Origin of the sequence: Paracoccus sp. (in: a-proteobacteria) (assembly GCF_032007265.1) — a bacterium.
Taxonomy (GTDB): domain Bacteria; phylum Pseudomonadota; class Alphaproteobacteria; order Rhodobacterales; family Rhodobacteraceae; genus Paracoccus.
In genome coordinates this window covers 1-49,842 of the sequence record NZ_DALZMB010000016.1, presented here as the reverse complement: position 1 = coordinate 49,842, position 49,842 = coordinate 1, and the positions used below count along the sequence as shown (strand labels likewise).

Below are 49,842 nucleotides of genomic sequence, written 5' to 3'. Positions count from 1 at the left end.
GTTCGACCAGATCGTCATGCAGCTTGCGGTAGCCATAGACCTTGCCGCTCTCGGCCCAAGCCTTCTGCAGCAGTTCGGTCTGGCGCCTGTCTTCCTGCGCTCGCTGGCTCAGCGGTGTCTTCAGCCACGCGTAGAACCCGCTCGGCTGGATACGCAGGCTCCGGCACATCGCCCGCACCGAAAACTGACCCCGATGCTCGGCTACGAACGCGTATCTCACTTTGCATCCCTGGCGAAATACGCGGTGGCTTTTTTTAGGATGTCACGCTCCTCGCAAACCCGTGCCAGCTCCCGCTTCAACGTGCGGATCTCGGCATCCTTCGCGGTCTCGACTGATGCCGTCTTCGCAAACTTGCGCTTCCAGGCATAGAGCGAGTGCTTGCTTACCCCGAGCCGTTCCGAAACCTCGCTGACGGGGTAACCCCGCTCGGTGATCTGCGCGACCGCGTCGCGCTTGAAGTCGTCGCTGAAAGTGCCTGTGCCCATCATGGCCTCCTTGCCTCAAAATTAGCAAAGAAGGCGTCCACGAAACATGGGGCTATTCAGAGGTTGCTCATCGACCAGGTCTCCTTACGCAGCATGAATCACCCCAAACGCCTGAAATCAATGGGTCTGGAGCGAGGAGAAAAGATGATGAGGGAGGGAGATTTCAGGTTGGAAACGAGCGTTTCCCAAGCGCCTATAAAAACATTATCCATATATTACAATGTCTAACCGGACTTTATTTGGGTGGATGATATTATCCACTATCAATATTGGGCGACATGGTTATGCTGGCGCAGCATCTTATGTTTCTCGACCTGTTCCTTTTGGCTCAACTTTCGATCGTCAGCTCTGCCAAGCAGCCGCATTTCGCGGGCTGCACCCACAAAAGGAATATCACGATGGCCAACGGCACCGTGAAATGGTTTAACCCAACTAAAGGTTTTGGCTTTATTGCTCCCCAGAACGGACAACGAGATGTTTTTGTCCATGTCTCTGCTTTGGAGCGCGCTAACCTCCGCGGTCTTGATGACGGTCAAGCTGTGTCATTTGATCTTGAGACCGACCGCAATGGCCGCGAATCTGCCACAAACCTCGCGCTCACTTAAACGTCAGCCTGCAGATACAGAAAGTGGGATCGGCCGAGCGCCGGACCCGCTTTCCCTCGGAAAGGTAGAGATGCACTTCGCATTTCCCTTCCGTTCTTTAAGAAAGAGATTGTGTTGATCGAAATCAACTGGGGGCAACCCCATTATTTAGTTACGTCGCCTGAAGGGGATGTGCTAAAGCTAAGTACTATTGAACAAGTAAAATACTGCTTGCAGAAGAGATGGCCGATTGCAGACGAAGCGCGATCCAGAGCCTTGCAGCACGTAGAAGCAGCGATGGAATGCGTTGTCCCGGTTGGTGTAGCTCGAAAAGCCTTTGACTATGCGGCTAGATCAGCAGGCTTCATATCAGCGAACCTTGAGGGCAACCAGGATCGCAGGATGGCCTGAATCTCGGCTAGAGAGGGCAAGTCTTGGCTCGTTCCTGACTTAATGCATATCCCCAGCTCACAAACAGCCACGGTAGAGTAAGAAACTCTGACTATTCGACAGACGCTTTTATAGCGCTGTAACAGCTACCTATTCGTGCTTCTCCGCGATCGCGGACATTCTTTCAAGAACGAGTTGCAAATTTTTCTGGAAAAGGAAGATCATCGTGATTGGTACTAATAAAAGCGCATGGAATGCAGCGGAAATTGCTTTCAACAAGACGCAATCTCAATTTTTAGACCGCACACGCGCAATGCAGGATTGGGATAATGAGGCCATCGAACGCACGGAAAAAACCCGGCGCTTGAGAACAGCGCGACTCGAAAGAGAGGCAGCAGGAAAGCTCTTTAGCACTCTGCCCAAAAAACCGTATTAATCCGGCCTATCATCATCCCGGAGGAACGACATGATAATGACCAAAAATAACAATTACTCGGACCGTCTGAATAGTGCGATCAATGCTAAAGCTGACTTACTCCAGAGATTCCGGAAGGCAACTGCTGCGCCTGATCTTGCAGCAAAGCTGGCTGTACGTGAGGATGTAGCGCGGGCCAGAGACGCACGTCGCACAGCTCGCGTTACAGAGAAGCAGGCAGAGCAGCAGCGCGCTATGGCTGAGGCCGCTTCCGCAATCCAAGAAGAGACACGCCGTCAGGCCGCCGAACACGCTGCGAGCGAAGAAAGGCAATTAGCCCAGGATAAGCGCCTTGCGGATGTTCTATCTGATGAGGCGGCACGCAAGAATGCCCGCGATCTTCGCTATGCAAAGCGCAAGGCGGCGCAAATCGCCGCCTAAGTTCCGCTATCGTGGATGAACCAGGGCAATGTGAGAAATTAGAAACGGCATCCCCGAGTGGTTGAGCGGCGCTTCCTAAAGCACCAGCCACGACACCTCGCTCAAAGATCTGTAATGGCAGAAAAGCTGTCATAGTAGACGGTGCGCAGCGGCCCATAAATCACATACCCGAGCAGATACGGGCTGAACCGTACCGGGTTTGCCGGAGGCTCCAACCTCTGAGTAGGATGGAGCATCATCAGCAAGACAACGAAGAAGTTTTCCCCTCAGGTTCGCGCGCGAGCGGTTCGGATGGTTCTCGACAACGAGGGCCAGCATAGCTCGTGCTGGCACTCAGCGATGTCGATCGCGGCGAAGATTGGCTGTGCACCCCAGACCTTGAACGACTGGGTCAAGAAGACTGAGGTAGGCTGCGGCAAGCGCCGGGTGTTTCCAGTGAGATCTCGGTTCGCCTGCCTGCACCGAATATGTTGTGGGGTCCTTCATTGTGGCGCCATTGGTCCGAGCCCAATGGACAACGACTTCACTTATGCCGCGACCTGGAGGGCTTCGCTTACGTTGCTTTCGTCATTGATGCCTATGCCCGCAAAATCGTCAGCTGGCGGGTCAGCACCACGGCCCATGCCGCGTTCGTTCTCGATGCCTTGGAGCAGGCGGTCCATGTCCGGCGGCCGACCAAAGGGACGGGGATTGTTCATCATAGCGACAGAGGACCCCAATATCTGTCCATTCGCTACAGTGAACGGCTGGCAGAAGCAGGCATCGAGACATCGCTCGTCAGTGTCGGTGACAGCTACGACAACGCCATCGCCGAGATGATCAACGGTCTATTCAACGCGGAAGTCATCCATAGGCGCGGGCCGTGGACTTTACTCTTACCCATCATTCTCGCAGCAAACGTCATCTTTTGGCTGTGAAACTCAATGAGTGTAAAGCCTAATAAGCATTATGGCCGCTATCGTAAATAAAAATGCAGGGATGAAAGCGGCCATAAAAATCCATGCTTATTTAGGCATGATCACTGCGTCGATGACGTGGATCACGCCATTAGTCGCTTCAATATCGGCAGCGCTTATGGTTGCGCCGTCGACTTTAGCGCCGCCGTCAAGGGTTACGGTTACTTCCGACCCCTCCACGGTCTTAGCCTTCAAGCCTTCGCTCAGATCAGTCGACATCACCTTGGCGGGTAGCACGTGATATGTCAGGATTCCTACCAGCTTGTCTTTGTTTTCTGGCTTTAACAGCTCGTCGACGGTTCCTGCAGGCAGAGCTGCAAAAGCGGCATCGGTGGGCGCAAAGACGGTGAAGGGCCCATCGCCCTTTAGGGTCTCGGTCAGGCCAGCTGCATCTACGGCGGCAAGCAGGGTGTCGAAGCCACCCGCCGAGCGGGCGGTATCGATGATATTGGTCTTATGAGCAGCAAAGGCTGGCACAGCCAGAGCGAGGCTGATGGCAGCAGCGGAGAAAGCTTTTGCGAACAGAGAAATGGCTCCTCTTCCATTTGATTGTCCAAAACGGCTCATCGCCTTGGTGCTGTGGTTACGTTCTCTTGAAACGAATGGATCACACCAAGACATTCACAGCTCCGTGAGAGAAAAGAGTGATCCAATCCCGTATGATCCGCGTAAGCCTGATGAAACCGAAAGGAAGAATTCATGCAGGTCATCTGGCTTTATCTGATTACGGCTCTCGTCTTCTTCGGCCTGGATATGATCGGTATCCGCTTCATCATCCGCCCTGTGTTCGAACGCCATATCGGCGATCTCTTTGCCAGCCCGCTGCGACTGGCACCTGCGGCAGTGTTCTATCTGTTCTATGTCGCAGGCTTGTTGTGGTTCGTGTCGCTGCCTGCGGTGCGGGCGGGCGCGCCTTTACAGGCGTTGATAGGGGGTATGGTGTTGGGGGCGTTGTGCTATGGCACCTATGAATTCACCAACTATGCGACTTTGGCGCGCTGGTCATTGTCACAGGTGGTAACTGATCTGATCTGGGGCATTTGCCTGACGGGCATCGCATCTTGGGCGGGAGTGGCGATTATGACGACAAAGCTGGAATAATCAGCCCAGCCTGCGAGTCAGGGCCAAGGATAGCCGATAGGGCAGGACACGCAGAAGTTTTAGCCAAAAAGTGAAGCGTCGCGGAAAATGGATTTCGAAGCCGCCCCCGCGCAAGCCCTTGATTATCTTTGCGGCAGCCTCATCGGCCGAGATGATCGCAGGCATCGTGAACTCGTTCTTAGCGGTCAGTCTAGTTTCCACGAAGCCCGGACACACCAGCCTGACATCTACCTGTGGCGCAAGTTCTATACGTAGGCTTTCCGCCAGATTGATGATGGCGGCTTTGGTCGCAGAATAAGGTTGCCCCTTTGGCAGGCCCAGATAACCGGCCACCGATCCGAAGAATACCAGCTGCCCGCCTTGGCGCAACAAGGGCGGCGCGCATTGGGCCAGTTCAAACTGGCTGAACAGATTCACCCGCAACAATTGATCCAGCGCGGCCATCTCGATCTCTGCTACCTTGCCTGGATCATAAAGCGCTGCCGTACAAAAGATCGCGTCGAAGCTCGCGCCGGGAAGTTCTGCTGCTGCAGCACGCAAAGCGCCCTCTTGCGCCAGATCCAGCGGAAGAATGCGGATATTCGGCGAACCTGCGGAGACGTCATTCAAACCGGGCGCACTGCGAGCAGAAATCAGGACATTCGCCCCTTGTGCCGCATAAGCCCGCGCCAAAGCCGCCCCGATCCCGCTAGAGGCCCCGATGATCCATATGTTCGCCTCAGTCGACATTGCGCCTAGATCCTGAAGATCGGCTGCAACATGCGCGGGATCATTGCATGGAAACGCAGCGGTGCATCGGTCGCAGCCAGACAGATACAGGCATCGCCCGGACCGGCAATGGGTTGGTGATCCACCGTTCCGTCGGCGTCTTCAACGTCACCCAGGCCAAAGATGCCTTCGCTATCGGAAAAACTGCCCTGCAGAACCAGGGTCAGCTCCAAACCGCGATGGCCATGTTCGGGCACTTTGCGCCCCGGCGGGATATACAAAAGCCGCAACGACCCTTCACGGTTCGCCATCAGTATCTGCTGGCGAATGCCGCCACCCAGTATCCGCCATTTCGGCGGCTGCCCCCCAAGGGCCTGCATGAGGGGCGCGGGGAAAATACCAGCGGCGCGGATATCAGGTAAGGGCGGTGCAGGCTGTTCCAAGGCTGCCAGTGCGCGGGTTAAAGCATCCTCTGACAGGTCCACGGGAGCTATGCGTTCCAGCAACGCTCCGCCGATAGCTTGAGCGGCTTCAGTCGCGGCTTGGCATTCCTCGCAGAGCGAAACATGGCTTGCCACCACCACGGCAAAGACTTCAGGAAGGTTGCCCGAAACCCAAGCGGCCAGTAACTCACTGCGGATATGATGTTTTATGGCAGTCATTAGGCTCTCAGATCTGATAAATCGCGGCGGATGCGGGCAAGACCAAGACGGATACGGGATTTGATTGTTCCCAGTGGCAAGCCGGTCAGGCTGCTGATTTCGCTATGGGGCATTTCTTCGAAAAAAGCCTTTTGCAACAACCGGCTTTGCTCGGGGGACAAGTTGTCGACGGCGGCGCGCAAGGCGCGATGTTCTTGACTCAAGGCGAGGATCTGGAAACTGTCGGGGTCTTGGCTGGTATGGTCTTCGCTGAGTTCCGCTTCAAAGACTTTTCCGCGACGGTGCAAATCGATGTGGCGGTTGCGGGCGATGCGGTAGATCCAGCCCGAGGCATCAGACCGATGCGGATCGAACTGCGCGGCCTTGTGCCAGACCGCTAACATTACATCCTGAACCACATCTTCGGCGCTTCCATCGCGCAAACCGCCACGGATCAGCATCGCTTTTAGCCGCGGTGCGAAATAGGAAAACAGCTTGGCATAGGCAGCCCTGTCCCGTTGATCTCGCACTTTTAGCAGCCAAACTGTCTGTTCTGACAACTCGGGCGGATTGGATGACGCGGGCGCTTGGTCTGACGACGTCAATAGAGTGTGTTCCTGATCAACCGCCGCACCGACCATCACCTTAACGGCAGCATCGATCTTAGCAGCTTCCAAAAGAAGGGGCGATTGTTCAGTCATATCACATCATACGGGTGCCAGAAGGGATTGGATCACTCAGCTGCGCACTATTTTTCCGTTCAGTGATCCAGTTGATCGCAAGTCGCGTATTCTTAAGCGAAACTGCTCGATGGAGTCCGCTCGTGCCATATGATCTTTGCCCAGACGCCCCGCAACGCATTGCCGTTATTGGCGGCGGCATCTCTGGGCTTGCGGCGGCTTGGGTGCTGTCTTCGTATCACCAAGTGACGCTCTACGAGGCCGATCCCCGATTCGGCGGCCATGCCCGCACGCTAATGGCGGGTAAAAACGGCGATCGGCCGGTGGACACCGGCTTCATCGTCTTCAACTATGTCAATTACCCCCATCTGACGGCGCTCTTTCGTGATTTGGACGTGCCGGTCAAGCGCAGCGATATGAGTTTCGGCGTATCCTTGGGCGATGGCGCTTTGGAATATGCGCTGCGATCGGGCAATGCGATGTTCGGCCAAAGACGCAATATCGGTAATCCGGCCTTCTGGGGCATGATCCGCGACATCCTTCGCTTTAATTCCAAAGCCTTTGCAGCCGTGGCTGGGCAGCCCGATATTAGCATAAAAGCCTTGCTGGACCACCTTGGCATAGGCCTTAGCTTCCGCGAGCATTACCTGTACCCAATCTGCAGCGCGATCTGGTCCACACCGCGCACAGGCATCGGTGATTTTCCTGCCGAGGCACTGATCCGCTTCATGCGCAACCATGGGCTAATGCAAGCGCGCGGTCGTCATGGCTGGTGGACGGTCGACGGGGGTAGCATGGAATATGTTCGCCGCCTGACCACCGCCTTGCGCCAACGCGGTGTGACCTTGCACGCGGGCGCGCCGGTGGCCGCCGTCACTCGCGGACCGATTGGGGTAAGCTTGCGCGCGCAACGCGGGGTCGAGGCGATCTATGATCAGATCATCTTTGCCTGCCATCCCGACCAAGCCTTGAGGGTCCTGACCGATCCGCGCCCCGACGAAAGCGTGGCCTTGAGATCCGTCCGCTTCCAAGATAACCGCGCGGTTCTACATGCCGATCCGGCGGTGATGCCCAAACGCCGGCGCTGCTGGAGCTCATGGGTCTATCGCGAAGGGCCAAGCCCCGTTGCGGCGGATAGGGCCGGCGTGGGCGTGACCTATTGGATGAACCGCCTGCAATCCATCGATGAAAGCGATCCTTTGTTCGTCAGCCTAAATCCGGCCGAAAATGTCGATCCAAGGCTTGTGTACGACGAACACGTTTTCCGCCACCCTGTCTTCGATCTGGCAGCCCTGCGAGCCCAACGAGAGATCTCCCAGATGCAGGGTCGAGACGGCACATGGTTCGCCGGAGCGTGGTTGCGCCATGGTTTCCATGAAGACGGCTTTGCCAGTTCCATGCGCATTAGCCGCGTTTTGGCGCCGAAACGCATGTTGGTGGACAGGGCCGCGTGATGAGCACCCGACTTGCCCGTCGTTTGGCTGCGGGTGAAGTTTTTCACATGCCCGCTTCCATTCGGCATACAAGGCTTGGCGCATTACGACACGCCTTCGACTATAGCGCGGATTATCTGTTGTTTTCTCCAGAACAGATGCGCCAATCCAAAGGCCTGCTTGCGCGAAACTGCTTTGGCCTCTTTTCGGTCAATGACCGCGACTATGGCGGCATGCGGGGCAGAGGTAACGGGGCTGCATGGGTCTGGGCACAGCTGGGGGTCGCAGGAATTACACGGTCCCGCACCATGACCTTGGGCCTGCTGACCCAGCCGCGCATGCTGGGACTGGGCTTTAACCCGGTCAGTTTTTGGCTGCTTTGGCAAGACGATGCGCTGATCGCCATGCTTGCGGAGGTCAATAATACCTATGGCCAACGCCATGGCTATCTGTGCCGCAACCCCGATCTCTCACCGATTACCTCTGCTAGCCTTTTGCGCGCGAATAAGGTTTTTCACGTCTCACCTTTCCAGGATGTGGCGGGCGCGTATCAGTTCCGCTTGGGGTTAAGCGAGGATCGCATAGATATCCTGATCCGCCATCAAGGCCCGAACAGCGGTCTAGTTGCACGTATGCAGGGCAGCCTTTCCCCCCTGCGCCAAAGCTCGCTGTTGGTCTCGGCGTTCAGTCGACCGGGCGGCGGCTTGCGCATCATCGGTCTTATCCTGTTCGAAGCCCTTCGCTTGAAATTACGTGGCGCGCGCTTTCGCCCCTTGCCTCCCGCGCCTAATGAGGACGTCAGCCTATGACTTTTGCTTTTTCTACCAGTGCACAATCGCGTTTCATGCGGGATCTTGAGAGGATCAAGGGCGGCAGGCTGACCCTACGCACCCCGGAAGGCCGAACGCACCATTTCGGTAACGAGGGCCCAGAGGTTGAGATGCATCTGCGCGATTGGCGATTGTTGCCCGCCCTTGCGGCTCGAGGCGATATCGCTCTGGGGGAGGGTTATGTCGCAGGCCTGTGGGATAGCGAGACGCTTGAGCCGCTATTGCAGCTTTTGATCCGCAACATCGATGCGCTGGAAGCCTATGGCAGCCAATCGCGTCTTGCGCGGCTGAAGCTGCGGCTGATTGACCGTGTATTGCGCAATAACTCGTTGAAAGGCGCAAGCCGCAATATCCGGGCCCATTACGATGTGGGGAATGAATTCTACCAGCTATGGCTGGATCAGGGCATGACCTATTCATCGGGTCTGTTCCACGCGGGCGATGATTTGGAAACCGCACAAGCGCGCAAGAATGCCCGTATTCTGTCAAAGCTGTCGGGCGACGAGCGCGTGTTGGAAATCGGATGCGGCTGGGGCGGATTTGCTGAAGCGGCATCCGAGGCGGGACATCATGTCACGGGGGTGACGCTGTCGCCCTCGCAAGCGGGTTACGCCGATGCGCGATTGGATGGACGCGCGGATATCCGCCTGCAAGATTATCGTCTGACCCGAGGCAAATTCGACAATATCGTTTCGGTCGAAATGATCGAAGCCGTCGGCGAGGCTAATTGGCAGGTCTATTTCAACGCGATCTCTGCACGGCTGAAGCAAGGCGGGCGGGTAGTCATCCAAGCAATCACTGTGCCAGACCAGCAGTTTTCGGTCTATCGTCAGCGGTCTGATTACATTCGTCAGCATATTTTCCCGGGCGGCATGCTGCCCTGCCACAGCGCGATGACCTATGCCGCGGGCAAAGCTGGTTTGGTTCTAAAGGATAATTTCTCTTTCGGTGCGGATTACGCCCGCACCTGCCAGATCTGGGCGGAACGGATGCAGGCAGAGCTGCCGCGCATCAAAAGGATAGGTTACGGAGACGACTTCCTGCGCGGTTGGAGCTTTTATCTGTTGGGCTGTGCAGCGGCATTCGCCACCAAGCGGACGGACGTTGTGCAGATGGAATTCACCCACAGGGCCTAAAGCATCGTTGATTGTTTAACCGCCACACCAGAAAGAGCGAGCTGTCCAGAAAGTAACGCTGGCCACCTCAATTCTAAGCCACAATTCCGTTAAACAAATGCGATTAGCGATTAGCGTTTTAGCATAATTTGACGCAATGGGTTGTAAACGAGGATAGACAGGAACTGTTATCAGGGGCCGTCATCGTTTGAGCTTTGAGCTCGTCTTTTCTTAACTTCCTAGCTTTGGCCCTGGCGCTTGCTGAAGATTTGTCCTGCAATGAGCAAAGTAGCGATACCCACCGAGCTTAGACCTGCGATGATGTAGTCCTGAGCTTGGATATTTGCGGCGATCACCCCGATCAGGGCCCAAATCACTCCGGCGCGATAGCTGATGATATAGGGTCTGTGCTGTGTGATTACAAAGGCAACAATCAGCACCACAAGGATTAGCAGGATTGCCGCCGCGCGCGGGGACATAACGCCATAACCACTGACTATGATGGAAATCGCAACCCCGGTGGCTGCAGTTAACCAGCCTGCGTAAAGTCCAACCGCCAGCCAATCTTGCCAAATGTTCCGCAGCCTCAGCATTGCGAGAACCGCGGTTGCTGCCATGGGAAGAATCATCGCGGTTGCCAGCAAGGGGGATCGCATTGCAGCTTCCACCCAGAAAACGCCCAGAGCAAGGCTTAGCCCCAAAGGCCAGAACAGCCCATTCCACCGATCGGATCCTTGAGCGAACAGGACTGACCCCGCGCTCGTCGCGATCAATAGCAGATAGATCAAACCCCAGATAGAAAACGCCCATCCTGCGGGTTGCGCTGGCCAGCGCTCTAGCTGGACCGGAAAGCTTTCGGCGGAAAAGCCGCCGAATCCGTTCGAGAAAATTGGTCCGAGTGCAAAGGCGATTGTAAGGCCCAGCAGAATGATCTTACGGATACTAAAGGTCATCTCTGCTTTCCTCCAATAGTGTGCGGAATTGCGACAGGGCCTGCAATGCGGCCTCGCGTCCGGTGCTAAGGTCTTTACTAGAGCCCGCACGCCACTTTTCGGCTGTTCCCCAGCTAAAGGGGATGCTTTGCGCCCAGAATCCGGCCTCTGGTGTCGCGGAGCCTTCGAACCCCGTCAGCCAGCGTTTGCAATAGATTGAGTGCGGATCGAATTGTTCTTGTTGGCGCATGGGATTGAATATGCGGAAATAGGGCGATGCATCGGGGCCGCAGCCCGCAACCCATTGCCAGTTCATTGCATTGGCCGCTGGATCCCAATCGGTCAGGCAATCCTCGAAATGTGCAAGACCTGCACGCCAATCGGTTAGCAGATGCTTGGTCAGCCAGCTTGCCACCACCATACGCACTCGGTTGTGCATACGCCCGGTCAGCCACATCTCCCGCAGACCCGCGTCGACCAAGGCAACGCCGGTCTGTGCCTTTTGCCAGCGCTGCAACGCGGCCCCATTTTTGCGCCAAGGAAACGCTTCCCATTCACGCCGCCAGCATAATTGCGGCAGATCAGGAGCCTCGATCAGAAGATGCCAGGCGAATTCGCGCCAGGCCACTTCAGACAGGAAATGAGTGATTCCAGCGGCCGATGCAGGATCCAACTCGACCTTCAGCGAGGCAATGGCCCAAAGGCTGCGAGGGCTGATTTCACCCAAAGCCAGATGTTCCGACAGATTGGAGGTCGCCTCCAGGTCCGGGCGATCACGACCTGCACTATAGGACCGCGCACGCTCAAAGAATGCGTCTAGCCTGTGATGGGCGGCGCTTTCGCCTGCGGGCAAGGCAAAATGTTCCAGTGCCGGCCGACCCCTCTGCAGATCGGGGGCAAGATCGAGGGTTGGAAGGTCTACGGGCTCCAACCCGATCTCGGGAAAAGCCGCGCTAAAGGCGGTTATATGCGCGGGAGCGTCGCCCACAGGGCGGTCGGGACCTTCGCGCCGCAAAGCCCGTGCGAAGGGCGAATAGACCTTATAGGTGGTGCCAGTATTTGTTCGGATGCGGCTTGGATGGATCAGAAGATGGCCCATGTGGCGTGAAAGCCGTGCGCCTATAGGATCAAGCGCTGCCTCAACCCTGTGCTGTAGCTGCCTCATGCCGGGGGTAGGCCAATCGGATTGATGCAGATTGTGGAGCCCAAGGCTCGACATGATGCGCGGCAAAATCACATCCGGCTCGCCGCGCAGCACAACAAGACCTTGCCCGCCAGTACGTTTGCGCAAAGCTGCGTCCAAGGCGCGCATTCCCCGTTCCAACCGCCATCGACTTGCGGCCCCTTGGGCGAGCGTCAATTGATCAATGAAAAAGATCGGCAGGAGCGGCCCGTCTGAAAGCGCAGCAAGCAGGGCCGAATTATCCTGCATCCGGAAGTCACGGCTCAACCACCACAACCCTGCGCGCGCCATTAAAGGGCCTTACCTGAATGGGGCAATTGGATATGCACCCCATCAGAGCGCCCGGTTGCAAAGAATGCTGCGCTGCCTTCGAGGTGAGACAGGCAGCAGTGTAATAATGCTTTGATGTAGCCCGGTCCTGCGACACGCGTGCGTTGGGCCAATATCCTTTCGTTCCACATCCGCAAGGTGCGCGCATGATACTTACCGAAAGCACGTACAGACCTCGAAAGCTTGGCCCTAAGATGCCATCTGAGCGCCATTATCGAAATGAGCCAGAAACTTCCGCAGCACATGAAAAATCGTTGCTGCGCATCGTGTGGAATGTCTGTCTGCATATTATTCCCAATGTCTTGCAAGAAATCATACGGCTGGAGAATGGCAGTGGATCAACGTTGCGAAGGAATTTTTGCGCTATTGTGATCTGGCCGCCGCCTTTTCCTACCAGCACTCATGTCCACTTTCGCCGTACAGGCTCAGCCAGTACCCTCTGTATCCCGCCGGCCTGCCTTGATCGGCATAGCCTTCAGGGCGCCTTTTACATGTCTGGTTTCCATCAGAACGAGTGGTAGTCCCGCATCTGACAATCCGCGATGCAGCCACTGCGACAAGGGGGCCAGCTTCAAGCGCGACGGCAGACACCTGCCTGCTTCGAAGGGTATTATGTCTTACAAATCCGCCTCTCATTACGGTCCGGGGTGGGTTGCACGAGGTGCAATAGGTTCGCAGGTGTCTCGGGATCACAGATGTCGTGCTGCACACGCTACCAATGATAACACGGGCATTGGCGGCAAGATCCATGGCGCCCCCTAATCCATGACGGCGCAGGACAAACCTTGACCGTCCGAAGTGCCCCATTAGGAACAATTCAGACAGAATCGGGTTGTCACATAGCAATTTCATGACGGGAGGAACTGATGAGCGACGATCATCGCGAAGAGTTTTGGGATAGGCTGGAGGACGTTCGTGCAGGTATGCTCGAGGTGGGCGGGGCCTTTCTACCAATGTCGCACAGCGTCGAACCGGAGGATGGCAATTTGTGGTTTATAACCGCAAAAGGGACACAGATGGCCGAGGCCGGCGCCAAGAATAGCGACGCGCGCTATATTGTAAGTGATAGTGCTCATGGCCTTCACGCCGAGGTGAAAGGGCGTCTCGAAATATCGAACGACCGCGCGAAGTTGGACCAAGTATGGTCTGCAATTGCTGCCTCCTGGTTTGAGGAGGGGAAGGACGATCCCGATTTGGTGCTTTTGCGATTTAAACCCTCCTTGGCAGAGGTTTGGCTTGGTCCCGAAAGCGGTCTGCATTTTCTGTATGAGCTGCTGAAGTCGAAAATGAGTAAATCAAAGCCTGATTATGGCGAAAAATTCTCGCTCCGCTTCGGTTAGTTGAAACACTGCGCGAAAAATGTGTTGGTGCGGGTTTCGTTCGAGACATGCCATTGCCTTGTCTAGGGAGTTTAGCGGCGGCCCCCGCCGCGTTTTCCGGTGCCAAGGAAGCTCAAACGATCGCGCGGCCGCAGAAATCTTCCCTTCAGGACGTTCTTTGTGGGATAACCTAACTCTCGGATCGTGGCGCGCAGCCGTTTGCCCAGCTTGATATAGAGGGCAATTGTCCCCATCCGGTCTTCGTAAGTATACACGAACCGTCTCCAAGATAGTCCAAGTTTTCGTCCGCACCCCCACCCAGACTGTTTTGGGGGAAGGGCCGGTCGACGCCTCGCTGTGATGATCCTTGGCGAGGCGCCGGGTGATCAAGAGCGTTTTGCGGGCCGCCCATTTGTCGGTCCCGCCGGGCGCTTGTTGCGCACCAGCCTCGAGAAGGTAGGGCTTGCGGCGGAAGAGATCTGGCTGAGCAATGTCGTAAAGTACTTCAAATTCGCTTCTCGAGGTAAGCGACGCCTGCACAAAAGCCCGAATGAAGGTGAGATCAAACCTTGCCGCTGGTGGCTCGACCTCGAGCGTCGCCTTCTATCGCCTCGCTTGAATGTCTCGCTTGGCACAAGTGCCGCGTCCTCCCTAACCGGCAACCGCGCCCCGCTTTCCCCTCGTCGCGGCAATGTGGAAACCGCGCTTGATTGTGGCCCGGTGCTGATAACGGGGCATCCGAGCATTATTCTGCGGCTAAGCTGGCCTGCCAAGCTAGAGGCTTTGGCGCAGTTCAAAGGTGACCTCAAACTGCAGCAGGCCTACTGCGCTCTCAAAATTTGCGTCTGCATGAGAGGCCCTAACCCGGGTTTCAGGTGGTTACGCGTTGCCGGTAAACGAAGCCTAATGTCGGAGTTGCTCGTTTACCTAGCCTGGCTGGGTCAAGCACCGTCTATTTGAGGGACCGGAACGCCCAAGGCAGTTGCAAGTTCGATTGCGTGATCCTGTTCCTGTACCAAAATTTCTCGAAGTGTTTCCGCCATTGCAAATTCGCCCAAAGCTTCGCATTGACGAACGCGCTGACGGTAATTTCGTATGGTTTCGACTTCGTTGTCGAGGTCGAATTTAAGAAGATCCTTTGTCTTCTCGGACATTTTCACAGGCTTGGGAACGACTGTGGGCACACCCCCGAGATAATCGATCTGCTTGGAAATGCTCAGCGCATGTTGGAGCTCTTCCTTGGCGTGTTTTTCAAGCTCTCGAGCAATCGTCATATATTCGGCACCCGTGATGACTTGCGAGTAAACCACGTAAGCAATGATTGCTTGATACTCTCGCGCAAGGTCCTCGTTCAGGAGGTCGATCAGTTGCTTGCGATCAATTTGATGGTCGTTCTGTATCGAGGGCGATTTTTCCATCTTAGAAACCTTTTATATCTCGGCTCGATAGCAAGCCGATCAACTCAGACTTGGACCTAACAGTCGTCCTTGGAAGTTGGTTCCGTGGCGATCCGAAAGGGAGCAGGCGCGCGCTCCTAATGGCAACCTGCGCAGGATAATTCCGAATGGTTAGGGCCGAAAGTATCGCTACCCTGCCGCAGCTTTATGTTCAGGATATCTGAGCACGTGGCTCGAAATTTTCTGCCTTCCCCTGAAGTGGTAAGATTAAGATACGCAAGACATCACCGCGCTCATAGCTAGACTGACAGTGCCTCTGTGATGGTGGATAACCGCTGTCTCAAAGGAAAAGTAGAGGCGCCACCGAACGAGGCTGCGACCCGAGCACATTGATCACCCAAAGCGAGAGTTGCTTGATGCGGGAGCCGGCCACGGGTTGAAAGACTACCCATAATCTCATGTTATCTCATGGCCGAGACCTTGGAACCACGGTCCTTTGATCACGTTGCCCCAATGGAAGCTTTCTGAGACGCACCTATCCCATTCTTCCCGGACGCGCCGCTTCCATTGTCTTCGGGATGCAGTGAAGGAGTCATTATGAACAGCATCATTTATCTCGTCGGCCTTGTCGTTATCATCCTATTCATCCTTGGCATGGTGGGGTTGCGCTAATGTCGGACACCATTCCCGGAGGAAAACCTCCCGTCAGCGATCGGGGTTATGTTGATCTTGGCGCTGTCATCGCAGGTACCGTGGTCGCCGTTGGCGCGTCGATTGTATTCAGCGCATTCGGTGCGGCTATCGGGCTCGGCTCGGTTTCGTTTGACGAGAATGGCGGGATCAGCATATTCGGGCTCATCCTGACGGCGCTGTTTGCGGTCATCTCGATGGTCCTTGTCTACATGCTTGGCGGCTATATCGCCGGTCGGCTTCGCAGGCGTGTCGATGGCGCGACCCCCGACGAGATCAAGGTCCGCGACGGGCTGCATGGTCTCGTCGTCTGGGGCCTCGGCACGATCTTGAGCGCGCTGGTTTTGACCAGTGCCGTCACCGGCACGGTGAAAACCGTCGGCAGCGTTGCGGGCACCACGCTGGAGGCGGCGGGCTCTGCGGTGGGCGGAGTGGCGCAGGGCGCGGGGCAATTGGCCGGTGGCGTTGTCTCGGGGGCGGGACAGTTGGTTGGCGGGGTCGCGCAAGGTGCGGGCCAAGCCGTGGCACCCTCGATCGAGCAGTCGATGCCCAAAGGCCTCAGCGCCAATCCAATGGATTACATCTCGGACAGCCTGCTGCGTCCGGCTGAAAACGTGCCCGGCCCGATGACCGGCCAGCCCGGCAATGCCAAAGAGGAAGTCGGCCAGATCCTCATGAACCTGATCCGCACCGGCGAGATCAGCGATGAAGACAAAGCCTATCTTCGCCAAGTAGTTGCGGCCCAAACCGGCCTGAGCTCGTCGGAGGTTGATGCCCGCGTCGATCAGGCCCAACAGCGCGCACAAGCGATCCGTGATGCGGCCCAGGAAAAGGTCGATGAAGCAAAGGCCCAGATCGAACAGATGAAAGCCGATGCACAAAAAGCTGCAGAGCAGGCCAGAGCGAAAGCCGAGAAAGCCGCCGAAGAGGCGCGTGTCGCCGGCATTCTGACCGCCTTCCTGTTTGCCGCTGCCGCTTTGGTCGCTGCCGCTGCGTCCTATATTGGTGCCATGCGGGGCGGCGAGCATCGTGATGATGGTCGCGTTTGGGGCGGCTTGACGCACCGTCGCCGCTGAAACCGACCTTTCGTTGACAAAATGCATAAGCCCGGGCGTTTGACGCTCGGGCTTCTTCATTCAGGGCAGCGGCACTTCGAAAACGGTTTTCCCGCACAAAAGCGCGCGCCCCTTCCTCGTCCAGCCCCGAAAGGAGGGATCATTGAGCGAGAGTCCGCCGGCACTCGTGCTGTGTTGCTCAATCCCCGAACTTGCGCCCCGACTCATGTCGCGCCCAAAGCTCATTTAGCGCATACTCGATCAAGCCCGAGTTGGTCATATCTAGACGCGCCCGCAGGATCGCCACGCGCTCAACACCGCCTTTCTGCATTGCAATTGCGATCACCTGCATTATTGCCTCCGTACTATTGTGCGCACTTGCACATTGGTTTTTTTGCCGGTGTGCGCCCAGTCCCTTATGGGCGCCCTCGCTTTTCGTACCATTTACGGCAAAATCCAAGGAAGGCCATCTCGGGATTTCGTGGCGCTTCGGTTGCCCAGACGCGCCATTCGCTTTCGATATAGCGCACGTCCCAGCCGGGAGCAGCTTCGCGTGCCATGTCGTACACGTCGCTGTCGAGCTGCGGAATACTCACTGTGTCGGTAACGGCATCAGGGCAAATTGTTCCGCGGCTGCGCACCGTAAGGATATCAGTTTCGTTGTCGAACCGGATCTCATAGTCCGGCATATGGCCGTGTTTCTGATCCTCGTTCGTGATCGCTGTCACTAGCCGTCGAAACTCCCTTAGTGAAGATCCAGAACCGCATTTCTTCTGTAGCGTTTCCAACCCAATGCGCCATTCTCTTTGGCGCCCGCAGTGTTTGCGCGCCAGCTCATATATGCGGCGCTCCAACGGCTTGCGCAGGCGAAAGTAATCTCGACTGAGGGTTAAAACCTCTTGCGCCCTGATCGCGTTAAAAACCCAGTCCGAAAGCTTGATCTCAACTTCCTGCATGCGCCCTTCGCGCGTCTCCCGCACAATCCGCGCCCGCTCAATCAGGCCGAAGGTTTCAAATACCTCTTCACCGCCGGTTGTGATGTTCGTGGAGATCCTCGTTCCCGCCAACCGCTCCATTGCTGCCTTAAGCAGATCATAGCCACGACCTGTCAGCATGCGATTGGTGGCTTTAAGCAGATCAGACGCTTGAAAACGAACCACTTGTTGCGGTGCTTTTCCGTCATTCATACCTCTGATGATCTGGCTGATGCAGAAGATCAGTATATCCCGGTCGTGAACGGTCGCGAGCCCGTCGGATGACGGTTTAACCTCGACCGAAACCCCATTGTGCTCATAGAGGCGAGCACGAGTGTCCGGCTTCGTCGAAAGCGAGAAAATCGGATGCTCCATCGAACCGATATCACCCTTTGGGGCTGCGTCGAAGATATCGCACACAAAGAAATCCCCTTGAGGGTGGCGATCTGGCAAAAGGGGATAATCGTTCATCTGCACAGCTTTCGACACTTCACACACGGGCAGCTTACACGACATTTCACACACGGGAACCCTCGAATCGACACTTCACACACGGGCAGCGAGAAACGACACTTTACACACGCCGAATCACCACTTTACACACGCTAAAACGACACTTCACACACGGGTCACCAAAGCAAGTCGTTGTACTAAATGAGAAATACAGTCATTTCGGAACCCGTAACACTATATTTAACACCTATTTAACACTCTGATCCTGTGGATAAGTCTGTTTCGAGGCACAAATGGTCCAGGACAGAGCCTCAGAACATCAGTCCGATGGCGATGCCAAGGAGCAGGCCGAGCACTCCGACTCCTGCTGCGAAACCGCAATGCCTGACCTTCGCCCATTCGGCACTCTCGGCGTCCTTGCGCAGACGGTTCAGCGCGGCTTCTTCCTGAGACAACAGCCGCTGCATCTTTCCGTCGATCTCCTTGGGATGGGCCCGCAAGTTCTCCTCGAGCTCCTCCAGCTTCGCGACGATCGGGCTGAGAGTATAAACGATGGTCTTTTCGATCAGGCCTTCGCCCGGATTTTCAAAGGATGCGGGTTGCAAGTATGAAGCCGAAGCATTCCGCCCGGATCTATCCAGCTGCAGCAGCTCGTCGATCTGGTGGCCTTAGCTGTCGATCCTGTCCGATAAACGGCCCCATATTCTATGTGCAACAGCAGTTCAAAGGGCCTGAGACGCAAACGATCAGGACGAAAGTCCGATTGATGCTATTTTGTCTGGCACTAGAATCGTTTGGTTATCTGTATTCCTGTGGCACTTCACTCGAACGGCGTATGCAAACGTTTACCGTAGTCTTAGGTCCTCTTGAGCTGGAGGGAGTTGGGTGACCGACCTTCTTATCCCTGCCGATGAACTGCCGGTTTGGGTGCGGGGAGAAACGCTTGTGGAAAGTAAGGGACTTAGTTGGGCGGGCGTTTCGCAGCGCAGGTTTCTCTATAAAGGTCAGGACGTGCTGATCCCGCCGATGGATGATTTCATGATCGTTCAATATCGGCAGGAACTTACGCCGATGGACCGCGAGTTTGACGGGCACTGGACGCGAACCCAATGCGGTCCCGGCGATTTCTCGCTTCTGTCACGCGCCATGTCATCGGCACTACCAAACTCGCATTCGGGGAGTGGCCGACCGTCTTCGGGGATGCGAAGATGACTACCGCATTGCTCGACCGTCTCATTCCCACTGCGACATCGTTGAGATCGGCAACGACAGCTGGCACATTAAAACCCGAGCCTGAACGCCCTCGAAACGCAGGCCCGCGTCGGCTGCGCCAACTGGAAAGCTACGCCGCCACGGGCCTGCTCACACGTTCTCCAGAGGGGTCGCTTTTGGGCGCCGAGCGGGGGGCACCATTCAACGCCGATTGACAGGCAGCGAGCTGCGAAAGACCATCGGGACCTCCGACGTTGGAATATTTCCGGGAACATTCCGCTGATGCGCAGGTTGCTCCCAGCCTGAAGCTGGCCGACCCGCCGGCTGTTGTCATAAGGAGAGACACTATGGCTGAGAAGCTTCTCGACAACCTGTTCCACGATACGCTGAAGGACATCTATTATGCCGAGCGCCAGATCCTGAAAGCTCTGCCTAAGATGGCACGCGGCGCGCAGTCGGAGCGGTTACGCTCCGCCTTTGAGGATCACCGCGAGCAGACCGAAACCCATGTCGAACGGCTTCAGAAAGTGTTCGAGATCATCGGCAAACCAGCGCGCGGCAAGACCTGCCCGGCCATCGACGGCATCATCGAGGAGGGCGAGGAGGTTATGGCGGCCTTCAAAGGCGCACCAGCATTGGATGCTGGGCTGATTGCCGCTGCGCAAGCCGTCGAACATTATGAAATGGCCCGTTACGGCACTCTGCGGCAATGGGCAAAGCAGCTTGGGCTGAAGGACGCGGCGGCGCTTTTGGAACAGACGCTTAAGGAGGAATCCTCAACCGATGAACTGCTGACCGATCTTGCCGAGAGCGAGGCGAACATTGAGGCAGCAGGCTGACAAGGCCAAGTGCCCTGCCCAAAGAGGGCAGGGCACTTGGCCTTGGTGTCATCATGCTCGTCGCGAGTCAGAAGGCTGGCTCCAACGCCTGGCGTAACAACGCGCGGGCGCGATTCACCCGGCTCTTGACGGTGCCGATATCGCAGCCGAGGATCCGCGCAGTATCGAGATAGCTTTCGCCCAAAGCACCCACCAAGATAATCGCCTCGCGGTAATGAACGGGCATCTCGCGCAACGCAGTTGCCATCTCCCGGGCCTGCATATGCCACTCCTGGCCCGGTTTGACCTGCGGCAGCAATGACGCGCAATCGGCGGCTCCGGTGCGCTCTCGCGCAGCCTTGTGGCAATTCGTAAAGAAACGGTTGCGCATGATGGTCAGGAGCCAGGCCCGCATATTCGTTCCTGGCTGATAGCGATGAGCGTTTTCAATGGCGCGTAATAAGGTTTCTTGGACCAGATCATCCGCATCTGTAACAGACCTACATAGCGCACGCGCATAAGCTCGAAGTGCTGGAATGTACCCGAGTATGTCGTCCGACATTACCGTCCTACTCCCCCATGTACCGATGAGGATCCAATGTGGAGCCGGGAGGGATGGTTCCCTGTGAAATTGCGTGTCGGCGGAAAACTGCACGGCTGTCGGCTGTCAGTGCTTAAGGAGCAGGGCGATTTCGACGCTGTCGTGCGTCCTCGAGCGCTGTTTCCAAACGCTTCGCGAGCTCGCGCAGACGTGGCGATATAGGCTCTTGTTCCGTCTGCGCCAGCAGTTCGGCCAAGACCTTGTCGATTTCAGGATCGACGATGGGGCCGCGTTCACTGTTGGCCATCGGTAACTCCTTTCACTGAGCACGACATATTTTAACTCTCGCAGCCAAGTTGGCGAGCCCTGCCGACATGAATATTTGTTCAGTGTTGCATGTCTTACGCTCACATTTAGACGATATCCTTATTTCACAACGCTTTACTTCAATCTGCCAAGCTAAACACGGCGTCACGGCAGAGCATCAGAAGAAGATTACCTCCTATCTACAACCTTTCTGGGAACAATCCATGCCGTCACTGGTTCATCGGCCCCACAGCATGGAGGCGAACTCATGGCGAGGAACACCGAAGCATCGGGAGACAAGACCAAAGCGCAGGATCCGCCGAACGACCCTCTGCAGCAGGAGTCTGGAACGGCCACGACCGGAGAGGATGAAGCAAAGCCGCAAGGCGACGGGTTTGCGGATTTGCGCGAACAGAACAAGGCTCTGAGAGCCCTTCTCGGGGAATGCGCAAAGGTCAGTGATGCCGAGGCGGCCGAAAGCCTACATTCACGGTTGGCGGAGGCTTGGGCCCAGCATGTCGATGGACATCGACTGCTTTACGACGCGGCCGTGGAGTCGGGGTTGCAGGAATTCCCGCTGCTGACAGAAACCGCCATTGACACCGATCTCGTGTCCTTCCTGCTCGGGCGGGACGATCTTGATTTGGACGGAGCGCTTGATCTGGCGGTGCTTCGGGTGGCGGCCCGACTGATCGAAGAAATAATCGAACGCGAAGAGAAGCCGCGAAGCGGCCTTTTCGCCAAGGCCACGGCGGCCGGGGTTGATCCCGCCGCTTTGGGCAGGCGCATTCGTGCCTGCATGACAGCGCTGCCCGGACGGGGCGGCGATAGAAGGCCGCAATTGCGGTACCTCATGGCAAATCAGGAGGAAATCATGCCGAGGAACTCGAACATGCCTGAACGTGACGAGCGCGGACGCTTTATGAGCGATGACGACGACAGGAGTCGGAGCGGTCGCGGATCGGGTCGATATGACGACGACCGTGAGCGGGACAGCCGGGGTCGATATACCAGTAGCCGTGACGATGATCGGGGGGGACGTTCGCGTTATGACGATGACCGCGACCGTGACAGCCGTGGTCGGTTCACCAGCGATGACGATCGCTCTTCGTCCCGAGGCCGCTCCTCGCGCCGGGATGACGATGAAGATCGGCGTTATTCCGCGTCGCGGAGGGACGACGATGATCGCCGCAGCTATTCATCGCGCGACCGGGATGACAACTATTCGCGCGACCGCGGTCAGAGCGGGTGGTTCGGAGACTCACGGGGTCATGCTGAAGCGGCGCGCATGGGGTGGGAGCATCGTCGCGACGATGATGACGATGACCGGTATTCCTCGCGCGGACGTTCTTCACGTCGAGATGATGACGATGATCGTCGTTATTCTTCGTCACGCCGCTATGACGATGATCGCCGTAGCTCTTCGTCGCGCAGCCGTGACGATGACTATTCGCGCGACCGCGGGCAAGGCGGATGGTTTGGTGACTCCGAAGGCCATGCCGAAGCTGCTCGCCGCGGCTGGGACAACCGCCGCGATGAGGATGATGATGACCGCCGCTATTCTTCGCGGGGGCGTCGCTAACTTGCACAAGGGGGCCATGACTGGCCCCCTTTCGCATAACTTAGTATGAAGAGATCATAAGCGCCGCCCAAGGCAAACCGCCTGCCGCCAAAGGCGTCATTGCTGAGGTCGGCTGAGCCGTAACCAGAGTTAAACACCATGTGAATCTGACGCTGTCTTATTGAGACGGCGTTTCCGTAGGAGTTAGCGCGGGCGGTGGCAGGTCCTCGACAGGCCCAGTCACCTCACCCGGCATGATCGGATCGTTGGTCTCATTGCTAAGCCACCAGACGAACCCCAAGCCCACTAAGATCAGGATCACAATGATCGTGACAATCGGAACCAGATGGTGACGCTTTTGCTTTTCAATATTCGTTCTCGGAGCGGACATGGTTATGACTTCTTCTGCTCTGGCAAATTTTCGTGCGGCGTGGAGGCTAGGTCCTCCAGCTCTTTCTCGGTCATCGAGTCGTACATCTGCCGCGATGGGCCACGCAGCTCGCCTTTTGGCGTCTCGCCACGCTTGGCGGCCAGAGCAGCACCTGCGGCTTCCTGCTGGGCTTTCGACTTGGCGGGCATGTTCTTCTCCTTACGTTCGGACCGTCGCGATTTCATCGCGCGCCGCGGTAACAGGGAGGATCTTTAACCGCGAACTGCGCTGAATGTTCCAGCCGCGACGCCCCTATCGGTCGCAAGGCCTTACTCAATGACCGCGCAGGCCAAGCGGTCGCCGGCGGCTCCCGACGGCTGGCTGGAATAGTCATCGGCTTTGGCGTGGACCATCAAGGCGCGGGATTTGATCCCGTTCCCTCCCTGGGACAGGGTCACCGAAGGGCTGACAACCTCGAACCGCGCAAAGCCGGTGGCATCGACGCGCTGATTGGGCATGTCACCCTCATGGGGGCCGGTTTCGGAAAGATAGCCATGCTCGACCCCGGAGGGATTGAAATGCCCGCCCGCCGAGTCATGTTTGGCCGCGGGATCGCATGTGCCGGTTTCGTGGATATGGAACGCGACCCAGCTTTCGGGCGGAAGCTCTCCGATCTCGGCTTTGATCAGCACACCCGCTGCGGTGTGCGACAGGCTCGCGCTGCCGATCTCGGCGCCGTCGGTGTTCACGAATTTGGCCGTGACGTCCTGAGCCAAGACTGCGACTGGGAAAAGCGTGATGGCGAAAATCATTGAAAACTGCTTCATTTTAACCTCTTTGATACGTGGGGCATAAGTCCGGGACCCAACCGCGATGGGCGCGGTTTGTTCCTGAACGCGGGGATCTGCTGCCTGCAATCGCCGGTGGCGGCCGCTCAGGAACCTTTGGCGCTGTTCCCGGTTAGACTGCCATGGCACCCCGATATTACTGGAAAGGCTATCTGAAACTATCGCTCGTCACCTGTCCGGTGGCGCTTATCCCCGCCACGACCGAAGCCGAAAAGTTACGTCTCCATACGCTGAACGCCCGGACCGGAAACCGCGTGCAAAGCCGCTATGTCGACAGTGTCACCGGCAAGACAGTGCGCGAAAAGGACGAGGCGCGGGGCTATCCCCGCGGTGAGGATGATCATGTGCTGATCGAGGATGACGAGATTGATGCGCTGGCGCTTGAAAGCACACGGACCATTGATATCGAGCTTTTCGTGCCCGCCGACAGCATCGGCTGGATCTGGTATGACAAACCCCATTACCTGACCCCCACCGACAAGGTGGGCAAAGAGGCATTTTCGGTGATTCGCGAGGCGATGGCGACCTCGGGCACGGTCGGCATCTCGCGGCTGGTGATGTATCGGCGCGAATATGCGGTGATGCTGCAGCCGGCGGGAATGGGGATCATCCTCTGGACCCTGCGCTTTGGCGACGAACTGCGCGACACCCCACCAGTGCCAGACGACAAGCCCAGCCCTGCAGCGCTTCGGCTGGTGACGCGGCTGATCAAGGAGCGCACCAGTCAATGGGACCCAAAGATGGTCGCGGACCCGGTTCAGGCGCGGCTGCTGGAAATCATCGCCAACAAGAAAAAGGGCCGGAAATCGCCTGACAGAAAGAAGGCCGCCGAGCCTGCAAACAACGTCATCGACATCATGGATGCGCTCAGAAAATCGCTCGCAACCGAGAAGAAGGGCGGAAAGTAAGTGGGCGCGCGGCCTTGCGAAACCCCTCCCACGGCTCTGGCAGATCCGAGCGGACGGTATAGCTGGTAGGCCCGATCCGCGACAGCACTTCCCATTCCACCGGGGTCGAGACCGCCGCGCCGGGCCGGGCGCGGGTCGAATAGGCGGCCACGGCGGTCGCACCCCTCTGGTTGCGCAGATAGTCGATCAGCACCTTGCCCTTTCGTTTGGATTTGGTGATCGTCGCGACATAAAGATCGGGCGCATCGCTGGCCATCGCCATGGCCATAGCCTTGGTGAAGGCCTTGACCTCGGGCCATTTGGCATGGGGTTTCAGCGGCGAAACCACATGAAGCCCCTTGCCGCCCGAAGTCTTCACGAAAGCAGCCAGCCCCGCGTCCGTCAGCCGCTGCCGCAGCTCGGTCGCGGCCACAACGATCTGGTCCCAGCTTGCGCCCTCACCGGGATCGAGGTCCATGATGATCATGTCGGGACGCTCTAGATCCTCGAGCGTCGCACCCCAGGGGTGAATTTCCAGCGCAGCCGATTGCACCAGAGCAATGAGACCGTCGAGACCCGAGATCGCGATCTGGGCCTCGCCCTTGTCATTTGGCTGGTCGATGCAAGCGTTCATGCCCTTCCATGGGTGCTTCTGAAAAAACCGGGGTCCATCGACGCCATCGGGACAGCGCAGCAGGGCCAGTGGGCGGTTGACGATAAAGGGTGCGATCCCAGGCCAAACCCGGCTGTAGTAAGTCGCAAGCTCTTCCTTGGTCACCCCCTCATCGGGCCAATAGATGCGCTCGGGATGCGTCAGCTTGATCCTGGCCTTGGGCGTATCTTCGCGGGTGACTTCGGTGGCGGGCTTGTCCTCGCGCAGCCCGCGAAACGCGGCGTGACGCAGATGGCCATCGGCCGTCCAGGCGTTGAAATCGACCTCGGCCACCAGTTCCGGGGTGACATAGACGACCTCTCGGGCAAGCTTTTCCCCAAAGGGGCTGGTCTTCCGGCGCAGCGGCTGGAGGCGTTTGTAGAGATCGGCCGCAGCCTTGCGGGTAAAGCCCGTGCCAACCCGGCCGACATGGCGCAACTCGGCCGCGTCATGGACGCCCAGCACGAGCGAGCCGATGGCCTCTGCCTGCGCCTGCGAGGGGACATAGCCGCCGATGACGAATTCCTGCCGCGCTGAGCATTTCGACTTCACCCAGGCCCGCCCGCGACCCGAGCGATAGGGCGCATCAGCCAACTTCGACACGATCCCTTCAAGGCTCATCCGACAGGCATGGCGCAACACCATCTCTCCGGTCTCGGCGAAATGGGCGCTATAGCGGATGGCGCTGGTCCGCAGGATGCGCTCGAGCGAGGCTTTGCGCGCGATCAGCGGCTCGTCCCGCAGGTCGTGGCCGTCGAGGTACATGAGATCGAAGGCATAGAAGAGAAAGCGGTCAGCTCGACCTGCCGCAAGATCCGCCTGCAAGGCCGAGAAATCCGAGGCTCCGGCATCGCCTTCAACGACCAGTTCACCGTCGATGATCGCCGATTTCAGCGCCAGATCAGCGAATTTTCCCGCTATATCACCGAATTTCGCGGTCCAGTCATGGCCGCTGCGGGTCAGTAGCGTCGCCCTCCCCTTGTGGAAATGCGCCTGCAGGCGATAGCCATCGAACTTGATCTCATGCACCCATTTTTCACCCGAGGGCGGCTTGGATTGCAGCCGCGCCAGCATCGGCTGAATGAACCTGGGCATCTCGGCCTTTTTGCCCTGTGCGAGGGGGCCGTCCTTCGACGACCAGCCGGGTGGTTCGTCCTCAACCTCGGCCAGACCGCGCCCGGATGAGACGGAATCCGGCTCCTCCATCAGGATATCGCCCTTTTTTCGCGCATATTCGTCATCGGCCTTGATCAGCAGCCAGTTTTCGCGTTTTTCCCGGGTCTGCATCCGCACAAGATGCCAGCGCCCCTTGAGCTTCTGCCCCGAGAGTTCGAATTCAAGATGGCCCTTGGCATAGCCCCTCGCCGGATCGCCGATCGGTGTCCAGGTGCCGCGATCCCACAGGATGACCGTGCCCGCCCCATATTCGCCCTTGGGAATGGTGCCCTCGAACTTGCCATATTCAAGCGGATGGTCCTCGACATGCACGGCGAGCCGCTTGTCGTCAGGGTCCAGGCTTGGGCCGCGCGTCACCGCCCAGCTTTTCAGGACGCCTTCCATCTCGAGCCGGAAGTCATAATGCAGCCGCCTGGCGTCATGTTTCTGGATGACGAAGCTGTTGCCCTTTTTGCGCGCAACGCGGCCCTTAGGCTCGCTGGTGGCAGTAAAATCGCGCATCTTTCTGTAGGATTGAAGCGCCATTTCAGCCCGCCTTGCGCTTGCTCTTGGCTTTCTGTCTTGCGCTGGCACGCAGCGCATCGATCAGGCTGATGACCTTGGGCTTTTCCGCCGTACGGCGCGGCAGTTTCCGGCCTTCCTGCTTGGCCTTGACCAGTTCGATCACAGCCGCTTCATAGCGATCCTCGAAGGTCGAGGGATCGAACTTGCCCATCTTTGTCCGAATGATGTGCTGGGCAAGATCCAGCAACTCTGGCTCGATCCTGGTTTTGCGAATGCTGCTGAAAACCTCGTCAGCCGCGCGGACCTCATAGTCGTAATTGAGCGTCGTCGCGATCATTCCCGCACCGTAAGGCCGGATGAGAAGATTGCGCATCCGCCGAAACAGCACGGTTTGCGCCAGCGCGGCAACCTTCTGCTTGACCAGGCCCTGCCGGATCAGCCCGAAAGCCTCGGCGGCCGAGCGGTCGGCGGGGGCCAGATAATAGGGGCGGTCGAAATAGACCGGATTGACCTCATTGCAGCGGATGAAATCCGTGATCCCCAGCGTCTTGTCGCTGTCCGGTACGGCCGAGGCGATCTCCTCATCGGAGAGCATGACATAATCGCCACCCGAGACTTCATAGCCTTTTACCTGATCGTCACGGTCGACCAGTTTGCCGGTCTGGCCGTCGACGAACTCACGCCTGACGCGATGGCCGGTGGCGCGGTTGATGGTATGAAAGGCAATGCGGTCTGAGGTCGAGGTCGCGCTATAAAGCGCGACCTGACAGCTGAGATCCGCAATCCTCAGCACGCCTTTCCAATTTGCGCGCGGGGCCATAGGCCGGCTCCTTTCTCCGTTCATGGTGCGGGTCGCAAACCCTCCTCGCGGTCCCAGGCGCGGTCGGCCAGTTTGGCGACGACGCCCTTTGCGTCCTTGTGGTCCAAGGTGAACGCGTCCTGGCCGCCATTGGCCTTGTCGAGAATCTTGCGGCCCCCCGGGCAGAGGCCCAGAGCCTTCAGATGGCTCCAGGCCAAGGCTGCAAATTCAAGCGCTGTGGGGTCATTGATCAGCGCGTCGTAGCCTTCTTTGCCCGTGGTGATGACCACCGCGTCGAAGATCAGTGAGGGCGTCCCGGCAAGCTGGCCGTCCGCTGGCAGAACCGAACAGTCCGACAGCCTGGCGCCGCCGACCTTCTGGCTGACGATCATGCAACTTGCCCCAGCCGTCCTTGCCTCGTCCTGCAGCGCCTTCACGACAGCGGCATCTGCGCCGTCGCCCACCAGAATTCCCAGCTTGCGGCCCTTGGGTGCCGGCGACGCCTGCTTCAGGATCGCCAGCGCCGGCGAAGGTGGCAGGTCCACCGCTTTCCTTGCGGCAGGGGCCGCGGCGGGCAGCTTGTCGATGCCCAGACCGTTTGCCACCCGCTTCGCCACCTCGTCGTCGATGTTGCGCAGCTGCGCGAGGACGGCTTCACGGATGGCTTTGATGCTGACCTTCGACAGCTCGAACACCAGCGCTCCTATGACATGATTGAGCTCTGGCTTTGACAGCGAACGCAGAAACATGCGCGGTTGGCTATAGTGATCGGCAAAAGTCTCCGAACGCAGCCGAACCTTCTGGGTCGCATCATTGCCCAAGGCATCCGTGTCGGTGGTGCTTTGAAAGCCGCCCTTCGCATCGGCCCGAGGTCCGCCGATTTCTCCAGCCTTGGCAAGCGAGTTCGGCTCGTAATTGGCGCGGCCTTTCGGGACCTGCGTTTGCATCATACCGTCGCGCTGGAAGTTGTGCATGGGGCAGCGCGGAGCATTGATCGGGATCTGATGGAAGTTCGTGGTCCCCAGCCTGGATTTTTGCGTATCGAGATAGGAAAACAGCCGCCCCTGCAGCAGAGGATCTGCCGAAAAATCCATACCGGGCAGGATGTTCGACGGCAGAAAGGCGACTTGATCGTTTTCGGCAAAATGGTTGTCGGGGTTGCGGTTCAAGGTCATCGTCCCGATCAGCTGGACCGGCACTTCTTCCTCGGGGATCAACTTGGTCGCATCGAGGATGTCATAAGGCTGTCTGGCCGCCCAATCGGGGTCGATAACCTGAATGCCCAGATCCCATTCGGGATAGCTTCCCGCATCGATCGCCTCATAGAGGTCGCGGCGGTGGAAATCGTTATCGGCACCCTGAAGTTTCGCGGATTCGTCCCAGATCAGCGACTGGATGCCCAAACGCGGCTTCCAGTGATAGCGGACGAACGACCCTTTACCCTCGGAGTTGATCAGGCGGAAGGTGTGGATGCCAAAGCCTTCCATGAAACGCAGGCTGCGCGGAATGCCACGATCGGACATGGCCCACATCACATTGTGAAGCGTTTCCGGCATCAGCGAAACAAAATCCCAGAAGGTGTCATGGGCTGAAGCGGCCTGCGGATAGCCGCGGTCAGCTTCCATTTTCACCGAATGGACGAGATCGGGAAACTTCATCGCATCCTGGATGAAGAAGATCGGCGTGTTGTTGCCAACGAGATCCCAATTGCCTTCTTCGGTATAGAACTTCACCGCAAAGCCGCGAATGTCGCGTGGGGTATCGACCGAGCCAGCACCGCCCGCCACGGTCGAGAAGCGGACGAATACGTCGCAGCTGTTGCCCTTTTTCTGAAACAGCGCGGCGCGGGTCAGTTCGGGAATTGCCTTGCTGACCGTGAATGTGCCGTGCGCGACCGAGCCGCGCGCATGGACAATCCGCTCTGGAATCCGCTCATGGTCGAAGTGAAAGATCTTCTCGCGCAGCACGAGATCTTCAAGCAGCGTCGGTCCGCGCGTTCCGGCCCGGAGGCTGTTCTGGTTGTCCGAAATCGGAACGCCGTGGTTCGTCGTCAGACGCGCGGCCTTGTCATCCGTCACCTGCTGAATCTCGCCACCGTTGCCGGTGTCTTGCGTAAACGGCGCGCTGATCGGATCGCTGTTGGTGCCGTCTTGACTGGGCACAGAAGCAAGGTTCATGTCCGCAGGGGTATTCGATTTCGCCATGGCTTCCTCTCCTTCCACTCCTTCGGGGTGCTGAACGCATGCAGGACCGCCGAGGTGTCAGCGGTACCGGGTTCGTTGCTGCGGCTCAACGCGGGCGCAGCCGATTTCGTTCACTTGCGGGTTGCAAACTGCAGATGACTTGCCCGCAAGCGACCTGCCATTCGAGGAACTTTCCGCGTCTATCCCGTGTTCATCGAGGACGAAACGGACGACGAATCTGCCGTCATGTCACTGCGGAGCCTGCTTGTGGAAGGGTATTGTGCGTGGCCGATTTTGATGCAGAGACCCGGAAGGATGACTTGCGTGTCGGCACGCCGCTTTGGGTCAAAACGCGGCACTCGACATTGGCGGCGAAAAGGACACTCGACAGAAAACACGCCGATGTCGTTGTGGTTGGCGCCGGGATCAGCGGGGCATTGGTGGCCGAAGCCCTGACGCGCCAAGGCCGCAATGTGCTGATCCTTGACCGTCGCCCGCCGGTGCGCGGATCAACCGCCGCCTCGACCGCAATGATTCAGCATGAAATAGACGTGCCCCTCACCCGGCTGCAAAAGCAGATCGGCAGTCGCGCGGCCAATGTGGCATGGCGACGGTCTGTAAAGGCCGTTTACGATCTGGTGGATCTGACCCGAAGGCTTGGCATCGAATGCTCAATGGAAAGCAAGCCCGCAATCTACATCGCGGGCAATCTGCTGGGCGCTCGCGCGCTGAAATCCGAGGCAGATGCCCGTAACGCCATAGGCATCGAGGCGCAGTACCTGGGAACGTCCGAACTGCTAAAGCGCTACGGAATGCAGCGATCCGGCGCGATCCTGTCGCCCGCCTCCGCGTCGGCCAATCCCGCTCAGCTTGCGACCGGCCTTCTGGAGGCTTCCCTGAAGCGCAAGGCACAACTCATCAGCCCGGTTGAGATCACGGATATGGCAGAGCTTGCGGGTGGCGTGGCCCTGGCAACCTCTGACGGTCAGGTCATCACCTCGGATCACGCGGTTTTCTGCACCGGATATGAATACCTGCACCAGATGAACACCCCTGCCCATCATGTGACGTCGACCTGGGCGTTGGCCTCTCGTCCGATGTCCGGCCTTCCAGAATGGATAAAGGCCACGATCGGCTGGGAGGCGGCGGACCCTTACCTTTATTTCCGAACAGACGCAGCCGGACGGATCATCGTCGGTGGCGAAGATGAGGATGCAGGGAACGCGAACAGCGATCCGGCCAAACTGGCAAGCAAGACCAAGCGGATCGCCGACAAGTTCGAGGATCTCACCGGCATCCGCATCGGCAGGCCTGCCTATGGATGGGCGGCACCTTTCAGTGTGACGCGAGATGGCCTGCCCATCATCGACAATGTTCCGGGCTTTGGCCGGATTTTCACGCTGATGGGCTTTGGCGGCAACGGCATCACGTTCTCGATGATCGGCGCGCAGATCATTGCCGCCCGCATCGCGGGCGATACCGACCCAGATCAATCTGTCTTCCGTTTTCGCTAGAAAGGGGGAAGCAAATGGAGAATATCGTCCCTTTTGAAGCTGGCCGCATCTGGTTTGACGGAGCTCCAAGGCTGTTCCTGCTGGAGATCGTCTTCCGCAGCACATTCGCCTATCTTTACTGCTTCCTGCTGATCCGGCTTTTGAATGCGCGTGCTGTCGCGCAGATGTCGATGACGGATATGATCCTGGTCATCGCGCTTGGATCGGCGGTCGGGGATCTCACATTCTATGAGGATGTCCCGATTTTCCATGCGTTGGTGGCAATCACCGTGATCGTCCTTCTGACCAAGTTCGCCGATCGAGCGATCCACAATCAGGACTTTCTCAAGCGCGCACTGGCCAATTCGCCGGTCCTGCTTGTCCGGGACGGCGTGATCGCCATGGAGGGCGCCTCTCGCCGGGATCTGAACACGCTCGAAGTCATGGAGTTGTTGCGCATTCATGGCGTCCGTAACCTTGGCGAGGTCGAATGGGCCTTCATGGAGGCGGGTGGTCAGCTTTCTGTCTTTCTGTTTGATGCCGCCCGCCCGGGCTTACCCATCGTCCCCCCACTGGACATGCAACCGGCTTTCGCGTTTCCCGCGCCGCCGCAGGTCGGCGCGCAAGCCGCCTGTCGCTGTTGCGGGCTGACCACCGCCACGCTGGCGCGCAAGGACGCCGACTGCCCGAACTGTGGTCAAAATGAGTGGTTGGCGGCGTCTGTGCGGTAGGCCTGCGCGTGTCGCGGGTGGAACCGATCAGCGAATTTGCCAGTTTCGATCGTGACGAAAGTTCAACTTCGCCGCCACGTTTCAAGTGGCGCCCATCAGAGGAGAACCGAATGGCCGATTCACAGCGCGAGGAATTCTGGGACCGCCTTGAGGACGTCCGCGCCGGCATGCTGGAAATCGACGGTGCCTTCCTGCCCATGTCGCACAACCTAGAACCGGAAGACGGAAACATCTGGTTCATCACGGCCAGGGGCACGTCGATGGCAAGGGCCGCCGGCGAAGGGTCCCGAAGCCGCTATATCGTGAGCGACACCGCACAGGGCATCCATGCCGAGATCAAGGGCCAGTTGGAAATCTCGCAGGACAAAGAGAAGCTCGACGAGGTCTGGGGCACCGTGGCGTCCGCCTGGTTCGAGGATGGAAAGAACGACATCGACATCGTTCTCATTCGGCTGATCCCTGCCTCGGCTGAGGTATGGCTGGGCCCAGAGAGTGGCCTCGCATTTCTGTTCGACCTTGCCAAAGCCAAGATCTCTGGAAAAAAGCCGGATTACGCCCCGAAATTTTCGCTGAGTTTCTGAGCTTGCGTTGTGGGTGGGGGATAGAAGGGCGCGCGATGGAAGCTGCGTCATGCGTCAGAAGAGTGCCAAGACCACGCACGCCGTGCGATCAGAATTGACGAGGGTTGCGGGGCATCGGTTCGAGCTCTCCTTCGAACGACCGCAAGCTCAGACCGTATAACTCGGGCGTAAACTGGGTGCCCTCTTCAGCAAATATCAAAGCGCTGCAAGCGGGTCTTCGCCCCACGTCGAGATCGTAGAAAGGCTTATGTCTAATCCTGCTGTCCGTTTATGGAGGGGAGATATATGGCGGAACGGTTTGGTCGTCCTGTTACACCATCAGGCACAGGTTTTTATTATCGTGAGACCGATCTTTCTGGGCTTAGAATACTGCTCTATCAAGATGTCAGTATAGAAGACCAAGATGTGGAGATTCATATCAGAGGCGGTGGCGCCAGCTTGTGTCGCATCGCGTGCAGCGACGGCCTGCCGGTCGAAACGTTAATGGAAAAGGACCAAGATATCTACAGGTTTGATATCGGAATTGTATATACATCAGATCCACACCCCATCTCGGATATGCTGGCGTCATGCAACTTTCCCTTTATCATTTTTACTGATCGCCCCGAACACTGTCTTTCATGGTACCCTGCCGCGTTGTGCGTTCATACCGAAGATGGTCCCGAAGCACTGGCTTCGTCCGTTCTTTTCCAGCTCGCAGTCCGCAAGGCAGAGCTTAATAGCATACCGGCCGACATGCCCGTAATTGATTGGATCCCACGGCTACGCGCAATGGCGCGGTTTCTGGTTAAAAATCACAGTGTGGCCGACGACATTCTTGAAAAAGCAATGACCGAAGCCGTAGATTATGTAAACGATCTAGGGTCTGACAGAGAAGTGGGCGCGCTTCTAATAATGCTGATTGAGCGAATATGGCATCGTGAAAAAATGTCGCGCCTGACCTGATATGCGGAAAATAAAGACTAAGGAAACGTGGGCAACGACGCCAAGATCCATCGCCTTTGCCCACGGCTAGCCGGATGTAGAGAGAGGTTGGGGACTGGCGCCCGGCTTGTGGTGACCGGCACTGAACCAGCCTTTTTCTGGAACAAAGCTGAGACTTTCCGGTTGATGCGACTCAACTGTCGTGTCCGCTATGACAATATGCTCATCGAGACGACTGCAAGGGTTGGCGTTTTGGCCCGAGGGGCTTGCTGCCACGGTAGACAGCCTTTGCATCTCCCACTCGATTGTGTCCAGGCCGAGCTTTGACGCTGTCTACGTCGGAACGGCCTAGACGGTGGCGGCATCAAAGCTGTCAGGAACGAAATCAGGAAGAAAGGCAATGCCATGGAGACCTACCCCAAGCCACCGTTTCCAAAACAGCATCAATCCTTACCGGGCAGTTTCCGGGACATGGACCCTATGCCAGATCATGGCGAGGGCAGTTGGGTGGGGCATGGGCGACTGAAAGGCATGGTCGCGCTGATTACGGGTGGCGATAGTGGGATAGGTCGGGCCGTGGCAATCGCCTATGCACGCGAAGGGGCCGATGTGGCGCTCTCCTGGCTGAACGAAACAGAGGATGCGGCTGACACAGCGGACATCGTGCGCAAGGCGGGCCGGAAATGTTTATCGATCGGTGGCGATATCGCCGATCCAGACCATTGCCGCAAGCTGGTGGACGAGGTCGTCACCCATTTTGGACGGATCGACATTTTGGTAAACAACGCTGGACATCAAAAACTGTTTGATCGGATCGAAGATATCTCTGACGAGGAATGGCGCAAAACCTTCGCAGTCAATATGGATGCGGTCTTCTATATAACCAAAGCGGCCGTTCCCCATATGACCCGAGGCGGATCCATCATCAATACAGCCTCTATCAACTCTGACGTGCCCAACCCAAAGCTTCTTGCATATGCCACGACCAAGGGGGCAATCCAGAACTTCACAGCGGGATTGGCGCAGCTTCTTGCAGATCGCGGCATTCGCGTGAATGCGGTGGCGCCCGGCCCTGTCTGGACACCACTGATACCCGGTAGCTTCTCGCCTGATGAGGTGGCGGAATTCGGCATGAATTACCCTCTGAAACGGCCCGCGCAACCCGTCGAACTGGCAGCTGCCTACGTGATGCTTGCGGAGCCTATGTCAAGCTACCTGACCGGTGCAACAGTTCCAGTAACCGGCGGCAAGCCGATGCTCTGAAGGGAACAAGTTATGAATAAGTCTTCACTAATATTTTTGTTCGGCGTCGCGCTAGGTTTAAGCCTTGCTTCCTTCTCCAGGGCTGCGCGCGAACGAAAAGATGACAATCGGTCGAGGCAGTATATTCGTCCTGCGGGTCGTTCCCAAATGCAGAATCCGCCCAAGGAATGGGACATGGTTGATGAACAGGCCGATGAGTCCTTTCCTGCCAGCGACCCCCCTGGCAACTACTGACCAAGTTTACCCCAAGGTGAACAAATCTAATCGGCTCTGCTTGCGAATTCACCGAAGGTAAGAGCTGACGTTTGGAGGCTTTCGAACTTCCCCGGTGATGCCGCTTATGGAGGAGCTTACGTTACCCATCAACGTGTCATTCGCAGATCGCAACAATATGCTTGGAGGAGACAGAATGAACAGCATTATCTATTTGGTTGGACTGGTCGTCGTCGTCCTATTCATTCTTAGCGTGTTAGGATTACGCTGATGTCAGATCTCATCGTAGAAAAGTCTCCTGCGTACAATGATCGCAGTTATGTTGATCTTGGCGCTGTCATTGCGGGAACTGTCGTTGCGGTCGGGGCGTCAGCGGTATTGAGTGGGTTTGGTGCCGCAATTGGACTTGGCTCGGTCTCTTTTGATGAAGGATCGATTAGTGCGTTCGGCTTGATCTTGACAGCACTTTTCGTCGTCATCTCAATGGTTCTCGTTTATATGCTTGGCGGGTATATTTCGGGGCGTATGCGGAGACGTGCTGAGAGTTCCACCGTCGAGGAAGTAAGGGTTCATGACGGGCTGCATGGACTGTTGGTTTGGGGGCTTGGAACCATCCTTAGCGCCTTCGTTGTAGCGGGTGCGATCACGGGGACTGTCAAGGCGGTGGGCAGTGCAGCAAGCACGACCCTGGAAGCTGCGGGCGCCGCCGTTGGCGGCGTCGCGCAAGGCGCAGGACAATTGGCAGGAGGAATTGCCTCGGGCACCGGACAGGTCATCGGCGGGGTGGCTCAAGGCGCGGGTCAGGCAATGGCCCCAACGCTGGAGGATACCCTGTCGAATGGCATGGACTCTCATCCGATGGATTACATTTCCGGGGCCCTGCTTCGCCCTGCGCAATCTGGATCTGGTCCAACGACTGCAGAGACTGGAGATGTCCAGCAGGAAGTCGGGACAATTCTTGCCCAGCTTATCCGCACGGGCGAGATTAATGAGGCCGACAAAAATTATCTTCGTCAGGTTGTGGCTGCACACACCGGCCTAAGTCCTGCCGAGGTCGATGCGCGGGCGAGCGAGGCCGAGCAACGTGCCCTGGCAATTCGCGAGGAGGCCGAGAAGAAGGTGGCAGATGTGCAAGCAAAGCTTGAGGAAATGAAGGCCGCGGCCCAGAAAACGATGGATGAGGCAAAAGAGCAAGCCGAACACGCAGCTGAGGAGGCCCGCGTGGCTGGAATACTCACAGCCTTCCTGCTTGCCGCGTCCGCTCTTGTCGCTGCTGCCGCGGCCTATATCGGCGCAGTCAGGGGCGGTGAGCACCGGGATGAGGGGCGCATCTGGCGCGGCCTGACCCACAGCCGGCGCTGATTGCGGGCATCTCAAGCCTAATCATGGAGCAACCCCGGCATTGGCGCATGAATGCCGGGACTGCGTCAAATTTCTTTTTTATTGTTAAGTGTCAATTTGCTGGGCGCTTTGTGAGGCTGATCTCTGAGCGCTATTTTTTCGTTAGAAACGGGCAGGGGCTGCAGGCGCCGGAAGCTCATTTGAGTTTGGAACAAATCTCTCTTTCAGTTGTTCTTGCCCCTCATCAGTCAATCACGCAACCAAGGAGGAGACCCCATGAACTGGGACATCATTCAAGGCAAGTGGGACCAAATGAAGGGAAGCGTCAAAGAAAAGTGGGGCGACCTCACCGATGACGAATTGACCGAAATTTCCGGGCAGCAGGACAAACTCTCGGGCAAGCTGCAAGAGAAGTACGGCTGGACTAAGGAGCAGGCAGAGGACGAGATCAATCGCTTCTTTGTCGACAAGGATAGGGTCTGATTCACCGCATATCACCATTGAAATCTGGAGAAACACGATGAATATCTATGTTCTTTCTGCACTGGTGGTCAGCGCGATGATGGCAGGCCCCGTGATGGCGCAAAACACCGGCGACTCTCAGGCCGTCAATCCGTCCACTGAAGTTGATCCAGCTCCGCCAGAGGTTGCGCCTGATCCAACGGCAGAGGTCCCTGCGGCCACCACCGAAGCGCCCGCCGCAAGCACGGCCGCACCGTCTGCCGGATCTGCGGACATTGCTCTAGTCGTGCCTGAGGGCTACATGATGACCGAATTGACATCGGTGACCACAGATCAACTCAAAGGGGTCGATATCTACGATCCTGCCGATGCAAAGATCGCGGAAATTGCTGATGTGGTGATCGGCAGCGATGACAAGGTCACAGGCATCGTGACAGATGTGGGGGGCTTCCTCGGACTGGGTGAACACCGGGTTTCCCTGTCCCCGGACCAAGTCGCCATCTACAAGAATGCCGACGACGATATTCGCGCATATGTTTCGCTGACAAAAGACGAACTCAAGGCGTTGCCAAAGTACGAGGCACCGAACCAGTGACCCTTCGGCGGGGCGAGGCAAAAAAACCTCGCCCTCATTAATCCCAACTCGCATCGAGCGGAGCGCGGACTTGGCAGACCGTCCCGTCGGGCTGATGGTGCAGTTCGACCTCGCCATTCAACTCGGCCGCCAATGCGTCGGTAATCAACATCGAGCCGAAACCGGTCTCGGTTGGTGGCGTAACGGTCGGTCCGCCGCGCTCTTGCCAGGTCAGCTGGAACGTGGCGGTTTCGCTCCAGCAGGCCCAATGGATCGAAATATTTCCGCCAGGCACCGAGAGTGCACCATATTTCGCGGCGTTGGTCGCCAGTTCGTGCAAGGCCAGCGACAAGGTGACGACGGCGCGCGGGGGCAAATGCAGATCCGGGCCCTCTATCTCAAAACGCTCGTGGCCAAATGCCGAGGCAACACCGTCCACGACCGACGCCAGGCTTGCGCCTTCCCAACTGCGCTGGATTAGAAGGTCATGAGCTTGGGCCAAAGCACGCAGTCGATCAGAAAACGGCTTGAAGCGTTCCGGTTCGTCGCGGCCAAAGCTTTGGTTCGCAATGGCCTGCACTGTCGCCAGCACGTTCTTGACCCGATGGTTCAGCTCGCCCATCAACAGCCGCTGCAACCGTTCGGCCTGTTTCTTGCTGCCGATATCGCGCGCGATCTTGGACGCCCCGACGATCCGGCCCTGCCGATCATGGATGGGCGAGACGCAAAGCGAGACATCGATCAAGCTGCCGTTCTTGTGCCGGCGCTGCGTCTCAAAGGTATCGATCAGTTTCCCCGCTATGATCTGCGCCATGATCAGGTCTTCCTCTTCGGGGCGGTTATCCGGGACCAGTAGAGTCACCGCCCGGCCCAGGATCTCATGCTCGGCATAGCCGTAAAGCACCTCGGCACCGCGATTCCAAGCAGTGATATTGCGATCCAGATCCATGCCCAGGATTGCATCGGTCGACGAGGAAACGATGGCAGACAGGCGTCGCTCGGCCTTCAGGGCCTTCACGCGTTCGGTGGTTTCGGCGACGATGCACAGCACGGCCTGGATGCAGCCATCCTCGTCGCGGATCGGCGAATAGGAAATATCGAAGTGGACGGTCTCGACATAGCCATAGCGATCGATGTGGAACGGTCGGTCCCGGGCGGATACGGTATTCCCCGTCGTCCTCACCTCGTACAGCAGCGGCTCGAGATCGGCCCATAATTCCGCCCAGCCTTCACGCGCAGGCCGACCCAGCACCGTTGGATGCTTGTTGCCGATGGTCGTGGCATAGGCATCGTTATAGAGCGCCACATAATCATCGCCGGCAAAGATGGCGATCTGCGCATGAGCCGGAAGCGCAAGCTCAATGGCCGCCCGCAAACAGGCAGGCCAGTCGCGCATCGGTCCGAGCGCGCAATTGTGCCAATCCAGAGCCGCGATCAGGCGTGCCATCTCGTTGCGGTCCGAAATACTCCCTGTCGCCATGCCTCTTCCCTGATCTCTGATTCCTCCCGAGGGTGCATCGTGACGCAGGCCCTTGACGCCATAGTCATCAAAACCAGCCACAGCGCAATCAAGATGCAGAAATCCTGCTTCAGGCGGACAAAAAATGCGGAAACCGGGCTGATCAACAAGATAGGACCTTCAATTAATGTTGAGATAGGTGGGAACATTTTTGCCGTCATCTGGTTCAGCACGCGGATCTTTTTTGCTTCTTCAAAACGAACAAATAGGAGACTGCCATGAAAAACGCTGCCAAGACGCTTATCCTCACGGCAACTTTTGCTTTGAGTTCTTCGATGACGTTCGCAGATTGCGCTCAGGAGATCTCTGCTCTCGAAGCTGAGATGGCTGACGGCAGTCACGAAGGTATAGCGAAAGACGGCACTCTCGCTCCATTGCAGAAGCCAACAAGCGGGGCGAGCGGAACGGCATCCAACGACCAGACCTCTGATGAGAGGGCGAAGGAGGGAGAATCCGCCGCATCTGAAGAGACTGCAGTTGCGCCTATGGATAGCACCCAATCTGAAACTTCAGGGCCAGATACTGATCAGGCGATGTCAGGTCAGGATGCGCAATCTCAACAGAGTGGCGGAATGACCGCGGCTCAGGAAGCTGAAGACACTTCCAAGGATAACCGCCCTCCTGAAACGACAGCACACTCGGAAGCCTTGAGCAAGGCGCGCGCGGCCTTGGAAAAGGGCGATGAAGCAGCGTGTTTGAAGGCTCTCGAGGGCCTGTCCTAAACTTGGCGCTACGCCTCTTCTGGGAGCTGCTCTGCCCGAAAGAGCGGCTCTCCTAGTTGAGCGCAACAATGCTGGCATTCAGTAGGGCCGCGAACGAGACTCAGGCTGCATATGGGAGAAACATCAACGCGGAGGCGGGGTCAGCCTTTCTTCCTCGCACGGTAAACAAGACAATAGCCGCCAGCAGTGGAAGAGTGACAATAAATCCCAAGATAGGCTTCTGCGCGCCGAAGAAGGCTGGCGACCACAAAAAGTTCAGCACCATCTGTGCCACCCATAGCGCTTTAAGGTCGGTTTTGTCGGTGATGAACCACGTCCGCCAGCCCACGACTCCAATCAGAACGTAAAGTAGCGTCCAGACAGGCGCAAAAATCCAGTTTGGCGGATTGAACCAGGGCTTCTCCAAGCTCGCATACCACGCTCCTGGCACATTCAGGTAGCCGATGATCAATCCAATGCCAACGACACCAAGGATGAAAAATGCCACATACTTCAATCCTGACATGAGTGCGTCCTTATGGATAACAGTCAAATGCGGGAGCCCGGTCCTACAGGCGCGAGCTCCAGCAACGAAAAACTGCCCCCGGTGCAGGCCGAGGGCAGGATTGAAGCCTTGTTCAGAAAAGCGGCACCAAACTTTGAAACACGCCTTACTCGCCACCATTTGTGGCACGGTCATTTTGTCGGGCCTTCCGATCGCCAGCCTCTCTATTCTGACCGCCAGCGTTTGGCTCATTGGAGCGCTTCATCTGTTTCGGGTTCAAAACAGGTTCAGCATTGGCCATCTTGTCGCGCTGCGCGTCGCGCGCCACGTCATGCTTCTCGTTTTCCACTTTCGGGTCGAACTTGGTACTCACGGCAAGCCTCCTTCCTTCGAGCAGTTAAGGAATATTGCGCGGCGTATACTCGGGCAGTTCCTTGAGTTGATCTTTCGTCCAGCGAGTATGGCCATGCACCACGCCGTCTTCGCTGCGCATCAGGTCGAGGTCTTTTGCCCAAAGCTCCACCGGCTTTGCCTCCATGCCGAGAAAGCCACCTACGTCTACGACGATAGTAGTATCAGCACCCGCACCGTAAACCTCAAAAATAGTGCCTAACCTGTCATCGTCAGGCCCATAAATCGGAGCTCCGTTCAGAACAGGCTCCGTAAACTCGCTATCGTTCAGGCGGACATGATTGGTATGATCCATTCTCGTTCTCCTTTCTCGATGATGACAAAGCAACCAACCTTTGCACGGTTTGGTTGTTCCATAATGGTCCCGTGAGGGCTTTGCACCACTCGTGAACACCCATCTTTGGAACTGTGACCATGCATAACGTTTCGCAGCCGAAACGGAGAGGCTGTTCAACTATGCTGATACCAGTCGAAGTATTCCGCATCCAGTTCGGCAATCACCGCATTAATGATAGGCTCGGCCTCTTCCTCCATTAGCGTAGCCGGGGACTGCGGCTCGGTGAAACTCAAGACGGTTCGCAAATGACCTAGAGATTTCAGGCTAGTCCTCGTTCTCGAAGGGTGCTCTCCAAGAATGAGTTGTGATTGGATATCCGATAGTATATACAAGTGAAAAACATGGAGGCCGCGATGATCGAGACCAAGATCCGCAAGGTTGGCAATTCTGCTGTTATGACTCTCACCGCCGAAATGTTGACGTTGCTCGATGCCAAGGAAGGCGACACCCTCTTTGTCGTGCGCACAGATGACGGTGGGCTGAAGGTCATACTTGAAGATCCGAACCTCAAAGCTGCGCTAGCAGCAGCTGAGATCGTGATGGATGAAAACCGGGATCTCCTACAGGCCCTTGCATGAACGACTGGATCTGGGTGCCTTTGGCGGCGCTGTCAGTGATACACGACCGTCAGATTTCACGGCATGGCGGCGCCTCTGGTGTGCGCGATCCAGCGCTTCTGGAGATGGGCTGCGCGCGAGCAATGAATTTGGCAGCATATGGAACGCCGGACGTATTCGACATCGCTGCAGCCTATGCTTTTGGGATCAGCAAGGCACACGCGTTCGTTGATGGCAATAAGCGCACGGCCTTCGTTGCAGCTTTCACGTTCATGCGACTGAACGGCTTGGCTCTGCGCCCCGAACCTCGACAAGGTGTTCGGATGATGGAGGACCTTGCTTCGAGCGTAATTACCGAGGCAAGTTTTGCGAGCTGGTTGCGGGCACTTTCTGTCCAACAGGGAAATGCGACAGGGAACGGCTGACTTCTCGCAAGTCCCCGTTGCCGACAGGCTTCGGCGACATCGCCTAGGTGTTTGATCCCACGGTTTGATGGTGCGATCCTTTCTTTGGAATGGATGGATGCCCTATGGCACAAATTCGTCACGGCAGTGACACGACCACGCACGCTGTCAGAGCAGCAATACAGCGATCGCAGGCTTCGCTCGCGCAACTGAGCCGAGAACTTGGCATCAACCCCAAGACGGTCGCAAAGTGGCGGAAGCGGACAACCGTCGAGGACATGAAGACCGGGTCACGTCTCGACGGAAATCAACAGACCGGGCCGTCAAAGCCGCGCTCGACGGTTCTGTCCGAGGATGAGGAGGCGGCGATCGTGGCATTCCGCCGCCACACGCTGCTGCCACTGGACGATTGCCTTTACGCGCTGCAGCCCTCGCTCCCTCACCTGACGCGATCTGCGCTGCACCGATGCCTGCAACGGCATGGCATCTCGCGTCTGCCTGATGTTGAGGGAGACAAACCGAAGCGGTCGAAGTTCAAGCGCTACCCCATCGGCTTCTTTCATGTCGATATCGCCGAGGTTCAGACTGCGGAAGGGAAGCTCTATCTCTTTGTGGCAATTGATAGAACCAGCAAGTTCGCCTTTGTCCGCCTTGTCCATAAGGCGGGCAAGATGGCTGCAGCCCAGTTCCTGCGCGACCTGATCGCAGCTGTGCCATATCGGATCCACACGGTGTTGACCGACAATGGCGTGCAGTTCGCAAATCGAGGCGTCGATACCAACGCCTTCGAGCACATCTTTGGCCGCCTATGCCGTCAACACGACATTGATCACCGGCTGACGAAGATGAAACACCCTTGGACCAACGGCCAGGTCGAACGGATGAACCGCACGATCAAAGAAGCGACCGTGAAGCGCTTCCACTACGACGATCACGACCAACTGCGAACGCACCTCGATGACCTCCCCGCCGCCTATAACTTCGCTCATCGGCTCAAGACCCTCAAGGGCCTTCCCCCTACGAATACATCTGCAAGATCTGGACTTCAGAGCCCGACAGATTCATCCTAAACCCGATCCACCAGATGCCGGGACTGAACACCTAGTATGAACAAAGTGGCCTAGCTTGGAATTTCCGAGCCTATGAAGTAGATGCTAACGAGAGAAGAGTAGCCATGTACAAGATTATATCTTGATACACTCGATATAATCTTGTACACCGATGCTAGAAGTAGCGTCGGACTCATGAAGCTGGAGAGACCGACAGTGCACGACATTAATGGAAAACCAAATGATGTGGTCACGGTCGCAGGGTTGCGGAAATATTTGTCAAAGGGCTGGGAGCTTCACGTTCTCAGTCGCGAGGACGCAGAGCTTCGCGGGCCACAGTGGCACGGAAGTTGGTACCTCATGGGAGTTGATCCCAAGACGCTTCAATGGGTTGTTCTTGTCACAACCCGAGACGAACGACGGCACCGCGCGCGCGCTGCTGGCCCTAACTCCGGTCATACAATCGAATACCGCGAGGTTAAGACAGTCTCTGGCCTCGTTAAGGTGCTCAAAGAACTGGGTTTTTCAGGTGTTGGCTTGGAAACAGAAGGCGGCAAGAGCATTGTGCTCCGCTATGCAGACACGGGCGCAGCGTAAAAAATCCTCTTGGACAGCGTGCATCAGCACGTTCTGCACTCTCACAGTTACTAGCTCGATGTCTATCGGATCGGTTTCTGCGGAAGTGATGCGTTTCGGGGCTGATGGTGCGCAAGTTCTGACTGTCGGCTCATCGGTTCAACGCTTTGATGCGAAGGGCCAGCGTCGCAACATTTCGCCGCCTCCCCCCGAAGCGGAACATACGCCGCTGCGCGAAGAAATCGCCAAGCAGTCCGGTGAGAGCGTTATTTTGGGTGTGGGCGTAACTGAGCGTTACGCAGGTGCGCGACCGAGCGTGCGGCAGACGGCGCTACGCTATCAGAACCACCCAGCGATCAAGAGCGCTGGAATGACGCCAAAGCAGTGGGTTGCGACCTTCGAGGCTTTGGTCTGGCAGGAATCGCGGTTCAATGCGCGTGCGCTTAGCCCAAAGGGAGCGGTAGGGCTCGCGCAATTGATGCCAGGGACTGCGAAGATGCTGGGCGTCAATCCTCATGATCCCCTGGACAATCTCGATGGGGGGGCGCGGTATTTGCTGACGCAAATGCAGCAGTTCGGAAATCCGACACTTGCGCTCGCGGCTTACAACGCGGGGCCGGGTGCGGTGCAGAAATACGGTGGCGTTCCGCCGTATCGCGAGACTCAAAATTACATAAAACGAATTATCGTGGAACGAGACAGACTGCTCTCCCACTAGAAAATTCAGGAGAAAATCTATGAACAGGACGTACGCCCAGACCGCTTTTGCGGTTCTGGCGGTGGCTTTGCTCACCCTCAACGCAAGTGAAGTGCTGGCCCAAGCGAGCGGCACGGTGGATTTTTCCAAGGTCGATAAGGTCGGCACAGGGTTCATCACTTGGCTGAAAGGCAACATTGCCATCGCCATTTTCACTGGCGCCTTCATCATCTGCGGCTTCATGGCGGCGATGAACCGGATCAGCTGGTGGTGGGTCGTGATGATCTTCGTGGGCGGCTTCTTCGTCTTTGGCGGCTCGTCCCTCGTCACCCAGATGAAATCGGCGCTGACCTGATGGAACGGAGCGCCGTCATCCTCGGGTTGTCGCGGCAGGCCCGTTTGATGGGATTGCCGATGCCCTACATGCTTGGTGTCGGCGCTCTGACTGCCCTGCCATTTTTCTGGACCCAGTTCATCCCTTGGGTGCTGACCGGTCCGGTCTGGTACATCGCGGCGCGCATTGCCGTCGCCATGAACCCCAACGGCCATAAGGCCTTCGCGGTGGTCCTTCGCCGGACCCCGCCCTCCCTTTCGCGCCAAAAAAGAAAAGAGGGTCGCCGCTATGTTTGATGCCAAGCATGATCACAAGATCAGTGCGCGCGCGGGAGCCGTCCGGCCCAAGGTGCCGCAGCTCTACCCGCATATGCCCTATGTGCTGGAGGTGGACGATTTTACGGTGCGCACGCGCGACAACGCCCTGATGATGTCGCTGGAAATCTCGGGCAAGGACGGCTTCACCTCGGCCGATCGCGACCTTGAGGATTTGCGCCGCGGCTTTGCCTCGATCCTTGACGGGCTGGACGAGCGGTTCAGCTTCTATGTCCACCGCATGATGAAGCCCGCCGCGCTCGGCCTCACGCCGATCTACGGCGAGAGCTTCGAGGCGGATCTCGACCAGTGCTGGAACGCCCATCTCGAGGCCCAGAAGCTGCGCGATTTCGTGGTGGTTCTGACGGTGGTGCGTAACCTGCAAGCCCCGCTCAAGCTCCCGTTCTTTGCCCGCAAGGCCAAGCAGATCTTTGATGGTGACACCGCTGCGCGCCATGCCGAATTGCGTGAGGTGGTCGCCATTTTGGAAACCAGCCTGCCGGTCGGAACGCGTCGGCTGAACATCAGCGACGGCTCGCTTCTGGGTTTCTACAGCTCGATCAATTCCGGAATTCTTCGCCCCGAGTTTCGCGGCGATCTGAGTCTGATTGCCGAGGATGTGAGCAACGTCGGGCTGCGTTTCAAAGGCAGCGTGATCACCCTTGAAGAGGGGCTGGACCGCCCGCGCTATGCGGCTGTGCTGGCCGTCAAAAACTATCCGACCATGACCGAGCCGGGGATGCTCGATGCCCTCGATACCGGCATGGATACGCTTTTGACCCATAGCTATACGCCGATCGCGCGCCAGAAGATCGCCGATCTCGCCAAGCTGCGCATCCAGCAGATGCGCGCGGCCGATGATGCGGCGGGCTCGATCGAGGATCAGCTTGGCGCGACCTATGACGATGTGGAAAGCGGCCGTCTCGGCTTCGGCGAGCACCAGTTTACCATCACGGTTTTTGCAGATAGCCCCGATGCGCTGGAGCAGCGGGTCTCGCAGGTGCGCGGGGTGGCCGAGCAAGCCAAGCTGCGCCTGACGCGGCTGACGTCCACCATGGTCGCGACGTTTTTCGCCAACCATCCCGGCAACCGTGACTATCAAGCATGGGAAACCATCGTCAGCTCGATCACCTTCGCGGATCTGTGCAGCCTGCATATGACCGACAGCGGAACACCCGCTGCACGCCTGCCTTGGAAGTCCCCGATCACGGTCTTCCAAAGTGTGACGGGCGCGGCGCACCGCTTTTCCTTCCATGATGCGGGTGATCCGAAGTCGGAGCCGACGATTGGTCACACCCTCATTCTCGGCCCCTCGAACAGCGGCAAGACCGCGACCATGGCCTTTCTGGCAGCGCAAGCGCGCCGGACCGGCGCGCGCATGGTGCTGTTCGACAAAGACCAAGGCTTGCGCATGGCGGTCGCGGCGCTCGGTGGCCGCTATGCAGAGATCAAAGCCGGTCAGCCCACGGGGCTCAATCCGCTCGCGACCGAGAACGGCCCGCGCGGCGAGGCATGGCTGATGGATTGGCTGGCAACACTGGTCGAGCGCGGCCATGGCGCTTTGAGCCCGCATCAGGCCGAGGCACTCAAGAATGCGGTGCGCCAGAACGGACAGGCCGCGCCGGATCTGCGAAGCTTCGCGCATTTTCCCTCCTTGATCGGGGATGCGCGCGATGACCGCGCCCTTGCGACAAGGCTTGCTGAATGGGGGCCGCAGGGCCGCTATAATTGGGTATTCGGTCAGGCGAATGCGCCGGTGGTGGATTTTGACGGGCTGGATGTACTCGGGATCGACCTCACGGAAATTCTCGGCCTGCCGACCGAACGCTCGGCGCTGCTGTCCTATATCTTCCGCCGTCTGGAGTTGATGTTCGAGGCCCGCCAGCCGATGCTTCTGGTCATTGACGAGGCTTCTACGGTCTTTGACGACGAGTTCTTTGCGCGCTGGCTCCCGAAGTGGCTGGTCACGGTGCGCAAGATGAATGTGGTCGTGGTTCTGCTGACGCAGTTTCCCTCCCAGATCAGGAACAGCAAATCCCGCTCGATCCTCGAAGGGCTGCCGACCCAGATCCTTTTTCCGAACCGGCGGGCCCAGCCCGCAGATTACGAGGGCTTCGGCCTCACGGATAACGAGACCGACTTTCTTCTCGCCGGCCGGACCGGCACGCGTCAGGCGCTTTTGCGCAGCCATAACGGCCAGACGCTTCTTGACGTCGATCTGTCGGCGCTTGGCCCGCTTCTGACCGCGCTCGGCGGTGGCGAGGCAGGCCGCGCGGCCTTCGGGTCCGATTTTGAAACCATCCCGTTTTTTTGGAGAAAAGACCATGCGTAAGTCCCTTTTGCTGCTTGCCCTTCTCCCGCTTGTGTCGGCCTGCGCCAGCGAGGCGCCGATCAAGAAGGCCAATTGCTGGTCCAGCATGAGCTTTGTCGAGACGCGCGATTGCGCGGCGCAGCGCTGAGGACGGGCGGATGCGTCTCTCGCCCCTGCTTCTCGGCAGCACATTTGCCCTGACGGCCCTGCCGGTGGCCATCTGGTCGCATGGCGTGCCGGCTGTGGACATGAAGAAAGTCGCGCTCGAAGTCATGACGATCGACGCCGAGCAGTCAAAGACCGGCGCAGATGTGGACGAGAATGCCAAACGCTCCGAGATCGCGCGCTATCAGGCCGATCAGATTGCCGCTCTGGACGAGACGCTGAAGCTTCTGAACGGCACCAGCGCCTTCATTCCCGATTTGGAAACGGGCGGTGAGGGTGGCGCGGCTTACGCCAGTGCGGCGGTCTATGCCATCGAGGACGACAACCCCTATGCCGAGCGGCTGTTTGGGGATGCGCCTGCCACGATCGAGCAGATGATTGCGGAAACCGTGGTCAAATACAACAATCATCCGGCGCTGGCGAAGGCGGGGATCAATGCGGTCGAGTTCCGCTGCTGGTTCCAGGGATTGGTGAAAGCGGAATCCAACTTCTCGATCGGGGCCAAAAGTCCCGTTGCGGCCTTCGGCCTGACCCAGATCATGCCGGGAACGGCGAAGGAGCTGGGGGTCTATCCAGCCTATTACGACGATCCTCGCGCCCAACTGGACGGTGGCGCGCGCTATCTTCTGCAACAGCTGAACAAGTTCGGTTCGATGGAGCTGGCGCTGGCCGCCTATAATGCCGGTCCCGGCGCGGTCCAGAAGTATAACGGCATCCCGCCCTATAAAGAGACGCAGGGCTATGTCGTGCGCATCCGCCGCTATTACCAGACCTATGCCGCACGGGTGAGCGGTGCCGACGATCTCGGCACGCTCGACCCCAAGGATATGGTGATTGCGGAAAGCTCGAACGTCGCGGACGCTGGTTGGCATTACGCGGCACATTCGATGGATACGATGGAGGGGGCGGCAACCCGTTTGCGCTCCATCGTCATGCAGATCGAGGGCACGGCTTCGGTCAAAGAGGCCATGGATCTCAACACCTATGCGCGGGCGGAAGTCGCGCGCATGGCGATCATTCAAACCCGTCTGAAGGCGGTTCGGCAACGCATCGACGCGGCGCGCTACGCGCTCTTGCTGCAAGCCTATGCCGAAGACGAGGACTTTTTGCGCGTCTCGATGGAGGATTAATGATGAAGCAGTTTTTTGCAGCGGCAACACTCGCGCTTAGTTTCGGCCTTCAGGCCGGCGCGCAAGGGGTTCCCACGATCGACGTGACCAGCCTCGCCAAGCTGACCGACCAACTGGCGGAAGCGCGTCTCCAGCTCAAGGAGCAGATTGCCGCGAACCTCAAGCTGGACGACCAGACGCTGAAGATGATCGAGCAGATCGCGCTTCTTCAAAGCCAGATTGCGGCGCTGACGGAGGGCTTTACTCTGGCCGATCTCGGCTTGGACCCTGCATCCTTCCTCAAGGACATTCTGCCGCAATTTGCCGATCTCTCGCGCTCGCTCGATGCTGCCAAATCCGGAAATTGGGAACGCGCGCTTTCGGGCGGGATGCTCGGCGGCGGGACGGTTGCCGCCCATGTCGATCGCACCTTTGCCTCGGCGGGCATGAGCCGCGAGCAGGTCAAAGCCCTGACGGAGAGCGAGAATGCGGCTACGGCGCGGATCGGGACGGCGGCAAACGTCAATGCCTTCATGTCGGCAGCGGCGGAAAGCTCGTCGCAACAGGCCAAGGAAAGCCTGACCCGCATCGACGGGTTGGTGGGCAAGATCGAGGAGAGCGAAAACCTCAAACAGGCGATCGACCTCAATACCCGCGTCACCGCCGAATTGGGCATCGCGCTTGCCAATCTCTGGGCTATGGAAGCGGTCCAGACGGTGGGGATGGGCGAGGCCGGCGTGATGGATGCCGCCACGGCGGCCGAAGAAGAAAAATTCTTGCAAATCAAGATGGAGGAATGAGCAATGAATAAAGTGGTTTACATCTCCATCGGGGCTCTGGTCGGGGCACTTGCGGCGAGCGCTGTGTTCCTTGCCCTTCCGCAAAGTGCGGCAGATCCGCTGGCTGACATCACGGGCACACCGGCGCTGACCGAAGCGGAGCTTGATGCCGAGGACGATTTCCTGCGCATTGATATGGGCAAGGAAGACGCGCCAGAGGGCAAAGTCGAGCCGCTGAAAAACGCGGGCAATGTGCGCTATAGCACCTGCGCAAAGACGCCGGAACTGGTGGCCTATCTCGGCAAGCCAGGCAATGCGACCTACGCCCGTCGCCGCGACATGAATGACTACCTTGTCACGATGAGTGTTCTGTCGACGCAGGACTGCACCTGTACGGGCAAGATGATCCCTGTGGAAACGCTCATGGCCTTCGAAGCGCGGCTGATCGAGGAGACAAAAGTCACCAATGGGCACCTCGATTTTTCCTTGTTTTCCGCCGTTCAGGGCCGATTTGGCGGCCTG

56 protein-coding genes and 4 pseudogenes are annotated in these 49,842 nt (G+C 57.8%); 37 read left to right on the top strand and 23 right to left on the bottom strand.

Annotation, left to right across the window (positions count from 1 at the left end):
• A pseudogene (locus tag RTS12_RS05595) lies at nt 1–486 on the bottom strand (transposase); the annotation flags it as partial.
• Nucleotides 487–884: 398 nt separating this feature from the next.
• Here RTS12_RS05595 and RTS12_RS05590 point away from each other — a divergent pair.
• The 5 genes and pseudogenes from RTS12_RS05590 to RTS12_RS05565 all read left to right on the top strand — a co-directional run.
• Nucleotides 885–1,091: a cold-shock protein gene (locus RTS12_RS05590; RefSeq protein WP_312526303.1), complete on the top strand. Its 207-nt coding sequence runs from the start codon at nt 885–887 to the stop codon at nt 1,089–1,091.
• 111 nt (nt 1,092–1,202) lie between these two features.
• Entirely contained in the window at nt 1,203–1,481 is a 279-nt protein-coding gene (locus tag RTS12_RS05585) for a DUF982 domain-containing protein (RefSeq protein WP_312526298.1), read from the top strand.
• Between the two features lie 205 nt (nt 1,482–1,686).
• Nucleotides 1,687–1,896: a hypothetical protein gene (locus RTS12_RS05580; protein ID WP_312526296.1), complete on the top strand. Its 210-nt coding sequence runs from the start codon at nt 1,687–1,689 to the stop codon at nt 1,894–1,896.
• Between the two features lie 30 nt (nt 1,897–1,926).
• A complete protein-coding gene (locus RTS12_RS05575; protein WP_312526294.1) occupies nt 1,927–2,316 on the top strand; it encodes a DUF6481 family protein in 390 nt (129 codons plus the stop codon).
• A 516-nt stretch (nt 2,317–2,832) separates the two neighbouring features.
• Nucleotides 2,833–3,182, top strand: a pseudogene (locus RTS12_RS05565) (DDE-type integrase/transposase/recombinase); the annotation flags it as partial.
• A gap of 138 nt (nt 3,183–3,320) precedes the next feature.
• Here RTS12_RS05565 and RTS12_RS05560 read toward each other — a convergent pair.
• Entirely contained in the window at nt 3,321–3,797 is a 477-nt protein-coding gene (locus RTS12_RS05560; RefSeq protein WP_409455669.1) for a fasciclin domain-containing protein, read from the bottom strand.
• A gap of 174 nt (nt 3,798–3,971) precedes the next feature.
• Between RTS12_RS05560 and RTS12_RS05555 the strand changes: the two genes are divergently transcribed.
• On the top strand, nt 3,972–4,373 hold the full coding sequence (locus tag RTS12_RS05555) for a DUF2177 family protein (RefSeq protein ID WP_312526290.1): 402 nt from the start codon (nt 3,972–3,974) through the stop codon (nt 4,371–4,373).
• Here RTS12_RS05555 and RTS12_RS05550 read toward each other — a convergent pair whose 3' ends face one another.
• Genes RTS12_RS05550 through RTS12_RS05540 form a run of 3 tightly spaced genes read right to left on the bottom strand, consistent with a single transcriptional unit; the run spans nt 4,374 to nt 6,423 of the window.
• Nucleotides 4,374–5,102 (bottom strand): SDR family NAD(P)-dependent oxidoreductase, encoded by a 729-nt coding sequence (locus RTS12_RS05550; RefSeq protein WP_312526288.1) that lies wholly within the window; start codon nt 5,100–5,102, stop codon nt 4,374–4,376. It lies immediately after the preceding gene.
• Between the two features lie 5 nt (nt 5,103–5,107).
• Nucleotides 5,108–5,743 carry a ChrR family anti-sigma-E factor gene (locus RTS12_RS05545; protein ID WP_312526286.1) on the bottom strand — a complete coding sequence of 212 codons (636 nt, stop codon included), beginning with the start codon at nt 5,741–5,743 and terminating at the stop codon, nt 5,108–5,110.
• Nucleotides 5,743–6,423 carry a sigma-70 family RNA polymerase sigma factor gene (locus tag RTS12_RS05540; RefSeq protein ID WP_312526284.1) on the bottom strand — a complete coding sequence of 227 codons (681 nt, stop codon included), beginning with the start codon at nt 6,421–6,423 and terminating at the stop codon, nt 5,743–5,745. Before RTS12_RS05540 ends, RTS12_RS05545 begins: the two co-directional genes overlap by 1 nt.
• A 122-nt stretch (nt 6,424–6,545) precedes the next feature.
• On the opposite strand from RTS12_RS05540, the gene RTS12_RS05535 reads away from it, so the two are divergent.
• Genes RTS12_RS05535 through RTS12_RS05525 form a run of 3 tightly spaced genes read left to right on the top strand, consistent with a single transcriptional unit; the run spans nt 6,546 to nt 9,801 of the window.
• On the top strand, nt 6,546–7,856 hold the full coding sequence (locus tag RTS12_RS05535; protein ID WP_312526283.1) for an FAD-dependent oxidoreductase: 1,311 nt from the start codon (nt 6,546–6,548) through the stop codon (nt 7,854–7,856).
• Nucleotides 7,856–8,644: a DUF1365 domain-containing protein gene (locus RTS12_RS05530; protein ID WP_312526281.1), complete on the top strand. Its 789-nt coding sequence runs from the start codon at nt 7,856–7,858 to the stop codon at nt 8,642–8,644. The genes RTS12_RS05535 and RTS12_RS05530 overlap by 1 nt, the downstream gene beginning before the upstream one ends.
• Nucleotides 8,641–9,801, top strand: a complete 1,161-nt coding sequence (locus RTS12_RS05525; protein ID WP_312526279.1) for a cyclopropane-fatty-acyl-phospholipid synthase family protein — start codon at nt 8,641–8,643, stop codon at nt 9,799–9,801. Before RTS12_RS05530 ends, RTS12_RS05525 begins: the two co-directional genes overlap by 4 nt.
• Nucleotides 9,802–10,019: 218 nt before the next feature.
• On the opposite strand, the gene RTS12_RS05520 is transcribed toward RTS12_RS05525, so the two are convergent.
• Entirely contained in the window at nt 10,020–10,733 is a 714-nt protein-coding gene (locus tag RTS12_RS05520; protein ID WP_312526278.1) for a tryptophan-rich sensory protein, read from the bottom strand.
• The gene (locus tag RTS12_RS05515; protein ID WP_312526276.1) at nt 10,723–12,186 is read right to left on the bottom strand and encodes a deoxyribodipyrimidine photo-lyase; all 1,464 of its coding nucleotides are present in this window, start codon (nt 12,184–12,186) and stop codon (nt 10,723–10,725) included. The genes RTS12_RS05520 and RTS12_RS05515 overlap by 11 nt, the downstream gene beginning before the upstream one ends.
• 905 nt (nt 12,187–13,091) lie before the next feature.
• On the opposite strand from RTS12_RS05515, the gene RTS12_RS05505 reads away from it, so the two are divergent.
• Together RTS12_RS05505 and RTS12_RS05500 are read left to right on the top strand one after the other, a co-directional pair.
• Complete coding sequence (locus tag RTS12_RS05505) at nt 13,092–13,565, top strand: pyridoxamine 5'-phosphate oxidase family protein (RefSeq protein WP_312526274.1); 474 nt, start codon at nt 13,092–13,094, stop codon at nt 13,563–13,565.
• A gap of 339 nt (nt 13,566–13,904) precedes the next feature.
• A complete protein-coding gene (locus tag RTS12_RS05500; RefSeq protein ID WP_312526272.1) occupies nt 13,905–14,504 on the top strand; it encodes a uracil-DNA glycosylase family protein in 600 nt (199 codons plus the stop codon).
• Here the strand turns inward: RTS12_RS05500 and RTS12_RS05495 are convergent.
• On the bottom strand, nt 14,486–14,962 hold the full coding sequence (locus RTS12_RS05495; protein WP_312526270.1) for a ferritin-like domain-containing protein: 477 nt from the start codon (nt 14,960–14,962) through the stop codon (nt 14,486–14,488). The genes RTS12_RS05500 and RTS12_RS05495 overlap by 19 nt on opposite strands.
• Before the next feature lie 650 nt (nt 14,963–15,612).
• On the opposite strand from RTS12_RS05495, the gene RTS12_RS05490 reads away from it, so the two are divergent.
• Nucleotides 15,613–16,707, top strand: coding sequence for a hypothetical protein (locus RTS12_RS05490; RefSeq protein ID WP_312526268.1), 1,095 nt, complete (start codon nt 15,613–15,615; stop codon nt 16,705–16,707).
• Between the two features lie 178 nt (nt 16,708–16,885).
• Here the strand turns inward: RTS12_RS05490 and RTS12_RS05485 are convergent, their stop codons facing one another.
• The 3 genes from RTS12_RS05485 to RTS12_RS05475 all read right to left on the bottom strand — a co-directional run bounded on the left by RTS12_RS05485 (nt 16,886) and on the right by RTS12_RS05475 (nt 18,718).
• A complete protein-coding gene (locus RTS12_RS05485; protein ID WP_312526266.1) occupies nt 16,886–17,038 on the bottom strand; it encodes a hypothetical protein in 153 nt (50 codons plus the stop codon).
• Between the two features lie 64 nt (nt 17,039–17,102).
• Entirely contained in the window at nt 17,103–18,131 is a 1,029-nt protein-coding gene (locus RTS12_RS05480) for a replication initiator protein A (protein WP_312526265.1), read from the bottom strand.
• Nucleotides 18,132–18,424: 293 nt separating this feature from the next.
• A complete protein-coding gene (locus tag RTS12_RS05475) occupies nt 18,425–18,718 on the bottom strand; it encodes a hypothetical protein (RefSeq protein ID WP_312526264.1) in 294 nt (97 codons plus the stop codon).
• 280 nt (nt 18,719–18,998) lie between these two features.
• Here RTS12_RS05475 and RTS12_RS05470 point away from each other — a divergent pair, with 280 nt between their 5' ends.
• The 3 genes and pseudogenes from RTS12_RS05470 (at nt 18,999) to RTS12_RS05460 (ending at nt 20,164) form a co-directional block, all read left to right on the top strand.
• On the top strand, nt 18,999–19,325 hold the full coding sequence (locus RTS12_RS05470) for a hypothetical protein (RefSeq protein WP_312526305.1): 327 nt from the start codon (nt 18,999–19,001) through the stop codon (nt 19,323–19,325).
• Nucleotides 19,271–19,410, top strand: a pseudogene (locus tag RTS12_RS05465) (ATP-binding protein); the annotation flags it as partial. The gene RTS12_RS05470 and the pseudogene RTS12_RS05465, both read left to right, overlap by 55 nt.
• 262 nt (nt 19,411–19,672) lie before the next feature.
• A complete protein-coding gene (locus RTS12_RS05460) occupies nt 19,673–20,164 on the top strand; it encodes a ferritin-like domain-containing protein (RefSeq protein ID WP_312526300.1) in 492 nt (163 codons plus the stop codon).
• A gap of 67 nt (nt 20,165–20,231) precedes the next feature.
• Here the strand turns inward: RTS12_RS05460 and RTS12_RS05455 are convergent, their stop codons facing one another.
• Nucleotides 20,232–20,705, bottom strand: a complete 474-nt coding sequence (locus RTS12_RS05455; protein WP_312526262.1) for a sigma-70 family RNA polymerase sigma factor — start codon at nt 20,703–20,705, stop codon at nt 20,232–20,234.
• A 112-nt stretch (nt 20,706–20,817) separates the two neighbouring features.
• The gene (locus RTS12_RS05450) at nt 20,818–20,991 is read right to left on the bottom strand and encodes a hypothetical protein (protein ID WP_312526261.1); all 174 of its coding nucleotides are present in this window, start codon (nt 20,989–20,991) and stop codon (nt 20,818–20,820) included.
• 267 nt (nt 20,992–21,258) lie between these two features.
• Here RTS12_RS05450 and RTS12_RS05445 point away from each other — a divergent pair, with 267 nt between their 5' ends.
• Nucleotides 21,259–22,572 (top strand): hypothetical protein, encoded by a 1,314-nt coding sequence (locus RTS12_RS05445; RefSeq protein ID WP_312526259.1) that lies wholly within the window; start codon nt 21,259–21,261, stop codon nt 22,570–22,572.
• Nucleotides 22,573–22,729: 157 nt separating this feature from the next.
• Here RTS12_RS05445 and RTS12_RS05440 read toward each other — a convergent pair whose 3' ends face one another.
• The 3 genes from RTS12_RS05440 to RTS12_RS05430 all read right to left on the bottom strand — a co-directional run bounded on the left by RTS12_RS05440 (nt 22,730) and on the right by RTS12_RS05430 (nt 23,748).
• Nucleotides 22,730–22,942, bottom strand: a complete 213-nt coding sequence (locus tag RTS12_RS05440; RefSeq protein WP_312526257.1) for a hypothetical protein — start codon at nt 22,940–22,942, stop codon at nt 22,730–22,732.
• A 2-nt stretch (nt 22,943–22,944) separates the two neighbouring features.
• A complete protein-coding gene (locus tag RTS12_RS05435) occupies nt 22,945–23,130 on the bottom strand; it encodes a DUF3008 family protein (RefSeq protein WP_312526255.1) in 186 nt (61 codons plus the stop codon).
• A gap of 120 nt (nt 23,131–23,250) precedes the next feature.
• Nucleotides 23,251–23,748: a superoxide dismutase family protein gene (locus RTS12_RS05430; RefSeq protein WP_312526253.1), complete on the bottom strand. Its 498-nt coding sequence runs from the start codon at nt 23,746–23,748 to the stop codon at nt 23,251–23,253.
• Between the two features lie 143 nt (nt 23,749–23,891).
• Here RTS12_RS05430 and RTS12_RS05425 point away from each other — a divergent pair, with 143 nt between their 5' ends.
• Nucleotides 23,892–24,677, top strand: coding sequence for a Ku protein (locus RTS12_RS05425; RefSeq protein WP_312526251.1), 786 nt, complete (start codon nt 23,892–23,894; stop codon nt 24,675–24,677).
• Here RTS12_RS05425 and ligD read toward each other — a convergent pair.
• The 3 genes from ligD to RTS12_RS05410 are packed head-to-tail and all read right to left on the bottom strand — an operon-like array spanning nt 24,637 to nt 29,991.
• A complete protein-coding gene (gene ligD / locus RTS12_RS05420) occupies nt 24,637–27,009 on the bottom strand; it encodes a DNA ligase D (protein ID WP_312526249.1) in 2,373 nt (790 codons plus the stop codon). The genes RTS12_RS05425 and ligD overlap by 41 nt on opposite strands.
• Before the next feature lies 1 nt (nt 27,010).
• Nucleotides 27,011–27,808: a Ku protein gene (locus RTS12_RS05415; protein WP_312526247.1), complete on the bottom strand. Its 798-nt coding sequence runs from the start codon at nt 27,806–27,808 to the stop codon at nt 27,011–27,013.
• A gap of 20 nt (nt 27,809–27,828) precedes the next feature.
• Complete coding sequence (locus tag RTS12_RS05410; protein WP_312526244.1) at nt 27,829–29,991, bottom strand: catalase; 2,163 nt, start codon at nt 29,989–29,991, stop codon at nt 27,829–27,831.
• 263 nt (nt 29,992–30,254) lie between these two features.
• Between RTS12_RS05410 and RTS12_RS05405 the strand changes: the two genes are divergently transcribed.
• From RTS12_RS05405 to RTS12_RS05370, 8 genes are all read left to right on the top strand, one after another.
• Complete coding sequence (locus RTS12_RS05405; RefSeq protein ID WP_312526242.1) at nt 30,255–31,484, top strand: FAD-binding oxidoreductase; 1,230 nt, start codon at nt 30,255–30,257, stop codon at nt 31,482–31,484.
• A gap of 14 nt (nt 31,485–31,498) precedes the next feature.
• Nucleotides 31,499–32,194: a YetF domain-containing protein gene (locus RTS12_RS05400; RefSeq protein WP_312526240.1), complete on the top strand. Its 696-nt coding sequence runs from the start codon at nt 31,499–31,501 to the stop codon at nt 32,192–32,194.
• A 110-nt stretch (nt 32,195–32,304) separates the two neighbouring features.
• Nucleotides 32,305–32,775: a pyridoxamine 5'-phosphate oxidase family protein gene (locus RTS12_RS05395; protein ID WP_312526238.1), complete on the top strand. Its 471-nt coding sequence runs from the start codon at nt 32,305–32,307 to the stop codon at nt 32,773–32,775.
• A 285-nt stretch (nt 32,776–33,060) separates the two neighbouring features.
• Nucleotides 33,061–33,720 carry a hypothetical protein gene (locus RTS12_RS05390; RefSeq protein ID WP_312526237.1) on the top strand — a complete coding sequence of 220 codons (660 nt, stop codon included), beginning with the start codon at nt 33,061–33,063 and terminating at the stop codon, nt 33,718–33,720.
• 384 nt (nt 33,721–34,104) lie between these two features.
• A complete protein-coding gene (locus RTS12_RS05385; protein ID WP_312526236.1) occupies nt 34,105–34,962 on the top strand; it encodes a glucose 1-dehydrogenase in 858 nt (285 codons plus the stop codon).
• Between the two features lie 483 nt (nt 34,963–35,445).
• Nucleotides 35,446–36,537, top strand: coding sequence for a hypothetical protein (locus tag RTS12_RS05380; RefSeq protein ID WP_312526234.1), 1,092 nt, complete (start codon nt 35,446–35,448; stop codon nt 36,535–36,537).
• A 255-nt stretch (nt 36,538–36,792) separates the two neighbouring features.
• Nucleotides 36,793–36,999: a CsbD family protein gene (locus tag RTS12_RS05375; protein WP_312526232.1), complete on the top strand. Its 207-nt coding sequence runs from the start codon at nt 36,793–36,795 to the stop codon at nt 36,997–36,999.
• A 37-nt stretch (nt 37,000–37,036) separates the two neighbouring features.
• Nucleotides 37,037–37,573, top strand: coding sequence for a PRC-barrel domain-containing protein (locus RTS12_RS05370; protein WP_312526230.1), 537 nt, complete (start codon nt 37,037–37,039; stop codon nt 37,571–37,573).
• Nucleotides 37,574–37,610: 37 nt separating this feature from the next.
• On the opposite strand, the gene RTS12_RS05365 is transcribed toward RTS12_RS05370, so the two are convergent.
• Nucleotides 37,611–39,032: a PAS domain S-box protein gene (locus RTS12_RS05365; protein WP_312526228.1), complete on the bottom strand. Its 1,422-nt coding sequence runs from the start codon at nt 39,030–39,032 to the stop codon at nt 37,611–37,613.
• A gap of 257 nt (nt 39,033–39,289) precedes the next feature.
• On the opposite strand from RTS12_RS05365, the gene RTS12_RS05360 reads away from it, so the two are divergent.
• On the top strand, nt 39,290–39,793 hold the full coding sequence (locus tag RTS12_RS05360; protein WP_312526227.1) for a hypothetical protein: 504 nt from the start codon (nt 39,290–39,292) through the stop codon (nt 39,791–39,793).
• A gap of 100 nt (nt 39,794–39,893) precedes the next feature.
• Here RTS12_RS05360 and RTS12_RS05355 read toward each other — a convergent pair whose 3' ends face one another.
• The 3 genes from RTS12_RS05355 to RTS12_RS05345 are packed head-to-tail and all read right to left on the bottom strand — an operon-like array spanning nt 39,894 to nt 40,983.
• The gene (locus RTS12_RS05355; RefSeq protein ID WP_312526225.1) at nt 39,894–40,472 is read right to left on the bottom strand and encodes a TspO/MBR family protein; all 579 of its coding nucleotides are present in this window, start codon (nt 40,470–40,472) and stop codon (nt 39,894–39,896) included.
• Nucleotides 40,444–40,650 carry a hypothetical protein gene (locus RTS12_RS05350; protein WP_312526223.1) on the bottom strand — a complete coding sequence of 69 codons (207 nt, stop codon included), beginning with the start codon at nt 40,648–40,650 and terminating at the stop codon, nt 40,444–40,446. Before RTS12_RS05350 ends, RTS12_RS05355 begins: the two co-directional genes overlap by 29 nt.
• Before the next feature lie 24 nt (nt 40,651–40,674).
• Nucleotides 40,675–40,983, bottom strand: coding sequence for a PRC-barrel domain containing protein (locus RTS12_RS05345; RefSeq protein ID WP_312526221.1), 309 nt, complete (start codon nt 40,981–40,983; stop codon nt 40,675–40,677).
• 395 nt (nt 40,984–41,378) lie between these two features.
• Between RTS12_RS05345 and RTS12_RS05340 the strand changes: the two genes are divergently transcribed.
• The 11 genes and pseudogenes from RTS12_RS05340 to RTS12_RS05290 form a co-directional block, all read left to right on the top strand.
• Complete coding sequence (locus RTS12_RS05340; protein WP_312526219.1) at nt 41,379–41,603, top strand: AbrB/MazE/SpoVT family DNA-binding domain-containing protein; 225 nt, start codon at nt 41,379–41,381, stop codon at nt 41,601–41,603.
• On the top strand, nt 41,600–42,007 hold the full coding sequence (locus RTS12_RS05335) for a type II toxin-antitoxin system death-on-curing family toxin (RefSeq protein ID WP_312526217.1): 408 nt from the start codon (nt 41,600–41,602) through the stop codon (nt 42,005–42,007). Before RTS12_RS05340 ends, RTS12_RS05335 begins: the two co-directional genes overlap by 4 nt.
• 104 nt (nt 42,008–42,111) lie before the next feature.
• A pseudogene (locus RTS12_RS05330) lies at nt 42,112–43,091 on the top strand (IS481 family transposase).
• Between the two features lie 599 nt (nt 43,092–43,690).
• Complete coding sequence (locus tag RTS12_RS05325; protein ID WP_312526215.1) at nt 43,691–44,329, top strand: lytic transglycosylase domain-containing protein; 639 nt, start codon at nt 43,691–43,693, stop codon at nt 44,327–44,329.
• Between the two features lie 19 nt (nt 44,330–44,348).
• Nucleotides 44,349–44,663, top strand: a complete 315-nt coding sequence (locus RTS12_RS05320) for a TrbC/VirB2 family protein (protein ID WP_312526213.1) — start codon at nt 44,349–44,351, stop codon at nt 44,661–44,663.
• The gene (locus RTS12_RS05315; RefSeq protein ID WP_312526212.1) at nt 44,663–44,938 is read left to right on the top strand and encodes a VirB3 family type IV secretion system protein; all 276 of its coding nucleotides are present in this window, start codon (nt 44,663–44,665) and stop codon (nt 44,936–44,938) included. The genes RTS12_RS05320 and RTS12_RS05315 overlap by 1 nt, the downstream gene beginning before the upstream one ends.
• Nucleotides 44,931–47,288 carry a type IV secretion system protein B4 gene (locus RTS12_RS05310; RefSeq protein ID WP_312526210.1) on the top strand — a complete coding sequence of 786 codons (2,358 nt, stop codon included), beginning with the start codon at nt 44,931–44,933 and terminating at the stop codon, nt 47,286–47,288. Before RTS12_RS05315 ends, RTS12_RS05310 begins: the two co-directional genes overlap by 8 nt.
• A complete protein-coding gene (locus tag RTS12_RS05305) occupies nt 47,281–47,415 on the top strand; it encodes a hypothetical protein (protein WP_312526208.1) in 135 nt (44 codons plus the stop codon). The genes RTS12_RS05310 and RTS12_RS05305 overlap by 8 nt, the downstream gene beginning before the upstream one ends.
• Before the next feature lie 10 nt (nt 47,416–47,425).
• Nucleotides 47,426–48,562 carry a lytic transglycosylase domain-containing protein gene (locus RTS12_RS05300; protein WP_312526206.1) on the top strand — a complete coding sequence of 379 codons (1,137 nt, stop codon included), beginning with the start codon at nt 47,426–47,428 and terminating at the stop codon, nt 48,560–48,562.
• Nucleotides 48,562–49,341 carry a type IV secretion system protein gene (locus tag RTS12_RS05295; RefSeq protein WP_312526204.1) on the top strand — a complete coding sequence of 260 codons (780 nt, stop codon included), beginning with the start codon at nt 48,562–48,564 and terminating at the stop codon, nt 49,339–49,341. Before RTS12_RS05300 ends, RTS12_RS05295 begins: the two co-directional genes overlap by 1 nt.
• A 3-nt stretch (nt 49,342–49,344) precedes the next feature.
• The coding region (locus RTS12_RS05290) for a hypothetical protein (RefSeq protein WP_312526202.1) at nt 49,345–49,842 on the top strand (498 nt) is incomplete at its 3' end.

Coding starts and splice junctions, on each gene's coding strand:
- RTS12_RS05380 (WP_312526234.1), top strand. CDS start 35,446: ATGTCAGATCTCATCGTAGAAAAGTCTCCTGCGTACAATGATCGCAGT.
- ligD (WP_312526249.1), bottom strand. CDS start 27,009: ATGGCGCTTCAATCCTACAGAAAGATGCGCGATTTTACTGCCACCAGC.
- RTS12_RS05485 (WP_312526266.1), bottom strand. CDS start 17,038: ATGCAGGTGATCGCAATTGCAATGCAGAAAGGCGGTGTTGAGCGCGTG.
- RTS12_RS05460 (WP_312526300.1), top strand. CDS start 19,673: ATGGCTGAGAAGCTTCTCGACAACCTGTTCCACGATACGCTGAAGGAC.
- RTS12_RS05395 (WP_312526238.1), top strand. CDS start 32,305: ATGGCCGATTCACAGCGCGAGGAATTCTGGGACCGCCTTGAGGACGTC.
- RTS12_RS05540 (WP_312526284.1), bottom strand. CDS start 6,423: ATGACTGAACAATCGCCCCTTCTTTTGGAAGCTGCTAAGATCGATGCT.
- RTS12_RS05310 (WP_312526210.1), top strand. CDS start 44,931: ATGTTTGATGCCAAGCATGATCACAAGATCAGTGCGCGCGCGGGAGCC.
- RTS12_RS05305 (WP_312526208.1), top strand. CDS start 47,281: ATGCGTAAGTCCCTTTTGCTGCTTGCCCTTCTCCCGCTTGTGTCGGCC.
- RTS12_RS05455 (WP_312526262.1), bottom strand. CDS start 20,705: ATGTCGGACGACATACTCGGGTACATTCCAGCACTTCGAGCTTATGCG.
- RTS12_RS05320 (WP_312526213.1), top strand. CDS start 44,349: ATGAACAGGACGTACGCCCAGACCGCTTTTGCGGTTCTGGCGGTGGCT.
- RTS12_RS05440 (WP_312526257.1), bottom strand. CDS start 22,942: ATGTCCGCTCCGAGAACGAATATTGAAAAGCAAAAGCGTCACCATCTG.
- RTS12_RS05495 (WP_312526270.1), bottom strand. CDS start 14,962: ATGGAAAAATCGCCCTCGATACAGAACGACCATCAAATTGATCGCAAG.
- RTS12_RS05335 (WP_312526217.1), top strand. CDS start 41,600: ATGAACGACTGGATCTGGGTGCCTTTGGCGGCGCTGTCAGTGATACAC.
- RTS12_RS05425 (WP_312526251.1), top strand. CDS start 23,892: ATGGCACCCCGATATTACTGGAAAGGCTATCTGAAACTATCGCTCGTC.
- RTS12_RS05435 (WP_312526255.1), bottom strand. CDS start 23,130: ATGCCCGCCAAGTCGAAAGCCCAGCAGGAAGCCGCAGGTGCTGCTCTG.
- RTS12_RS05490 (WP_312526268.1), top strand. CDS start 15,613: ATGTCGGACACCATTCCCGGAGGAAAACCTCCCGTCAGCGATCGGGGT.
- RTS12_RS05360 (WP_312526227.1), top strand. CDS start 39,290: ATGAAAAACGCTGCCAAGACGCTTATCCTCACGGCAACTTTTGCTTTG.
- RTS12_RS05545 (WP_312526286.1), bottom strand. CDS start 5,743: ATGACTGCCATAAAACATCATATCCGCAGTGAGTTACTGGCCGCTTGG.
- RTS12_RS05450 (WP_312526261.1), bottom strand. CDS start 20,991: ATGGCCAACAGTGAACGCGGCCCCATCGTCGATCCTGAAATCGACAAG.
- RTS12_RS05550 (WP_312526288.1), bottom strand. CDS start 5,102: ATGTCGACTGAGGCGAACATATGGATCATCGGGGCCTCTAGCGGGATC.
- RTS12_RS05295 (WP_312526204.1), top strand. CDS start 48,562: ATGATGAAGCAGTTTTTTGCAGCGGCAACACTCGCGCTTAGTTTCGGC.
- RTS12_RS05575 (WP_312526294.1), top strand. CDS start 1,927: ATGATAATGACCAAAAATAACAATTACTCGGACCGTCTGAATAGTGCG.
- RTS12_RS05370 (WP_312526230.1), top strand. CDS start 37,037: ATGAATATCTATGTTCTTTCTGCACTGGTGGTCAGCGCGATGATGGCA.
- RTS12_RS05555 (WP_312526290.1), top strand. CDS start 3,972: ATGCAGGTCATCTGGCTTTATCTGATTACGGCTCTCGTCTTCTTCGGC.
- RTS12_RS05400 (WP_312526240.1), top strand. CDS start 31,499: ATGGAGAATATCGTCCCTTTTGAAGCTGGCCGCATCTGGTTTGACGGA.
- RTS12_RS05300 (WP_312526206.1), top strand. CDS start 47,426: ATGCGTCTCTCGCCCCTGCTTCTCGGCAGCACATTTGCCCTGACGGCC.
- RTS12_RS05480 (WP_312526265.1), bottom strand. CDS start 18,131: ATGAACGATTATCCCCTTTTGCCAGATCGCCACCCTCAAGGGGATTTC.
- RTS12_RS05390 (WP_312526237.1), top strand. CDS start 33,061: ATGGCGGAACGGTTTGGTCGTCCTGTTACACCATCAGGCACAGGTTTT.
- RTS12_RS05505 (WP_312526274.1), top strand. CDS start 13,092: ATGAGCGACGATCATCGCGAAGAGTTTTGGGATAGGCTGGAGGACGTT.
- RTS12_RS05315 (WP_312526212.1), top strand. CDS start 44,663: ATGGAACGGAGCGCCGTCATCCTCGGGTTGTCGCGGCAGGCCCGTTTG.
- RTS12_RS05500 (WP_312526272.1), top strand. CDS start 13,905: ATGATCCTTGGCGAGGCGCCGGGTGATCAAGAGCGTTTTGCGGGCCGC.
- RTS12_RS05410 (WP_312526244.1), bottom strand. CDS start 29,991: ATGGCGAAATCGAATACCCCTGCGGACATGAACCTTGCTTCTGTGCCC.
- RTS12_RS05430 (WP_312526253.1), bottom strand. CDS start 23,748: ATGAAGCAGTTTTCAATGATTTTCGCCATCACGCTTTTCCCAGTCGCA.
- RTS12_RS05530 (WP_312526281.1), top strand. CDS start 7,856: ATGAGCACCCGACTTGCCCGTCGTTTGGCTGCGGGTGAAGTTTTTCAC.
- RTS12_RS05365 (WP_312526228.1), bottom strand. CDS start 39,032: ATGGCGACAGGGAGTATTTCGGACCGCAACGAGATGGCACGCCTGATC.
- RTS12_RS05385 (WP_312526236.1), top strand. CDS start 34,105: ATGGAGACCTACCCCAAGCCACCGTTTCCAAAACAGCATCAATCCTTA.
- RTS12_RS05525 (WP_312526279.1), top strand. CDS start 8,641: ATGACTTTTGCTTTTTCTACCAGTGCACAATCGCGTTTCATGCGGGAT.
- RTS12_RS05355 (WP_312526225.1), bottom strand. CDS start 40,472: ATGACCGTGCCACAAATGGTGGCGAGTAAGGCGTGTTTCAAAGTTTGG.
- RTS12_RS05375 (WP_312526232.1), top strand. CDS start 36,793: ATGAACTGGGACATCATTCAAGGCAAGTGGGACCAAATGAAGGGAAGC.
- RTS12_RS05590 (WP_312526303.1), top strand. CDS start 885: ATGGCCAACGGCACCGTGAAATGGTTTAACCCAACTAAAGGTTTTGGC.
- RTS12_RS05345 (WP_312526221.1), bottom strand. CDS start 40,983: ATGGATCATACCAATCATGTCCGCCTGAACGATAGCGAGTTTACGGAG.
- RTS12_RS05415 (WP_312526247.1), bottom strand. CDS start 27,808: ATGGCCCCGCGCGCAAATTGGAAAGGCGTGCTGAGGATTGCGGATCTC.
- RTS12_RS05325 (WP_312526215.1), top strand. CDS start 43,691: ATGTCTATCGGATCGGTTTCTGCGGAAGTGATGCGTTTCGGGGCTGAT.
- RTS12_RS05340 (WP_312526219.1), top strand. CDS start 41,379: ATGATCGAGACCAAGATCCGCAAGGTTGGCAATTCTGCTGTTATGACT.
- RTS12_RS05520 (WP_312526278.1), bottom strand. CDS start 10,733: ATGACCTTTAGTATCCGTAAGATCATTCTGCTGGGCCTTACAATCGCC.
- RTS12_RS05515 (WP_312526276.1), bottom strand. CDS start 12,186: ATGGCGCGCGCAGGGTTGTGGTGGTTGAGCCGTGACTTCCGGATGCAG.
- RTS12_RS05445 (WP_312526259.1), top strand. CDS start 21,259: ATGGCGAGGAACACCGAAGCATCGGGAGACAAGACCAAAGCGCAGGAT.